Below are 57,671 nucleotides of genomic sequence, written 5' to 3'. Positions count from 1 at the left end.
CGGAGGCGCTTCTGCCTCTGAGACAAAGACTTCTTCTTTCGTTGCGTCGTTGCGTCGTTGCGTCGTTGCGCAACTCTCTGCCGACGCCTCAGCCCGCGAGCCCGAGGCTCCGGCGCATCCGCGCGATCGGCTCCTCGAGATTCGGCACGAACGCCTCACCTGTCAGCGTCTCGATCGCTTCCAGGTAGCGCTTCGTCGCTTCGACTCGGATGTCGTCGGGGATCGCAGGGATCGGCCCGTCTCCCGTGAAGCCGCGCTCGGCGAGCCAGCGGCGCAGGTACTCCTTGTCGAAGCTCTCGGGGTCGCGCCCAGCCGCGAAACGCTCGTCGTACGTGGCGGTCTTCCAGTAACGCGAAGAGTCCGGCGTGTGGATCTCGTCGATCACCACGATGCGGCCGTCGGGGGTCTTGCCGAATTCGTACTTGGTGTCGACCAGGATCAGGCCGCGCTCGGCGGCGATGCGTTGGCCGGCGGCGAAGAGCGCCATGGCCATGGCCGCGGCGGCGTCGAAGTCCGCGGCGGGCATGCCGGAGAGCTCGAGGATCTCGTCGCGGCTGGCGGAGACATCGTGGCCGCCCTTGGCTGCCTTCGTGCTCGGGGTGAGGATGGGCGCCGGCAAGCGCTGGTGCTTCTTCAGGCCGTCGGGGAGGGCGTGGCCGCAGAAGCTGCGAGCGCCGCTCTCGTAGTGGACCCAGATGCTCGTCGAGGTCGTGCCGGTGAGGTAGGCGCGCACCACCATCTCGACCGGCAGCGGCGTGCACTCGTGGGCGATCAGCACGTTCGGATCGGGCACCGCGATCACGTGGTTCGGCGCCACTTCGCGGGTCTTCTCGAACCACCAGGCGGCGACGTGGTTCAAGAGCTGACCCTTGAGCGGCAGCGTGCCCAGGATGCGATCGAAGGCGCTGATGCGGTCGGTGACGACGATGTAGCGCTTGCCGTCCGCCGAGCTGTAGTTGTCGCGGACCTTGCCCTCGTACTTCTTCCCGAGCTCGGGGAAGTCGCTCTTGTCCAGGGTGTGGCTCAGGGCCTGTCGGATCGTCCGTTCGTCCACGCTTGGCACGGGGCGGACGCTATCACGGCGTGAGGCCCTTCGCCTTCACCCAGAACGACTGGTCTTCGCCATGCGGTGCGACGTTCAGGGCCTTGGGCAAGACGCTGGCCCAGCCGGCCACCACGTCGAGCCGGTACACCTCGGCGCCGGACTCGAGGGTGCCGATGACCTTGCCCTTGTCGCTGGCGCTCGCGCGGATCTCCAGATCGGTCGAGGCGACCATCACCTTGGCGTCACCACCGAGCTTCAACGTCGGCGGGTTGCGGCGGGTCGTCCCGGCGGGCTGCGAGTCCTGCGTCTCGCCCTTGGGCAGCGCCTTCAGATCGCTGGCCCGCGCCCAGGCGTCGATCACCACGTCGGAGTGGTGCACCAGGTGGACGAAGGCGCCCTTCTTCTCGGTGCTCCAGAGCAGGATGCCGTCGCTGCTCGAGTCGGGGCTCAGCATGGTGATCAGGCTGCGTCCCTCGCCGCCGCTGTCGTAGAGCTCGACGTCCTTCTTGGCGACGTAGCCGCGAGCGTTGCCTGCTGGGGACCATCCGACGGGAGTGGTGGCGCTGAGCGAGAGCGAGGCGCAGGGCGCCCAGCCGGTGAACGCCTGGCTGAAGGGCGAGCCGACCTGGCGCTTCACGCGCAGCTTGCCGCTGCCCGCCGCGATCAGGCTGACCTCCCGCTGCGCGGCGATCCAGACGTGGTTCTGCACCACGGGCACGTCCTTGCTGGTGAAGACGGGGAGCTTCGCGGCGTCGATCCAGCCTTCGATGCGGAAGCCACCGGCGCCGGCGCTGGTCTTGACGCGGACCCGGTCGCCCCCGCCGGCGAAGAAGTCCGAGGCGCTGATGCCGATCTTGCCTCCGGTCAGCTTGGCGATCGCGCTCGAGCCGTCGGACTTTTCGTAGATGACCGTGTCGATGGCCGGGAGCGTGCTACCGCTGAGCGTGCACGAGACCAGGGACGCGGTGTCGGCGCGCGCGGGCTCGGTCAAGGGCGTGAGTGCCAGACCGGCAGTTCCAAGAACGACGAGAGCCGCGGTGGTTCTTGCTGAAAGCATGCTACCTCTGGTCTCCCTCCCCAGTTCTGCCCGAGGCGGGCGCGTCTGTCATGTCAGGCGTTGGACGCGGAGGACCCGAGAACCGATGCTTTCTCCCGCACTTTCTTTCACCACGCCGCGCAAGCTGCCGAAAGCAGAGCAGCTTTCCGGTCGGGTGGTGGTCGTCGACGTGGCCTTCGCGGGGCTCGGCTCGGGCTTCGAGAAGGTGACCCTGCCGTTCATCACCGCGCTGGGCGACAGGCTCCGCGCCTGGGTCGATCACCATGACCACGAGGAGCACGCGCGCTTCGCGGACGATCCGCGCTTCGTGCTGGCGAAGAAGGTCGAGCACGGGGCCTGCCCCGAGATGATCGACCCGGAGCTGGTCGCGCGGGTGGGGCCCGTCGAGACCATCGTCTGCCACACCGACTTCGACGGCCTGGCGAGCGCGGCCAAGTGGATGCGCGAAGGGGTGGAGCCCTACCCGGGCTGCGACGACGACGCGCGCGCCATCGACACACGTATCGGCAAGCCGAGCAGTGTGGCAGAGCGCTTCGATCGCGCGTTGCGCGCGCGGCCCAACGACGCGGGCTTGTTCGGCTTGATCGTCCGGCACCTGGCCACCGGGCTCCGCGACTCGAGCCTCTGGGAGCCCGTGGACCGCGCGGCTGCCGAGCTCATCCCCGTCGAGCAGGAGACGCGGCGGGCGGCGCAGCGCTACGAACGCCTGCCTCCGGGCATCGCCATCGTGGACGTGCGCCAGGGCTTCAGCAAGATCGACAAGACCTTGCTGCTGCTGCTGGGGCAGGAGCGCGAGCCGGTCAGCGTGGTCGTCGATCAGAACAACGTCGCGATCGCTGCCCGCTTCGACAGCGGGCTCAACTTCTTGACGCTGTTCGGCCTGTCGGGCGGCATGCCCACCCGCGTGTCCCTGCCGGTGAAGCGGCTGCCGGCGGTCCTCGCCGCGCTCGGAGCCGAGCCCGAAGCCGCCGCTCGCTTCGCGTGACGCGCTGCGGCAATCGGGCCCCGGGGTGCGTTGCCCAGGTCAGGGCGCCATGCTAAGCGGCGCTTCCAAATGTGAAAGCGCGCTCGTCCCAAAGAGCGCACAACCTCGCGAAGCCTGGTCCGACCCACCCGGCTTCAGCCGTCCCAAGGGGGGTCGATGTCCGCCCGAACCACCAACGCGACCCGCGTCTCCGAAGAGATCTTCATCTACAAACCCGGCGTCTCGCTCTGCCTGCTGCTGAACCGCCGGGCGCGCACCCTCCGAGTCGTCGACTTCCGCAGCGGGCCCAGTCCCGTGAAGCGGGCGCTGGTGCTCAGCACGGCTCGGAAGGAGGGCGTGGAGCGGGTCTTCACCCTCGTCGAACGCGACGAGTGTGGGGCCTGGGCGCGCATGGGTTTAGCCCGAGAGGGCAACATCCCGGGCTTTTACAAGCGCAGCGACGCGTTCGTGCTGGGCGCGCTGGTGGGCAGCGACGAGCAGTACGAAGAGAACGAGCAGTCGGGGACCCGCCCCGCGCTGACAGAGAGCGGCGACGACGTCGAGACCGACCGCGCCTATCAGGCTGCGCGCCGCTGCATCAAGGACGTGGAGGCCTTGCCCGCGCTCGCGGTGAAGCTGTCGCAGGTCAAGGAAGCGGACGTCGCCAAGCCCGTCGCGGCCGCGGTTCGCGCCGGTCGCGCGCTCACCGGATTCGAGCCCTTCGGTCGCGACGTGGTGCGCAGCTACTTTCAGTGCACGGCGCGTGGCGGGCAGTCCCTCTGGGCCTCCGTCGAGACGCAGACCTGCTTCAACAACGCGTTCGTCGAGCTGCTCACCGCACCGAAGACGGACAAGGAGCTGGCGCTGACCTCGGGCGCCGTTCGCCAGATCTGCGACGAGCTCTTGAAGCGTGAGATGGTCGGCTGTTTCGCCCTGAGCCCCGCCGACGATCCGAGGTTCTCGGCGGTGTTCGCCGTACACGGCTTCCGCCGGACCGGCGTGCTCCGTGGCCACCTGGCGATCGGTCAGCGCCGCGTGGACGCCTTCCTCTGGTCGCGCAAGCTGGCGCAGCCGGCCGACTCCTGATTGAATCCGCGACGTGCGTCGCGCTTTGGTGCTCCTGGCGGTGTTGTGCGCCTCGAAGGAGGCGAGCGCGCAAAAGCTCCGTCCGGTCGTCGCTCACGCACCGGCGGGTGACCGCCAGCCGGCACTGAGCGTCGGCTTCGCCGCGGACGAGACGCTGCGAGCGGCGACCTGTCCGGGCGCGCGCTGCCCGCTCGACGCGGGGATGAACCTGGAGCTCCCGCCGGAGGCCAAGGCGCTCGGCGGTCGCGCCAAGCTCGCGGTGGTGCGCATCGCGAAGGCGCGGCGGCTGGTCACGGTGGAGATCCCCGACCCCAGCCGTTCGCGCACCTGGCATGCGGTGGTCGCCGCCCCGGTGGACGGCAGCGCGGAGCCCAAGACCTTGTTCAGGGGCTGGGCCGGTCTCGTGGAGGGCGAGCCCGGCGGGCGACGCGGTCCGATGGTCCAGCGCGGCGATCCCAACGCCGACGGAACCTGGAGCATCGTGATCGGCGAGCAGCGTGAGGACCTGTCCATCTGCGGTCGGCCTGCTGTGCTCTCACCCAAGCTGGTCGCGCCGGATCTGACGCTGAAGCCCGCCAAGGTGCAGCGACTGGGCTCCGCGGAGCGAGCGGAGGCCAAGCAGATCGCGGCCAAGAAGCTCGCCCCCGACGCGCCGCTCCAAGGCTACCGCCTGCTGCGCGCCATCGGTGCGAGCAGCGCGGTGGGCGATCCCGCGGCGCTCACGGACGGCAAGCCCGAGACCACCTGGGCCGAGAACAAAGGCGGCGACGGGCGAGGCGAGTTCGTGCTGATGGACGCGCCATCGCAGCTGCCCATCCACGGCTTCGAGCTGGTGGTGCGGCCTCCGGGCTCGGCGCCGGAGCACGGCGTCGCGCCGGCGGACTTCTGGCTGGCGACCACCCGCGGGCTGATCCACGTCACGCTGCCGGAGGACGCCTGGAAGGAGCCGGGGGCGCGCTTCGAGATCGCGCTCGACGCGCCGCTCACCAGCGACTGCCTGGCGTTGGTGACGGAGAGCGCGCAGGGCGCGACGAAAGAGTCGCGCGTGACGTTCGCGGAGCTCACGGCGCGAACCGAGTTCGATCAGAGCACCATGGAGGCGTTGGTCGGCGCGCTGGCGGGCGGCGGCGCGCGGGCAGAGGCCGCCGGTGACGCGCTGCGGGCGCTCGGCCCGGCGGCGTTCGAGCCCATCGCCAAGGCCTTCGGAACGCTGGACGAGGGCGGTCGCCGTGTCGCGCTGGCGGTGATCGACCAGGCCCCCTGCTCCGCCGCCGTGCCGCTCTACATGCGCGCGCTGACCGGGCCCTTCGCCGCGCAGCGACGGCACGGCCGCGATCGCCTGCGGCGCTGCGGGGACGACGCCGCCGAGGCGCTCGACAAGGCGCTCCGCTCCGCCTCGCCGCGGCTGCGCCCGCTCTTGGCCTCGGAGCTCTCGCTGATAGCGCCCGAGCGCGCCGTGCGGATCGTGGTGCCGCTGCTCCCCCAGAGCGACGCGCCGGGGCGCCGCCTGCTGCGCAAGGCGCTCGGCTGGGCCACGCGCGACGCGCGGGCGGTGCCGGAGGTGCGTCGCTTGCTCGCCGACGCCACGCTGCCGGAGCTCGCGACCATCGACCTGTTGCGCGCGCTCGGCGATCGGGCCTCGGCCTTCGTGCCGGAGTCCGCCTCGGCCCTGGCGCGGGTGTCCAAGCCCGATGCCGATTTTCGCGCGCGCTACCTGGCGCTCGGTCCGGCCGCCGCGCTCTCCGAGCGCGACGCGGCTGCGCGGGCCTCGCTCGCTCGGTCCGTCACCGCGGATCCCAGCCATCACGTGCGTGCGGAGGCCGCGCGTCGCGTGCCGCGTGTGGCGCTCTTCCAGAAGGAGCTCCTGCACGCCCTGGCCGATCCCGAGGTGCGCGTGCGCGAGGCCGCGCTGGAGACGCTCACCAAACCCGAGGGCGCCTTCGCCATCGGCGCCGTCACCGGTCTCTTGGAGTCGGATCGCTGGCCGCTCGTGCGCGGGGCGTCAGCGGTCGCGCTCGCCCGCTACGGCGCGAGCGCGACGGCGGACGCGGCGCTCGCTCGCGCGCTGTCCGACGCCTCGGTCAAGGTGCGCGCGCCGGCGGCGTTGGCGTTGGGCGAGCGGCGCGCGGGCGCGCACGCGGTCGCCGTGCGCGAGCGCCTCGAGGACGCGGAGGAGGCGCTCGAGGTGCGGCTGGCTGCCGCGCTCGCGCTCGGCCTGCTCTGCGACACCGGCTCCGTCGGGGTGCTCACGGATCTGGCCCTAGCGCTCAGGGACCCCGCGGCCAGCGCCGATGCCCGGGCGCTCGCGCCGGTGGCGCTCGGCTCGCTGTCGCGCATCCGGCCCGCCGATCTGCCCAAGCGGCTGGGCCCGCTCACCGACGCGAAAGCTCCGCTTCTCGCGCGCAGAGCCGCGGAGACCGCGCTCAGAGCCCAGCCCACCTGCGGCCAGCGGGCCCGAGCCCGGTGACATCCCCGCGAGCTCGATGCTAGGTAAGCCGGCATGAGCGAGTCGTGGACTCTGGTCACTGGTGCCTCGGGTTTCGTGGGCTCTCGGCTGGTGCACGCCCTCGTCGAGCGCGGCGAGCACGTCAAGGCCTTCGTGCGGCCAGGCTCGAGCCTGCGCCAGCTCGCCGATCTGCCGAGTGACCGCCTGAAGCTCGCGTTCGGCGACATCACCGTGGAGCACACGGTGTACAGGGCGCTGGCCAGCTGCGATCGCATGTACCACGTCGCGAGCAATTTCAAGATGTGGGACGAGGATCCCGACACCATCCTGCGCCCGGCCATCGAGGGCACGAGGGCGACGCTGGAAGCGGCGCGCCGCCGCGGCCTCGAGAAGATCGTCGTCACGAGCAGCGTGGCGGCGATGGGCTCCACGCCGGGCCAGGAGGAGATGGACGAGACGCACGCGTTCAACCTCCAGGATCCGGAGACCTACGTGCTGTCCAAGTACGAGGCGGAGCGCGTGGCGCTGGAAGCGGCGGACGAGGGACAACCGATCGTGGTGGTGCGCCCGTCGGCCATCTACGGCCCCGGTGACTGGAAGCCGACGCCCACGGGTCAGAGCATCGTCACCTACCTGAAGACGCCGCCGTCGCTCAGCGTGCCGGTCAGCGCCGGTGGCATCAGCGTGGTGGACGTGGACGACGTGGTCGAAGGCCACATCGCGGCGATGGAGAAGGGTCGCATCGGCGAGACGTACGTCCTCGGAGGCGAGAACGTCACCTTCGAGCAGCTGATCGAGCTGCTCGCGGACATCACCGGGCTCGCGCTCCCCGGCAAGACGCTGGGCCCGGGACTCCTCGGTCTGGTCGGCAGCTTGCTGGAGCTCAAGGCCAGCCTGTTCGGCGGCGATCCGCCGCTCACGAAGCGGCTGGCTCGGGACTACGCCAACGCCTACGTCTGGGTCACCAGCGAGAAGGCGGAGAAGGAGCTCGGCTACCAGCATCGTCCGGCTCGCCAGACTCTGTCACGGGCCGTGCGCTGGTACCTGGAGCACGGCTACGTGCCGGAGCACGCGGCGCGACGTGTCCGCTTGGAGTTCCGCACCACGTGAGCGCTCAGGCGCGCGAGTCCGTCGCGGCCCCCGCCGGCTTCGGCTACGGCGTGCTGGTCGCCACGCTCGGCTGCGCGCTGATCGCGCTGCCCGCCGCGCTGCGCAGCGGCGCGCCGCTGCCCCTCTCATGGCTCGCGCTCTGGGGCTCGGCCGCGCTCATGGCCGCGCCGGTCGCCGGTGCCTGGCGCGTGGCGCGACCGCTGCCGGCGAGCGCGTGGTGTCTGCCGCTGGGCGTGGCGCTCTCGCTCGCGCCGCTGATGGTCTTCGCGCGCCTGCTCAAGACCGCCACCCACCATCGGCCGCTGGGCGGGGCGACCTTCGCGATCGTCGCGGCGCTCCTGGTCCTGGGCGCGACCGCGGTTGCGGCGCGGCTGCTCGCCTGGTCCGGGCAGCAAGCAGGCGCGAAGGCCAAGCTACCGGTCGTCGTCGCGCTGCTCGGGTCGTGTCTGGCCGTCCCGTTGGCTTTGCCGATGCTCGGCGCGGAGCTCAGGGGTGCGTTGCTCGACGGCGTGCTCTTGCTCGGCGTCACGGCCCTCGGCGCGCTCGTACCGGAGCAGCGTCGGATCGCGGCGCGGGCTGCGATCTCGGGGCCTTTGCTCTGGATCGGCGCCATCGGCTCGGCGCTCGCCGTCGGCCTCGGCAGCGCTGCGACTCGGGCGGCGCTGGCCGACCACGCTCCGGTGCTGCTCGGGTTAGCAGGGTGGCTCCGCCCCTGACCCGCGCGTTGACGGAGCGCGTACCGGCCCTTACCTTCAACGGACCATGGGCGCTGTGCGCGTCGGACTCAGCTTCTTCCGCCGGCTCGCGCTCCTGACTGCGGTACTCCTGGCGCTGTTCGTCGGCGGGAGCGCGGTGGCACAGACTCCGCCCGCGGGGATGCCGGTACGCATTGGAGTGTCCACGCCCGCGCAGCCCGTGACCGAGCCTGAGCAGCGCACCGGGCCGGATCCGGAGACCCACGCGCCGCCGGCGGACGCGCCCCGCATCGACTCGAAGCTCGCGATTCCGCCGCCTCCAGCCGGCTTCAACACCCACGACGGCGGCTGGATCCGTTTCGCCTACGAGCCCAGCCTGCGTGAGCGCGTGCAGCCGCTGATCACCGGCGCGGACGCCGCGCGCGCCGATCTGGTGCGCCGCATGGGCAGGCCGGTGCTCGGCAAGGTCACGGTGTACGTGGCGCGGACTCCGGGAGAGATGGCGAGCCTCGCGCCGGAAGGGGCGCCCTTTCCCCGCTACGCGGCTGGCGTCGCCTACTCCGACATCGGCTTCGTGCTGCTCACCCTGCACCCGGTCGACCCCAACGCGCGCCACGATCTGGGCGAGGTGTTCCGGCACGAGCTGGCGCACGTCGCGCTCCACGACGCCGTGGACGGACGCCCGGTGCCCCGCTGGCTGAACGAGGGCTTGGCGGTGTTCGCGTCAGGCGAGGGCTCGGTGACGCGGCTTCAGACCCTGTGGACGGCCACGGTCGCCGGCGAGCTCCTACCGCTTCAGAGGCTGGAGCGCACCTTCCCCACGGACGCCGTGGGGGTCTCCGTGGCCTACGCCCAAGCGGCGGACGTCGTGCGCTTCCTGATCCGACGCGAGGACCAGCAGCGTTTCGTGCAGATGCTCGAGCGCATCCGCAAGGGTCAGGAGTTCGACTCGGCGCTGAAGGACTCCTACGGCCTCGACCTGGCGACGCTGGAGTTCGAGTGGCGGGAGGACGTCTCGCGCCGCTACACGTTCTGGCCGGCGCTGTTCAGCGGCTCGGTGGTCTGGGCCGGGGCCATCGGCCTCTTCGTCTGGGCCTGGCGGCGCCGCAAGAAGCGGGCGGAGGTCACGCTGGCGCGCTGGGAGCGCGAAGAAGCCGCAGAGGACGAGCTCCGGCGTCGCCTGCGCGAGGCCGAGGCCGGGCGCGTGCGCATCGTAATCGCACGGGAGCCCCGCGCCGAGGTCGTGCCGATGAAGCCTCCGGTGGAAGAGACCGAGGTCCCGCGCGTGGAGCACGACGGGCGCTGGCACACGCTGCACTGATCAGCGCTTCGCGCGCTGCTCTGCCCAGCGCGTCTCGTCCACGATGCGCTCGAAGACCCGGCGCACCACGTCCGGCGTCAGCGGCGCCATCGCGCGCTGGCACAACCTGAGGTAGATGCTGCGCTCGCGCTCCGGATCGTACACCGGTAGCCCACCTTCGTTCTTCAGCTCGCCGATGCGCAGCGCGACGCGTACCCGCTCGGCGAGCAGCTCCAGCAAGCGGTCGTCGATGCGATCGATCTGATCGCGCAGCTCCGAGAGCGTGGGCTCGGCATCCACGGAGCCATGCTACGTCACTTCACGGAAGTGGGACAGCCCGCGACGACCTGGACCTGGAGCACGTCGCCGCTCTTCAGCTTCTCGCAAGCCTCGCCCGCGAGCTCGACGGTCGTGTCATCGACCCAGCTCCAGCCGTCCACGGGATCGAGCTGAACCAAAGTGGTGTCCAGGTACACGTTCACCAGGCTCTTGTCCGGCGGCGCCGTGCCGAGATCGACGGTGCACGTGATCGCCACCTTGATGCCGATCTCCTTCAGCGCGGAAGTGAGCTCATCCTGGTCCTGAACTGGGTAGTAATACGGCTCGACGGGCTTGGCCGTACCGCCGGCCGTCGCGACCTCGTTCAGCACCTTGGCGTAGGGCTCCGCGCCGGGCATGCCGATGACGTAGGTGCCGATGCCTGCGTCGAACAGCTTCTGCACGACGTCCACCGTCGCTTGTCGATCGACGCACAGCTCGGGTCCGTTCGAGACCAACTTCGGATCGCAGCAGTTGATCGGTGCCGCGCACGGCGTGGACGGATCGAGGTAGAGCCCCTCGATGTTCGCCATGCACTCGTCGGGGCTGCAGGTCGCGTTCGCGTTGCAGTTGGGTGCGCCGTCGGTCGCGAGCACGACGAAGGTCTTGCCCGGCAGGGCGGCCAGCGTCGGCGCGAGCAGCTCCAGCGTGGGCGAGGTCGGCGTGCCGCCGTTGGGGTCGTAGCCGCCGAGCACCGCCAGGAGCTTCGAGAGCACGGGCCCGCTCTTGCCTTCGGCGGCGTAGCTGGCCGGGTCGCCGTCTTGCGTGGGGAAGATCTCCGCGCCGGCGTGACAGCCCTGCTGGGTCCCGCCGGGCATCGGGAAGACCGCGGCGCCATAGCGGAGGCGATGGCCGATGGCGCGCAGCAGCTTGCCGATGGCGATGCGCGCGTTGACGTATTTGTTGTACGAGCTCTTCGGCAGCGGATCGCTCATGCTGCCGGAGCGGTCCACCACGAAGTAGACGTTCGGCCGCTCGGTGATCACCGGGATCACCAGGTTGCCGCACAAGCCCTGGGCGTCCGGAGAAGGCGGGCCGTCCGACAATGTCGCGTCGAGGCCGCCTCCGCCCCCCGTCGAGCCAGCGTCTTGGCCGCCGTTCGAATAGGGCTTGGCGCGGTCCCCGCCGCTGCAGGCGTGGGAGACCCCCAACACCCCAGCCAGCAGAGCAGCCGTCGAGAGCAGCCGACGCACGCCTTCCAGCATAGCAGGGCGGAAGCGCCGCGGGCGCCGCCGCGTTATCGTGCCGCCGTTGTCGCGGGATCGCCTCGTCCACCGCCTGATCGCCGTGCTCGCCCTCTTGGCGTGCTGGGCGCTCCTGTCGCGGGTCGTCGATGTCGGGCTGCGGCCGTCGCCGCTCTCGCCGCAGGCGCCGCCGCCGCCCGCGGAGGTCGAGGAGCGCGACGCCGAGGTCGCGCTGACCGTCACCAACGCCGAAGGCGCCCCGGTGCCGGGCGCCGAGGCGCGCGTGTTCTGGGAGCGCGACCAGCGCTACTTCCTGGCGGGCACCGGCCGCAGCGACGCGGGTGGAGGGGCCAAGATCGGCGGACTGCCGCGCGGCGCCGTCTGGGTGGTGATCGAAGCGTCCGGGTACGCGCGCAGCTCGACGCGGCTGGTGCTCGAGGGCGAGCCGCGCTTGGCCGAGGTGCGTCTGGTGACGGCAGCGACGCTGCGGGTCACCGTCAGCGACGAGGAAGGGGCGCTGCTGCCGCGCGCGACCGTGCTCGTCACGTCGGGGGACCCGCTGCCGTTCGGCGCGCTCACGGGCGCGTCGGGGGTCGCGACCTTCACGCGCCTGCCCCCCTCACCTTGGACGGTGAAGGGCTCCGCGCCGGGCTACGAGTCCATCACGCAGTCGGGCGTGACCGCCGACGTGACCCTCGCGCTCCGGCGGCTGGCCTCGCTCGAGGTGCGCGTGGTTGGCCCCGACGGCGCTCCGGCGGCGGGAGCGCAGGTCACCATTGCCGGCTCGACGCTCTGGCCCGCGCGCCGCGCGGAGACCGACGCGAGCGGCGTGACGCGCATCTCCGGGCTGGTCGCCGGCCACTTCGATCTTCGGGCCACCAAGGGCGAGCTCGTGAGCGAGACTCTGTTCGGCTACGAGCTCGCGCGCGGCGCGCACCAGTCGCTCACGCTCAGGCTCGGTCCAGGGCGCATGGTGGCGATCGCGGTGACGGACGACGAGCCGGATCACCCGTCGCCGGTGCGCGACGCGGACGTGGTGCTGGCCGAAGGCGGGCTCAGCTCGTTCCCGATTCAAGGCCGGACCGCTGGCGACGGCACGCTGACGCTCGGGCCGATCTCGGCGGGAGCAGCCTCGGTTTCGGCCAGCGCGGACGGCTTCGTCACGCGCCCCGCCGTGGCGGTGCCGGAAGTGCTCGACGGGCCCGTGCAGATCCAGCTGCTCCGCGGCGCGACGCTGGAAGGCGAGGTCGTGGACTCGAAGGGCGCTCCGGTGGACGGCGCCTCCGTCGAGGTCATCGGCGTGGACCTCTTCGGCCTGCCGGTCGCCGACACGCCGTCGATGATGGCATTCCGGCGCTCGCACTTCGAGTGGGCGCTGCCCGGACCGCGCCCGCTCATCCCGGCGGGTGAGCTCGGCGTGATGCCCGGGCCCATCCCGCCCATTCCGCGCGGTGGGTCGGTGTCCGCCGACGCCCCCGTCGTGGACGTGCCGATGCCCAGCTTCGAGCCCTGGGTCACGCGCCTGGACGGCACTTTCAAGGCACACCCGGTGACCCCCGGCCGGGTGCGCGCGCTGGTGCGCCACCCGGCGTACGTCGAAGGGTTCAGCGATCCGATCGCGCTCTCGCCCGGCGCCACCGGCAAGGTCAAGGTCGTGCTGCTCGCCGGCGGCGCGCTCGAAGGTCGTGTCGTGGACGCCTCGGGTCGCGGCGTGTCCGGCGCCCGGGTCGATCTGACCGCAGTCCGCGGCACGCTGGAGCGCACGACGCTCACGGCCACCGACGGCACGTTCGCGTTCGCGTCCGTGCCGGAGGAAGTGACCGTCTCGGTGGCTCGACCGGAGGATCCGTCCAAGCTGGTGGTCAAGAAGAGCATCGAGGTGCCGGAGGGTGGGAAGGCCAACCTGACCATCACGCTGCCGGCGCCGCGAGACTCGCTCACGGTGAGCGTGAAGGACGAGCGCGGGTTGGCCGTCCCTGCCGCGCAAGTGGCGGTGCTGTCCCTCGATCCGAGCGCGCCGCTCCGGCAGACGGCGTTCACCTCGGCCGAGGGCTCGGTCACCATCGCGGACGCACGCGGTCTCGAGCTCAGGGTCGTGGTGGAGGCACCGGGCTTCGGCGTGGCGGTGCGCCAGCTCGAACGCGCGGGCGAGCGACTCGAGATCGCGCTCAGCCGCGGCGTCTTGGTCGAAGGTCGAGTGACCTCGGTCCGGGGCCGCCGCGCGGTGGAGGGTGCGAGCGTGACCATCGTCGCCGAAGGCCGGCGCTTCTCGGCCCTGACCGACAAGGACGGGCTGTATCGCGTCAAGGACGTCGCCGCCGCGCCGGTGCACGTGCTCGTCTCGCACCCGGACTTCGCCGGCGGCGAGGTGAGCGCGACGGTGAAGGACACGGGCCGCGCCGACCGCGCCTTCGAGCTGCCGACGGTGGATCTGGCGGAGGGTGGCGGCATCGAGGGCGAGGTGCTCGACGCTCATGGCAAGCCCGTGCGTGGCGCGCGCGTGGCCGCGGGTATGGTGCCCGCCTACTTGCCCGCGGGCAGCTTGCCGCCCGGCATGGCCGTCTCCGACGCCAAGGGACGCTTCTCGCTCCGCGGAGTCGCGCCCGGCAAGGTCGACCTCGAAGCTTACGCGCCGGACGTCGGGCGCGGGGCCGTGCGAGGTGTGGTGGTTCACTCCGGGGGGAACACCACCGGGATCACGCTTCGCCTGACCGGCGCCGCGGGAGACGACGACCCGACCGTGAGCGGCAGCGTGGCCGTGACCTTGGGCGAGCGTGGAGACGGCGACGAGCTCGACGTGGTGATCGTCCACGTGGCCGACGCCAGCGAGGCCGAGCGCGCGGGCCTGGCTCCCGGGGACGTGCTGCTCGCCGTGGACGGACGCGAGGTGATCGACATGCGCGACGCCCGCGCGCGGCTGAGCGGGCCCGTCCAGACCGACGTGATCGTCGAGCTGGATCGCAGCGGGAAGGTGCTCAAGCTGCGCGTGGGCCGCGAGCAGGTGCGGCGCTGATCAGCGGAGCTTCGCCGAGATTTCCAGCTCGATCGGCGCTTCCTTCGCCACCTTCGAACCCATGTCGGAGAGCGTCTTCTGCGCCAGCTTGCCGAACAGCTCGCGTGGGCGGACGTCGTGGGCGTCCAGATCGACAACGACCGGCGCCGTGGTCTTGATGGTCACGCTCACCGGTTTGTCGCCGTCGTACTTGAAGGTGGCCTCGACCTTGGCCTGCTTCTTCACCTTGCGCTGGTGCACGCGCAGATCGCCCTCGACGGTGGCCGTGATCTTGCGTTCGGCCCCGCTCAGCTTGTTCACGTCGGTCGCCGAGGTCTCGATTACCTTGTCGATGCGGTATTCGACCCAGCGGTTCAGCTCGCGCTGGTCGGCGGGCGCGTCCGACGAGATCTCGAGCCAGGTCTTGGCGTGCTCGTTCTGCTTGTCGCTCTTCACCCGCTCGCCGTACTCGCCCTGCTCGTCCGCGCGCTTCTGCTGGTAGAGCACCAGCTTGTCGAGATCGATCTGGATCAAGCCGGAGGTCTTGGCGATATCCGCCGGATCGATGAAGAGCTGACCCTTGGCGCTGTCGGCGGCCTCGCCGTGGATCTTCTCGATGGGCGCGGTCATCAGGAACGTCACCTTGCTGCCGGCGGTGTCGATCTCGAAGGTCTTGGCGGCCTCGCTGCGCTTCTCCGCCGGCGCCAGGGCCGACGCGCTCGGAGCCAGCGGCGCCGAAGGCTTGTTGTCGCAGGCGACGAGAGAGAGGCCGAACAGCAGGGGGAGGACCGAGCGCATGGTCCCTACTACGTCGCACGCCTCGGCAGGTTTCGGGAGCCCCGGCTACGGCGCCAGCACCGCGGCCCCGCGGCCGGGCAACGAAATCGAGAGCTTGCCTCCGCTCACCGTCACCGGCGCGCCGCCCAGCCGGTCGCTGAGCGTGGTGCCATTGGCGAGCGGCAGCGTGAGCGGCAGCGTGACCTCGGTCGTGGTCGGGCCGGCTTCGCGGGAGAGTGCCACGACGGCGACCTTGCCGTCCTTGGTCTCGCGGGCGAACGCCAGGAAGGTCTCGGTGGCGTGCAGGCTACGGTAGGCGCCGCGCCTGAGCGCGACCAGCTCCTTGCGCGCGGCGCCGAGCTTCCGCGTCCGGTCCAGCACGGCGCTCTCGCTCGCCGAGAGCGCGCCGTCGCCGCGCCAGAAGGCACGGTTGCCGGGATCGGAGCCGCCCCACTCGCCGTATTCGTCGCCGTAGTAGAGCAGCGGCGCACCCGGCAGGCCCATCAGCCAGGACAGCGCCAGCGCGTGCCGCTCGTAAGGCTCGGCGTCCGGCGGTGCGCCGGCCACGTCGTTCCACTGGTTGCCGGGCACGCCTTTGTCGTAGCCGGGCTGCCCGCGATACGTGGCCAGCGTGACGAAGCGCGGCGAGTCGTGGCTGCCGATGAACGGCGTCATCACAGAGCCCGCCGGGTATTGCAGCTGACTCTGCTGCGTCCAGTAGTCGGCGTGGAGCAGGCCCTTCTCGTCGTAGGCGAACACGCGATACGGCACGCCGTGGTACAGCACGAAGTCGAACTGGCCATCCAGGGCGAAGGGGCCGATGTACTGGCTGATGGTGCCGTATTGGCTCTTGTTGCAGTCGACGCCGCAGTCGCTCCAGCCCATCGCCGTCTCGCCCATCTGAAAATACGTGGTCCCGGCGATCTCCAGCTCTTCCTTCAGGCGCGTCGAGACGTTGCGGATGGCCACGTCCTCGACGTGCTTGACCGCGTCCACGCGTAGTCCGTCCAGGTCGAACTCCTCCATCCACCACAGGGCGTCGGCCACCAGCTGCTCCGCCGCCTCCGGCACCGTCCAGTTCACGTCCGGCAGGTAGGGCGTGAACAGGCACTCCAGCCGCTTCTCGGTCCAGTCGCAGTCTGCGGTGCCGCACACGCAACCGGTGCGGAACCACTCTGGGTGTTGTTTGTAATACTCGTGGTCCTCGTGGACGTGGTTCACCACGTAGTCCATCAGGATGCGTATGCCGTGCGCGTGAGCTTCCTTCACCAGCGCCTTGAGCGCGGCGTTGCCGCCCAGGCGCGCGTCCACCTCGCGAGCCTTGATCGGCCAGTAGCCGTGGTAGCCGGTGACCAGGTGGTAGTTGTCGCTGGCCAGGAACGCGCCGGCGGGGTTCTGCTGGAACGGCGTCATCCAGATGGCGCGCACGCCGAGCTGATCCAGCGTGCCGTCGGCGATCTTCTGGCGCACGCCCTCCAGGTCGCCGCCCTGGAAGTCGCCGCGAGGATCCTGCACGCCGCTCGTCTTCGGCCCGTCGTTGCCCGGGTCGCCGTTATTGTAGCGGTCCGTCATGATCATGTAGACCAGCGCGTCGGACCACTCGAACTTCTCGGCTTCGACCCAGAACACCAGGCGGAGCGGCTCGGAGACCTTGCCCTTCGCGTCCGCCAGCGTGAGCGTCAGCGTGTACTTGCCGTCGGCGAGCGAGCCCAGCGACACCCCGAGCTCGCTCTCGGTCGCGGTCACGCTCTTCGCGACGTCGTCCACGGTACCGTGGTGCGACAGCTTCGCGCTCAGGCTGCCGAGATCGAGCTTCTCGCCGGTGACGGGCGCGCTGACCTTGACCTTGGCCTCGAACTTCCCGGCACCGGGGCTCGGCCGCGTCACGTTGGTCGAGCTTGCCGCGAGGATGGGCAAGCCGCAGTCGCGCACGCGCAGCCCCGAGTTCTCCGTGCCGTCCACGTATTTTCGGTAGCCCTGACCCGGATCGAGGATCCAGTTGTTGCCGTTGACGACCAGCTTGTAGCCCCAGAGCCCGGCCGTGAGCGCGACGCTGCCGGTGTAGTAGCCGCTCGCGTCGGGTCCGCTGAGCTTGGTGGTCTTGGCGGTGTCGAAGCCGTTCCACTCGCCGGCGACCTCGACGCTGGTCACGGCCATCCCCGCCTCCGGCTTGAAGCGAACCTCCGTGGGACAGAGCGCGCCGGTCGTGCTGCCGCCCACGCCGCCGGAGCCGCCGCTGCCGCCCGAGCCGCCGCTGCCGCCCGAGCCGCCGAAGGAAGTCTTCGCGGGCTCCGCGTCGTCCGAGCAGCTCGCGGTGCCGAGGAACGCCATCGCCCCGAGGGCGGCCCAGAGGAGAGTGAAGCGCCGCATGGACGTCCCAGGTTAGCGCGAAAAGCGCCCGCGCAAGCGCCGGAGGCCCAGCGCGCCGAGCCCGAGCAAGAGCGCGCCGAACGCGGGCTCGCCGGAGCGCCGCGGTGCGCGGCAGCCGCAGCCGCCGTCGTCGTCCGAGCCGCTGGGCTTGGACCCGCCCGAGCCGCCGCCGCTGCCGCCTGCCCCGGCGCTGCCCGCGGAGCCACCCGCGCCTCCGGTGCCCGAACCGCCGCCGCCTTCGGCCGCGTAGTCGCCGCAGGGCATGGGGGCGCTCCCGCTCGCGCGATCGATCACCGCCAGCGCGTAGGCGCCGGCGCCGAAGCCCACCATCGGCATCTCGCCCTGGTAGTCGGCGGTCGTCGCCTCGTGGAGCTCGGAGATCAGCCCGAAGTTCTCGGTGCCTTGCGCCGTGATCCAGCCGAGCAGATCTCCGGCCTCGACGTCGTCGCCCAAACGCATCACGTTGACGGTGCGCAGATCGACGAAGATCCACTCCTGGCTGTCGTACCAGCCGCCGTCGTCGTTGCGCATGAAGCCGCGGCCGCTCGGCGGCACGAGCTTCGCTTTCATCGACGCGAGCGTCGCCTTGGCGGCCTTGCCCTTCGGATCCACGAGCCCGAAGCCCACCGCCTCGATGGCGGCGGCGTCGAGGAAGCCCGAGCCCTTCGCCAGATCTTCGCTGCTCTGCGCCAGCGTGCCGTCGGGGGCCGAGAGCTGGGAGATCAGCGCGGCCTGCGCCTTCTTGCCGGCGGCGCGGTACTCGGTCGCGCGGGCGCCGTCTCCGACCTTCTCGGCCAAGCTCGCCGCCCAGCACAGGCCCGTGGCCGCGGTCAGCGTGGTGTACGCGAAGTGCTTCTCCTGGCCGTTCCAGTGCACTTCCCAGATCGACGAGTCCTTCGCGATCAGCCCGTTCTGCTCTTGCAGAGCCAGGAGCACGTCGCCGACCTTCTCGCTCACCACCGGCCACCAGGCCTTCAGGCTGGTCTCGTCCTTGCTCGCCTGCACGTATTCGCCCAGCTCCCACAGGAACAGGCCGAAGCCGTCGAATTCGATGTTGGGACCGTTCTCGTTCGAGTCGGTCTCCTCGACGCCGTCGCCGAAGTAGCGGGTGATCGAGATCTGGTAGGGCTTGCCCACGTAGGACTCGTACTTGCCGGAGTCGGCGTTCAGCTGGAACTCGATGGCGCGCTTCGCCTCGCTCGCGTGGCCGCTCTTGGCGAGGGCCGCGACGGCGTAGGCCATGTCGCGCACCCAGGAGATGTTCCAGTTGCCCGGCGGCAGGCTGGCCAGGATCTGCCCGTCACCCTTGCCCGGCTCGCGCACCTGTCCCATGCGCAGAATGGCCATCTGCTGCCGGTAGAGCGGGTCCTCCAGCGCCGAGAGCCCGCTCGGCAGCGGCGTGTGCCAGCTGGCCCACGCGGCCTTCTCCGCGTCGAGCACCTGCTCCGGGGTCTTCGTCCCCAGCCACTGCTTCACCGCGTCGATGCGCGGCAAGACGTTGCTCTGGTCGTCGAGCACCGCGTAGCTTCCGGCCCACTTGGTCTCGCCCACCGCGAGATCGCCGAGCGACCACTGCAAGCCCGCCGCGGCGTCGTCGAAGGCGCCGCCGGTGCCGGCGTTGTCGGCCAGATCCTGACCGGCGTTCAGCGCCGGGAAAGGATTCTGGGGGCTCGCGCCGTGGTGCGACGAGGCGCCGATGCTGCCGTAGCCCACCGTCAGCCCGCTCGGTCCCCACTCCAGGAAGGCATCGCGGGTCGCGTCCCAGGAGATGGTCTCCTGTCCCGAGCCCGGCTCCGGCGCGCCCGCGCCGAGGTGGAAGTTGAAGAGCCCGTACACGTCCACGGGCCCCGAGCCGCTCGTGCGCTTCACCCTGACCAGATCGACGAAGGCGTGCTCGCCGAGCTCGATGGGCGCGAAGATGTACTCGTCGATCTCGAGCCCAGCGTGCACCCGGGTCACGCGGATGATGCCCGTTCCGGTCTCGTACGCGACGCTCGTCGGCGCGACCTCGCCCAGCCACTTGCCGGAGCTGCCGACCCGCACGCCCGGGTAGACGTCGTAGGCGATGTCGCGAGTCTCGGCGCCGTTGCTCTTCTGCCGATACGGGTGCTCCAGGAAGCTGGTGATGCGCTGCTGGGGAACGTCGAAGCCGACCACGGCCCGACCGTTGGACGAGACCAGCTCCGTGGCCGAGCGGTGCGGTTGCGCGGCGCCGAGCGCGCTCGGGGACAATGAGGTCACCGCCGCGACCGCGGCGACTCGGAGTGGAGCCTTCAGCATGCGGAACTCTAGCCTACAAAACGAAACCGCCGGCGGGGGTGCCGCCGGCGGAATCCGGTCTCACGAGTTGCTCGAGATCAGGTGCACTCGGTCGCGCACTTGGTCGTGCCGCACGCCTCGACCGCGTCCCAATCCGTCTTCCCGTTCGGGTTGGACGTGACGCAGGCGTCCGCGCAGGCCTGATCCGTGCAAGATCCGGCGCACTGAACGATCGCCGCGCAGGCCGTGTTGCCCAAGCACGCAGCAAGCTCGGTGCCACAGTTGGTCTGCAAGCAGGTGACACAGTCGTTGCCCGTGCCGCCGGCCGCGCCGCCGCTGGCCGAGCCCGCGCTGCCGCCGCTGGCCGAGCCCGCGCTGCCGCCGCTGGCCGAGCCGGCCGAGCCGCCCGAGCCGCCCGAGCCGCCACCGGTGCCGCCGCCGCCGCTCGCCGCGCCCGCCGCACCGCCGGTGCCGCTGGTGGAGTCTTCGGAGCTACAGGCCGCCATCGTCGCCAGACCCGCCATGAACGCAAGAGTGATCAAGTTCTTCATTGGTATTCGCCTCGCAGGAAACTCACGCGCCAGGGCCCCGGGGACACCCGGAAAGCCTGCCCGCGCATGTGTCGGGGTACCTTGCCGCCCCAGGTCGGTCAAGGAAATGGTGCAGTTAGCGGCTGCAAGTGCTCGGAATCTCGTCGCTGGACGAGCGTTCGTCACTCCAGGCCGGCCAGGTGATCCTTGGGCTCCTCGCGGCTGCCGGGCGAGAAGATGAACACCAGCGGGATCAAGCTGATGGCGACGCCGAGCAGGCCGACGATCTTCGCGAGGGTGACGAGTCCGGGCTCCATGGCGACGCCATCCATACTCGGCTCGCGCCCGAGCGCAAGAGACACGCGTCACCTCCGGGCCCGGATGTGATATCCGCGGCCCACGATGAAGCGCGGGGTCTGGGCTTGTGGGCTGTTCTCCCTCGCGCTCCTGCGCCCCGCGCTCGCGCAGCCCGGCGCGGTGCCGCCGGACCCGGCGCCGCCGCCCACCGTGGAGCCGCCGGCCCCGGCGGCCGTGGAGCTGACGGAGGAGCCGCCGCCCAAGAAGGAGAAGCCCGCCCCGGAGCCCGAGCCGGAGGAGCCGGCGGTGCAGACCGGCAAGGTGCCGCCCTTCATGGGCCCGGTGAAGGTGCCGGCCCCGAAGCTCGACTACCCGCGCTCGAGCTTCTCGTTCGGCTCCTACGGTCGCGTGGTGGTGGCCAGCGACGGTCGCGGCGGCGAGGGGCGCGACGCCGACGTGGTCGCCTACGGCACCCGCATCGACGAGGGGCCCTACGCCGAGCTCGAGCTCCGGCGCGACGACGAGTGGAAGAAGGACCTCTCCTCGCGCATCGTGACCACGCTCGCTATCGGCGGCCCGCTCTTCCACTACGACGGCAAGTTCGACGCGAAGGTCGCGGTCAGGAACCTGTACCTCGAGGAGCGCGGCATCGGCGACAAGGGCCTCAGCGTCTGGGCCGGCTCGCGCATGTACCGCGGCGACGACATCTACCTGCTCGACTTCTGGCCCCTCGACAACCTGAACACCGTGGGCGGCGGCGTGCGCTTCGACACGCGAGACGGCAAGAGCTTCGCCGCCTGGCACGTCGGCCTGAACCGCGCCGACGATCCCTTCCAGCACCAGGTGCGGCCGCGGCCGGCCCCGCAGAACCAGCCCGGCACCACGGACGTGGAGATCCTGAACCGGCCGCGGATCATCAGCAGCCTGAAGCTCTCGCACATCGTGCCGATGTTCGACGAAAAGGGCGGCGTCAAGGCCGTGCTCTACGGCGAGGTCCACCGCCTGCCGAGCGGCGAGCGCGAGGACCAGCCCGGACGGCTCGAGGAGGTCCCCGGCGACAGCGGCACGCTGATCGGCGGCCAGGTGGGCCTGTTCACCGGCGAGCATGACACCTTCGTCAACCTGTTCTTCCGCCACGGGCGCGGCCTCGCGGCCTACGGCGAGCTCGCCACGCCGGAGGGCACGAGCCCCGAGCGCACGGTCGAGGGCGCGACCCAGACCTTGATCGGCCTGGCCGGCAACTGGGAGATGCACCCCTTCGGCGTGGTGGTCGGCGGCTACTTCCGCTCCTTCCGCGAGCCGACACCGGAGACCTTCAACTTCAACAACGTGGACGAGGGCATCTTCGTGGCGCGGCCCCACGTCTTCCTGGGCGACCACGCCGGCGTCGCCGTCGAGGGCTCGTACCAGGCGCAGCAGCGCGGCGTCTTGAACATCGCCACGAACCAGCCGGTGCACGCGAAGGTCTGGCGCTTCGGCCTGATGCCCTACCTGTCGCCTTCGGGACCGGGGGTCTTCAAGCGGCCGGTGCTGCGCCTGATCATGGCGTTCACGCAGCGCAACGACGACGCGCGCGCTCTCTACGCCTACGACGACGTGTTCGCACGGCGCAAGGTCGAGCAGTTCTACGGCATCGGTGCCGAGTGGTGGTTCAACTCTTCGAGCTACGGGCAATGAACATGAAGACCAAGCTCACTCCTCTCGTCGCCGCGCTGGCGCTCGGCAGCTCCGGCTGCATGGACTTCGAGGGGCTCGACGGCGAACGCCCGATCAAGACCCACGTGCAGGACTGGCGCAGCGAGATCGTCTACCAGCTCTTGACGGACCGCTTCGCGAACGGCGACCACGCGAACGACTATCGCGTGGTCGAGAACGCTCCGGCCCGATATCACGGCGGCGACTGGCGCGGCGTCGAGGAGAAGCTCGACTACCTCGACAACCTGGGCGTGACGGCGCTCTGGATCTCGCCCATCGTCAAGAACGTCGAGACCGACGCCGGCGTGGACGGCTACCACGGCTACTGGACGCAGGACTTCACCCGGCTCAATCCCCACTTCGGGGATCTGCTCAGCCTGCGCCGCATGGTCGACCAGGCCCACGAGCGAGGCATGAAGGTGATCCTCGACATCGTCGTGAATCACGTGGGCCAGGTCTTCTATTACGACATCAACCTGAACGGGCAACCCGACGAACGCGTGGAGGGCGCGGGCCCGCTGATCGCCCCCAAGGGGCCGGGCGGCGGCGAGACCAGCCCCGTCAGTCACATCAACGAGTACGACCCGGACTACGACCCGCGGGGCGTGCAGGCCTGGACGAGCCTGGGCGAGGCCGGCCCGGCGCCGGTCGTCTTCGTCTACGACCCGGCCTCGAACCACATGCCGCCGGAGCCGGCGATCTTCCAGGAGCCTCGCGCCTACAACCGCAAGGGCCGGGTCTGGAACTGGGACGATCTCGATCAGGTGCGGCTCGGCGACTTCCCCGGCGGCCTCAAGGATCTGAACACGGAGGATCCCGAGGTGCGCCAGGCGCTGATCGACGTGTTCGTGCGCTGGGTCGAGCTCACGGATCTCGACGGCTTTCGCATCGACACGCTCAAGCACGTCGAGCACGACTTCTGGAAGACCTTCGCGCCCGCCGTGCGCCAGCGCCTGGCGGCGAAGGGCAAGAACAACTTCTTCATGTTCGGCGAGTCGTTCGACGGCAACGACGAGCTCGTGGGCTCCTTCACCTTCGCCGACGAGGTGGACAGCGTGTTCTACTTCCCGCAGTACTACACGGTGATCCGCGACGTCTTCCAGCAGGGCGCCGCCACCAAGAAGATCGAAGATCTCTGGAACCAGCGCCTGGGTCCGAACGGCAACTACGGCACGGTGCCGCAGCCGGGTGGCATCGGCGTGCCGCCGAACAAGGCGCTGGTGAACTTCCTCGACAACCACGACGTCGGCCGCTTCTTGTTCTTCAAGAACGACAAGGCCGCGCTCCACAACGCGCTCCTGTTCCTGTTCACGGAGGACGGCATCCCCTGCGTCTATTACGGCACCGAGCAGGGCTTCTCCGGCGGCAACGACCCGGCGAACCGCGAGGATCTCTGGTGGAGCGGCTACGATCAGTCGAACTCCGACTTCCAGTGGGTGCGGCGCTTGGCGCGCATTCGCCGCAGCTACCCGGCGCTCACCCACGGCGACCTCAAGGTGACCTGGTCGAGCGATCGCACGGGCGCCGAGTCCGACGCCGGCATCTTCGCCTTCGAGCGCACCGGCGGCGACGCCGGCCAAGCCTACGCGCTGGTCGTGCTCAACACGAACGCGAGCCATGAGAGCTCGACGCAGTTCAACGGCGCCGGCATGCAGCTCGCCGCTCCTGGCGGCACCAGCCTGGTGAACGTGCTCGATCCGAACGAGAGCGTCAGCGTGGCCGGCGACGGCACGCTGGTGGTGAGCGTGCCGGCTCAGAGCGGGAAGCTGTTCGTGCCGGCGGGCGAGCTGAAGTCGGGGCTCTGAGGCTCGGCTTTCGCCCGCCCGAGCCCACGCAACGCCACCCCGAGCCTGTTCGGACCATCCGCCCGGAGCTGCGCCTCAGATTCAGTCAGCCTAGACTGACGTCATGTGGAGCCAGAGGTCTTTCGGGGCGTGGGCGATCGTGGTGCTCGCGTCGGTGGGCGGCTGCGGCTCATCCGGAGCGAGCGGCGGCGGCAGCGGCGGCGGAAGCGGTGCAGTCGGCGGAAGCGGTGCGGTCGGCGGAAGCGGCGCGGCCGGTGGAAGCGTCAGCTCCGGTCCGATCGCGCGCGGAGACTTCGGTCAAAAGGTCGCAGAGGCGTTCTGCGCGAACGCCGCGGCTTGCTGCCAGGCCGCCGGCTATCCCTACAATCTGGCAGGCTGCATCGCGTATTGGAAGAGCACTCTGGAGCAGCTCGACAGTCCGCTGGCCAGCTACGACGAGGACAAGGCGGGCGAGTGCGCGGCGTTTCTGGCGAGCGTGGCGAGCTCGTGCAAGGTGCCGACTTCGCTCGGGCCATGCGAGCAGACGTTCCAGGGCAGCGTGCCGGACGGCGGCAGTTGCACGTCGAGCGCCGACTGCGTGAAACCTCCGGGCGGCCAGGTCACCTGCTCGAAAGGAACCTGCCTGCAGGACGCGCGACTGTCGCTGGGAGAGGTCTGCGACAAGACTTGCCACGATGACGGGTCGAAGATTGAGTGTGAGGACACCCCGTTCGGTAGCGACGCTGGCACATGCTGGATCAACGACGGCTTGCAGTGCCTGAACGGGGCCTGCGCCGCCGCGGGTCAGATCGGAGACGACTGCTTCACCCTCGGTTGTGTCGAGGGCGCCTACTGCGCCTGGACGACGTCCAAGTGCGCGCCGCGACTCCCGCTCGGAGCTGACTGTCCTCAACCCAGCGTCGATCCGCTGCACGCTTGCGTCGTTGGCACGTACTGTCTCGAACCGGACGACAAGTGCGTGGCGAAGAAGCCCGATGGCGCCGACTGCGAGATGCTCGGGAGCGCTGTCGGCTTCGAGTGCGCGAGCGGTGCGTGCAACGACGGCAAGTGCGGGCCAGCGCGCCCCGTGAGCGACAATAGTTGCGGCGGGTGACGGCGTCGGGGCGCCATTCGGGGCCGTTGCTCGGTCAGTACATCGCAGATCTGGCCGTGCCCTCGGCGCGGCTCGTGATTGAGGTGGACGGCCCGTACCACGCCGCCCGCGCGGCGGCGGATGCGCGTCGCGATCGCGAGCTCGGTCGGCGCGGGTGGCGGGTGCTGCGCTTGCCTGCGGAGCTCGTGGCGAAGGACGTCGCAGAGGCGGTCGCGCGCGTGCGCTCGGCGCTCGGCGGCTGACGATCTCACCCCGTCGCGTACGCGCTTCGCACGAGCTTCGCGATGGTCGCCAGCTGCATGTTGCTGGTGCCTTCGTAGATCTTGCCGATCTTGGCGTCGCGGAAGAGCTTCTCCACCGGGTACTCCTTGGTGAAGCCGACGCCGCCCATGAGCTCGACGGCCAGGCTCGCGCTGCGCTCGGCGACCTGAGAGGAGAAGAGCTTGGCCATGGCCGCCTCTTTCACGAAGGGCTGGCCGGCGTCCTTGAGGCGCGCGGCGTTGTAGACCATGAGCTTCGCGGCCTCGATCTCCGTGGCCATCTGCGCGTACTGGAACTCCATGCCCTGGAACTCGGCGATGGATTTGCCGAACTGCTTGCGCTCCACGATGTACCTCATCGCGTGGTCGAGGGCGCCGGCGGCCAGGCCGATCATCTGCGCGCCGATGCCGATGCGCCCCTCGTTCAAGGTCTCGATGGCGATCTTGTAGCCGACGCCGACGTTGCCCAGGACGTTCTCGGGACCGACCTCGCAGTCTTCGAGGACGAGCTCCGTGGTGCTGGAGGCGCGGATGCCGAGCTTGTCCTCCTTCTTGCCGACGCCGAAGCCCTTCTGACCCTTCTCGATCAAGAATGCGGTGATGCCCTTGTAGCCCTTGCTGAAGTCGGTGTTGGCGAAGACGATGAACAGCGAGCTCTCCGCGCCGTTGGTGATCCAGAGCTTGCGGCCGTTGAGTAGCCACTTGTCGCCGCGCTTCTCGGCCTTGGTCTGGAGCGCGAAGGCGTCCGAGCCGGAGCCGGCCTCGCTGAGGGCGTAGGAGCCGACCCACTCGCTCGACATCTTGGGCAGGTAGCGCTGCTTCTGCTCGGCGTTGGCCCAGCGCAGGATGCAGTTGTTCACCAGCGTGTTCTGCACGTCCACGAACACGGAGATGCTGGGGTCCACTTCGGCCAGCGCCTCGACCGCGAGGATGGCGTTGAAGAACGAGCTCTCGGCGCCGCCGTATTCGCTCGGCACCTCCACGGCCATCACGCCCAGCTCGAACAGGCCGGGGATCAGCGATTTGTCCACCGCGCCCGCCTTGTCCATCTCGTGGACCTTGGGCGCCACCCGCTCGCGTGCGAACGCGAGCACGGCGTCTCGGAACATGCGCTCTTCTTCGGACAGCTGAGTCAGGGCGGGGTGGGTCATGACGCGGACCGTCTAGCACGAACTTTCTTTGGGCCCTATGCTCCGCGTCAGTGGCTGGAAATAGCTTCGGGGAGTGCTTTCGCGTCACCACCGCAGGTGAGTCGCACGGCCCCGCGAACGTGGTGATCGTGGATGGCTGCCCACCGGGCCTGCCGCTCGACGAGGAAGATCTGCGCGTCGAGCTGGTGCGCCGGCGCCCGGGCCAGAGCCGCATCGTTTCGCAGCGCCTCGAGAGCGACGAGCCGGAGATCCTGTCGGGCGTGTTCGAGGGCAAGACCACCGGCACGCCGATCGCCGTCTTGGTGCGAAACCAGGACCAGAAGAGCCAGGACTACGAGGCGATCCGCGACAAGTACCGGCCGGGACACGCCGACTTCAGCTACGACGCGAAGTACGGCAGGCGCGACCACCGCGGCGGCGGGCGGGCCAGCGCCCGCGAAACGGTTGCGCGGGTGGCGGCGGGGGCCATCGCCAAGAAGCTCGTCGCGCAAGCGTTCGGCGGGCGGGTGCTCGGCTACGTCGTGCGGGTCGGCGACGTGGTCGCGGAGATCGCCGATCCGGCGGCGGTCACGCCGGAGGAGGTCGAGGCGACCGCGGTGCGTTGCCCCGACCCCGCGGCTGCCGCGCGGATGATCGCGCTGATCGAGGCGGTGCGCAAAGACCAGGACTCCATCGGCGGCGTCGCCGAGCTCGTCGCGACCGGCGTGCCTGCGGGGCTCGGCGAGCCGGTGTTCGACAAGCTGAAGGCCGATCTGGCGAAGGCGCTGTTCTCGATCCCCGCCGTGGTGGGCGTGGAGTACGGCTCCGGCTTCGCGGCCGCCGCTCTGCGCGGCAGCCGGCACAACGACGCGTTCATCTCCGAGGGCGGACGCATCGTCACCTCGGGCAACCACCACGGCGGAATGCTCGGAGGCATCTCCACTGGTATGCCCATCCTGCTGCGCGCGGCGCTCAAGCCCACCAGCAGCTTGCCGCGCGAGCAGCCCACGGTGACGCGCACGGGCGAGGCGACCACCATCAGCACCGGCGGTCGCCACGATCCGTGTCTCTTGCCGCGCTTCGTTCCCGTGGCCGAGGCGATGGTGGCGATCGTGCTGGCGGACCACTGGCTCCGGCAGCGAGCGGTGCTCGGCGCACGGGCCTGAGCCGTCACTCGCCGATGGCCGGCACCCGCCGGCGCTCTTCGCGGTAGAGCCGCAGCACGAGCTGACCGGCGACCGTGTCGCGGAAGTGGCGCGCCTCGGACTGCATGGCCGAGCTCAACGACTCCAGGGGGGGCAGGGGCCAGCCGTACTCCGGGGGCACCACCAAGGGGGCGCCCAGGGCCGCGAAGGTCAGGTCGGCGGCGGTGAAGCGGTCCCCGGTCAGGAAGCGCCGGCCGTCGGCCAGGCGCGCTCCGACCTCACGGAAAATCGCCAGCGAGCGCTCGCGGGAGCGCGCCGCGCCCTCGGCGTTCACGTTCATGCTCCTCCGCATCAGCGCTCGGATGGCGGAGAAGCCGATGCGGAGCGCGGCGGCCTCGCCGCCGCGCGCGCCGAAGGCCTCGAGCATCAGGGCCTTGTCGCCCAGCACGTGGAAGTAGGCCAGGCGTCGCGAGTGCGGGCCGAGCTTCTCGTCGAAGTACTCCTCCAGGTCCCGGGACTCGCGCCGCTGCTCGCCGCTGCCGTACAGGGCGCCGCTCACCTGTCGGTCGCACAGCTCCAGAATGTCCGTGGAATCCGCGAAGGTGCCGCTGTCGGTCACCAGCACAGGGACGGTCCGGCGCCCGCCGCTCCGCTTGCTGTGGAAGGCGTGCAAAAGCGGCACGTGCGCCTCCTCCTCGAACGGCACGCGACAGCGCGTGAGCGCCCAGCGAGCCTTCTCGCAGTAGTGACTGGGGCCCAGCGTGATCAGCCGGTAGGCGGGCATCGTGCCTCCCGGTACTCCCAGAGAGCCCCACGGGCAAACGGATTTCCACTATCGTCCGGCCCCCGTGGCCTCGGTGACGATTCGCGGTGTCGAGAAGCACTTCGGGCAGACGCGCGTCTTGTCCGGAGTGGACATCGACGTGCCCGACGGCGGCTTCGCGGTGCTGGTCGGGCCCTCCGGCTGCGGGAAGTCCACGTTGCTCCGGCTGATCGCCGGGCTCGAGGAGGCGGACGGGGGCAGCATCCGCTTCGGCGACAAGGACGTCACGCGCCTGCCGCCTCGCGACCGGGACATCGCGATGGTGTTCCAGTCCTACGCGCTCTACCCGCACCTCACGGTGCGCCAAAACCTCGCCTTCGGCCTGGAGCTGCGCAAGACGGCGAAGGCCGAGATCGACAAACGCATCGGCGAGGCCAGCGAGATGCTCGGCCTCGAGCAGCTCCTCGGGCGCTACCCTCGCCAGCTCTCCGGCGGGCAGCGGCAGCGCGTGGCGATGGGCCGCGCCATCGTGCGCCGCGCGCAGGTGTTCTTGTTCGACGAGCCGCTCTCCAACCTGGACGCCGCGCTGCGCGCGCAGGTGCGGGTGGACATCCGCAAGCTCCACGATCGCATCGGCGCCACCAGCGTCTACGTCACCCACGATCAGGTCGAGGCGATGACCCTGGCCGATCGCATCTTCGTGCTGAACAAGGGCCGGGTCGAGCAGTCGGGGCCGCCGCTGGAGGTGTATGCGAAGCCCGCGACGCGCTTCGTGGCGGCGTTTCTGGGCAGCCCGGCCATGAACTTCATCGACGCGGCGCTCGAGCAAGTCGAAGGCCGCTGGGTCGTCTCGGCGCCCGGCGTCACGCTCCGGCCGCCGCCCGGCGCCTTGGGCAACGCGCCGCGCGCCGGCAAGGTCGTGCTCGGCGTCCGCCCGCACGACGTCGCGTCGCCGGAGGAGGTCGGCAAGCAGAGCGTCGGGGAGATCCGCGCGGAGGTGGACGTGCTCGAGGCGCTCGGCACCGAGTCCTTCGCCCACTGCAGCTTGGGCGGCACTCCCTTCGTGGCGCGGCTACCCGGCGCGTCGCGCCCAGCGCGGGGCTCCGAGCTCTGCCTGGCCGTGGCCGCCGACCACGTACACCTGTTCGATCCCGATCACGGTCGCGCGCTCTGGAACCAAGGGGAGTAGCGCGATGGAGGGATTCTTCGGGACTCGCGCGCTGGTCACCGGTGCTTCCTCCGGCATCGGCGCGGAGCTCGCGCGTCAGCTCGCGACCCGCGGCGCGAACCTGATCCTGACGGCGCGCTCCAAAGACAAGCTCGACGCGCTGGCCGAGGAGCTCAGGCAGAAGAACCGCGTCGCGGTGCAAGTAGTGGTGGCGGATCTGGCGCAACCGGGCGGCGCCCAGAGCCTGGCCGCCGACGTGGACGCGCTCGGTGTGGACGTCGATCACCTGGTGAACAACGCCGGCTTCGGCGATGCCGGCGCGCTGGTCAAGGCGGATCCCGACAAGCTCGCCGAGATGGTGCGGCTGAACTGCGAGGCCGTCGTGGTGCTGGCGCGGCACTTCCTGCCGCCGATGCTGGCGCGGCGCCGGGGCGGCGTGCTCAACGTGGCTTCCACGGCGGCGTTCCAGCCCATGCCCTACATGGCCGTGTACGCGGCCACGAAGGCTTTCGTGCTGAGCTTCTCCGCGGCGCTGGCCAAAGAGGCGGAAGGCAACGGCGTCACGGTGACGGCGCTCTGCCCGGGCCCGGTGCCGACGGGCTTTCAGGCGGCGGCCGGCATCGAGCCCGGCGTGGAGCGCATCGCCGCCTTGAGCGCCGAGGAGACCGCCGCGCGCGCCCTCTCCGCCTACGCCGCAGGTGACACGGTGTGCGTGCCGGGCGCCGTCAACCGCGTGCAGACCGTGCTGAGCAAGCTCGCGCCGCGTGAGCTCCTGACCTCGGCGATCTCCATCGCGATGAAGCGCGCGGGTCGCGTCAAATGAAGCGAGCCTGGCTGGTGCTCTGCTGCTTGTTCGCGCTGGCACGACCAGCCCGGGCTGCGGAACCGCTCGCGGTCTGGCACGCCTACCGCGGGGACGAGAAGGCGGCGCTCGAGCAGGTGCTCGCCGCCTTCGAAAAGAAGGAGGGCGTGAAGGTCGAGGCGCTTCAGGTTCCCCACGACGCCTACGCGGCCAAGCTCACCGCCGCGGTCCCCCGCGGTCACGGGCCGGACGTGTTCATCGACTCCCACGAGCGCATCGGCGATCTGGCGCAGCGCGGCGTGGTGGCGCTGCTCCCGCGGGAGGCAACGGGCGCGGGCTTCCCGGAGCGTGCGCTCGAGGCGCTGGCTTCGCCCCAAGGGCTGCGGGGGCTGCCGCTCGCGCTGAAGTGCCTGGCGCTCTACGTGAACCAGGACCTCGTCCCGGAGGTCCCGGCGAGCCTCGAGGGCTTCGGCGCGCTCCGCGCGAGCTTGCCCAAGGGCGTGGTGCCGCTCGTCTACGAGACGCGCAACATGTACTTCCACGCGGCGCTGCTCCACGCCTTCGGCGGCGCGCAGCTCGCTCCCGACGAGAGCTTCGGCTTTCGCGGCGAGGCCGGCGTGCGCTCGCTCGAGCTGGTGCAGCGCCTGATGCGTGAAGGAGTGGTCCCCGAGGAAGCGTCGGGCGCCGTCGTGGGCGAGCTGTTCAAGACCGGCAAAGCCGCGATGGCCATCAGCGGGCCCTGGTTCGCCAGCGACATCGGCCAGAGCGTGCGCTATCGCGTGGTGCCGCTGCCTCCGATCGAGGCGGCGGGCGCGCCGATGCGCCCGTTCTTGACCGTGGAGGCGGCGTCGCTGACGCCAAAGGGCAAAGGCAACCCTCAGGCCAGCCGCCTGCTCGCGTTCATCGCCGGCGACGACGGCGCGGAGCTTCGAGCGCGGGTGGGGCGGCAGGTCGTGGCGCGCGTCGAGCTGCCGCCCAGCGCCAAGGGCGACGCCTTCTTGGCGGCGTTTGCCGCGCAAGCCGCCGTGGCGGTGCCCATGCCTTCGTCGCCGCGCATGCGTACCACCTGGGAGCCCGCGGAGCGCGCGCTCAAGAAGACGCTCTCCGGGACGGTGTCCGCCGACGCGGCCTTGACCGAGGCCGCGCGTCGCTTCGAAGACGTCGTGCGCCCGCCGCCGCCGCGACGCTCGCCGAACGTCGCGCTGGTGCTGATTGGCGCGCTGTGCCTGGCCGGAGCCTTCTGGTTGTTCCAGCGCTCGCGCGGGGGTGAGCTCGGTCCCGCCCTCCGGCGCTCGCTGCCGGCCTACGGCTGGGTGGCTCACGCCGTTCTCGCGGTGGGCGCGCTGGTCATCTTGCCCATCGCCGTCGGCGCGGGCACCGCGCTCTTTGCCGGACGCCAGGGCGAGATGCACTACGTGGGGCTGGCCAACTTCGTCCAGATCCTGACGGCGCGGGGCGGCCCGCTGCTCGGCAGCGGCTCGTTCTACCTGGTGCTGCTGGTCACCCTGCTCTGGACTGTCGCGAACCTCACGCTGCACGTCGGTATCGGCTTCGCGCTCGGGCTGGCCCTCTCGCGCCCGACGCTCAGGCTCAAGCCGCTCTACCGGGTGCTCCTGATCATCCCCTGGGCGGTGCCGTCCTACGTCACGGCGCTGGCCTGGAAGGGCATGTTCAGCCGGCAGTTCGGCGCGGTCAGCGCCTTGCTCGAGGCCGTCGGCGTCGAGCCGTTCTCGTGGTGGGCGCGCTTCTCCACCGCATTCACGGCGAACCTCGCCACCAACGTCTGGCTCGGCTTCCCGTTCATGATGGTGGTCACGCTGGGCGCGCTCACCTCCGTCCCCAAGGAGGTGCTGGAGGCGGCCGAGGTGGACGGCGCGACGCGCTGGCAGCGGCTCTGGCGCGTGACCGTTCCGATGGTGGTCCCGAGCATGCTGCCGGCGGTGCTGCTCGGCGCCATCTGGACCTTCAACCAGTTCAACGTCGTGTTCCTGGTGAGCGGCGGCGAGCCGGACGGCACCACGGACATCCTGGTCTCCGAGGCGTACCGCTGGGCGTTCACGCGTCAGGCCCAATACGGCTACGCCGCGGCCTACGCCGTGCTGATCTTCCTGCTCTTGTTCGTGGCTTCTCGGCTCATGTCGCGGGTCGGGCGCGCGCGGGAGGCCACATGAGCGAGCGGCGCGTCAGCGTGGTGGAGAGCGTGATGTCGCACCTGGCGATCGTGGCGGCCGTGGCCTTCGCGCTCTATCCGGTGCTGTGGGTGATCTCGACGGCGCTCTCCGCGGGCAGCGCGCCCGAGCGGCGCGTGTTGCCCATCCCCAGCCAGCTCACGCTGGAGCACGTCACCGAGTTCGCGGGCAGCCCGCACGTGCTGTCGCAGGCGGCGTCTTCGCTCCTGGTGAGCATCGCGACCGCGCTGGTGGGCATCGCCATCGCGCTGCCCGCCGCGTACGCGCTGTCTCGCTTCTCGTTCGTGGGCAAAGACGCGGGCGTGCGCCTGCTGCTGGCCACGCAGATGTTCCCGATGGTGGCGAGCGCCGTACCGCTCTACATGGTGCTCGAGGCGCTGGGCCTGCTCGACACGCGCACGGGCCTGGTCGTCTGCTACGCGACCACCAGCGTGCCGTTTGCCATCTTCCAGCTGCGCGGCGCCTTCGACACCATCCCGAAAGATCTGGAGGAGGCCGCCATGGTGGACGGCGCTACCCGGCTCGGCGCCTTCCTGCGGGTGGTGCTGCCTGCGGCGCGGCCGGCCATCGCGGTCACGGCGCTGTTCGCCTTCATGAGCGCCTACAACGAGTTCATCCTGGCCGCGACCATCCTCGGCAAGGAGGAAGCGCTGACCTTGCCGGTGGTGCTCCAGCGCTACGTCGGCGAGCACGACGCGGCGTGGGGGACGTTCGCGGCGGGCTCCATCCTGGTCAGCTTGCCGGTGATGCTGCTGTTCTACGTGGTGCAGAAGAACCTGGTCGCCGGGCTGACCGCCGGCGGCGTGAAGGGTTGACGTCGCCCCGCGGCAGGGTTTGACGGAGAGCCGCGATGCATCACGTCCCGCACGACACCGGTTGGATCGAGGTCATCACCGGCTGCATGTTCAGCGGCAAGACCGAGGAGCTGATCCGCCGCCTGAACCGCGCCACGTATGCCAAGCAGCGCGTCAAGATCTTCAAGCCGCGCATCGACGCGCGTTACGCCCCAGACAGCGTGGTCAGTCACTCCAAGCAGGAGCTGACGGCGGTGGCGGTGGACGACGCCCACGAGATCCTGGAGCACGCCGCCGACGCGGACGTGATCGGCATCGACGAGGCGCAGTTCTTCGGCCCGCCGGTGGTCGGCGTGGCCGAGCGGCTGGCGAACGAGGGCAAGCGCGTCGTGGTCGCGGGTCTGGACCAGGACTACCTGGGACGCCCCTTCGAGCCCATGCCGCACCTGATGGCGGTGGCGGAGTACGTGACCAAGAACCTGGCAATCTGCATGCTCTGCGGGAACCCCGCGGATCGCTCCCAGCGCCTGGTGCGGCGTGACGCCACGGTGGTCGTGGGCGGCACCGAGTCCTACGAGGCGCGCTGCCGCCGCTGCTTCGATCCCGCGCTGTCGGCGCCGGCGCAGGCGCAGCTGTTCGACGCCGCCGAGGCTGACGCCTGAGGCGCTACTGGCGTCCGCACACGGTCGCCAGCACGGCCTCCAGGCGCTGAAGCGAGCGCACCTTCTCCAGCGAGCTGGGCATCGCTCGCACCAACGTCGTGTAGTCCTGGAGCTTGCGCGCGTCCGCGCCGCTGACCTTCTGGGCCGCGGACTCCAGCGCGGACAGCTCGGTGTCGGAGGGCAGACTGCGCGTCGAGCTCAAGAGGTCGATCGAGTAGTCCACCCAAGCAGCGGAGGGCAGGGTGCGCGCCAGGAGGAGCGCTTGCCTCATCGCCAGCTCTCGCGACAGGGCGTCGCAGCCGCCAGCGGCCGCAGCTGCCAGCACCTCGCGCAGCCTTCCGCCGAGGATGAGCTCCGCGCGTTTGGCGTCGCCGGTGCCAATGGCGCGCTCGGCGACGCTGCCGAGCAGCTCGAGCGCGTGGGCCTTGGACGTGGCGACGTTGCGGCTCTCCCCCGGCGCCGGCAGTGAGTCCACCAGCGTCGGTCGCCCGGAGGGGCGGTGATCGGGCGGTAGGCTGTCCGGTACCTCTCCCAACGACAGCTCGAGCTCGACGTCCCCGACCAAGAGGCGATCGCCCGGCATGATGGCTTGGCGCCCGCGCACCACGCGCCGGCCGTTCACGAACACGCCGTTCGAGCTGCCGAGATCCTCGACGCTGACCCCCGTCGAGTCGACGACGATGCGCGCGTGCAGGCGCGAGACCTTGGCGCCGTCGAGGATGACCTGACAGTGCGCGCTGCGCCCGATCTCGTAGCCCCCGGGCGCCAGCGGCAGCCAGCCGGTGGGAACCTTGAGCCGGTACGGCATCACCCCAGGCACGAGCCCAATCTAGCGCCCTCACGGGCAGATGACATAGACCAGCTCGAGCTTCGGCCGTGCGACCGGGTCCGTGCCTTCGCGGCTCGCGAAGTGGAGCTTCTCGCCATCGAGCGGGTCATCGACGAGTGGCTTGACCAGCCAGCCTTCGTTGCCGAGGGAGCCGTCGAGCACACCCGCCACGTCCGCGGTGACGTCCCAGCCGAGCGTGTCGCCGACCTTGACGTTCGGTCCGACCGCGACCTGGCTCGAGGGTGGCAAGAAGTCGCCGCCGTTCTTCAGCCAGTTGGATGATCCGTCGTACTTCGCCCAGGTCGCGCCGTCCTCCGTCCAGCTCTTCTGCAAGCGGTGCGCGCCGAGGTCTTGGGTTGCACCTTCGTTCAGCAGCACGCGCAGAGAGAGCGTCGCCTTCTCGAGCTTCGCGCCGGCCGGCAGCGTCCCCTTGCTCAGCTCGAACCCCACCAGCGCGCGTTGCCCCGAGCTCTGGGTGAAGGTGAGGACCTCCAGGATCGACTTGCTGCCATGGTTGGCCGTGGGCGGACTGCTGCCAATGTAGGTGTCGCGAGCAGCGTCCAGCGTGAGCGCTTGCTGTCCCCCGCACCCCGCCGCGTCGCCGGCGTCGCCCGCGTCTCCGGCGCTGCCGCCGCTGCCACTGCTGCCACCTCCGCTCGTGGCGCCGATCCCGGCCGTTCCCCCGGTTCCACCCCCGGGTGTGGTTCCTGCAACGCCCCCCGCCCCCGAGTCGTCCTCCAAGCGGGGGGCCGTGTCCGGGAACAAGCTACACGCCGCGCACGCCAGCCCGATGCTGAACAGAAGGACGCGACCCACCGCGCGAGTATGCCACAGCGAGTCGACCCTTCGAGGCTTTCCCCCTATAGTAGCTGCGTGCGGAACACGCCGGTCACTTGGCCGCGCGCGGAGCTCAGTGGGGGCGTCCCGAGCACGGGGCGTCGCTTCGCGTTGCTGATGGGAGGAAACGAGCTCGCCCTCTCGCGGGGTGAGCTCCTGCTGGGGCGCAGTCGGAGCTGCCAGGTCATCGTAGAGGACATGCTGGTTTCGCGGCATCACGCCCGGCTGTTGGTCTCCAAGGTCGCGCTCTTCGTCGAGGATCTGGGCAGCACCAACGGCGTGATCGTCAACGAAGTCCCCATCTCCGGGCCCACTCCGCTGCACGACGGCGACCGGATCATCGTGGGCACCCAGGAGCTCGTGGTGCGGGCCGTGGACGACGGGATCGAGACACTCGAGCCACCGTCCCCGCGGGTCAGTCAGCCTACGCCCAAGGCCCAGCCGTCGGTGCAGCTGGCGGCGGTCGTCACACGCCAGCAGCCGACCCAGCCGGAGGTCCCGGCCCAGGTGACGGTTCCCATGGTGCGAGCGCCGGAGCCCTCGGTGTACCCCTCGGAGGGGGGCGACACCACCCAGCGCACCGAGAAGGCGGACGGCCTCTTGACCATGGCGCGCATGGCAGATCGCATGATCGCCATGGGGCGCCACGACGCCGCGGCGCGCTTGCTCGGCGATCACCTGAAGGGCGTGCTCGCCAAGGCCAAGCAGGGCCGGGTGGTTCCCCGTGACGTGCTCGACACGGTCGGCGTCTACGGTCTCAAGCTGAGCGAAGTCACCCACGACGCGACCTGGGCGAACCTCGCCATCGAGCTGCACTCCATGGCGCGCCGGCCGCTGCCGGAGCGCGCGGTGGGCATCCTCGAGCTCTTGCTTCTGCGCTTGCCGGAGCTCGATCGCCAGCTGCTCCTCCGCTTCAAGGCCGCGTTGCGCGACGCTGCCGACAACCTCTCGCGCGAAGAGTGGACGCTCGTCGAGCGCATCCTGAAGATGCCGACCAGGTGAACCGTGGCCGCCACAGCAGCAGCACCGAGCTTCGAGTCTCGCCGCCGGCTGGCGGGGAGCCGGCTCGGTCGCTATCAGGTCGGCTCCCGCATCGGCGTCGGCGGAAGCGCTGCCGTCTACCTCGGGCGCCTGACCGGACCGATGAGCTTCGAGCGCTTCGTCGCCATCAAGGTCGTGCACGACCACCTGTCCGAGGAAAAGGAGTTCATCAGTCAGTTCCTGGACGAGGCGAACCTCTTGGTGCGCGTCGCGCACCCGAACATCGTGCAGGTGCACGAGCTGGGTCGTGAGGGCGACACGCTGTTCCTGGCGATGGAGTACCTGCACGGACAGCCGCTCTCGAAGCTGACGAGCGCACTCGGGCGTCGCAACGAACGCCTGGCGCCGGAGGCCGTCGCCTGGCTCGGTGCGCGCATCGCCGACGGTCTCGGCTACGCCCACCAGCTCGAGGACGATCAGGGGAACTCCCTCGGGCTCGTGCACCGCGACGTGAGCCCGCAGAACGTGTTCGTGACCTACCGCGGCGAGGTCAAGCTGATCGACTTCGGCATCGCTCGCGCTGCCGGACGCATCGCGCAGACCACGCTCGGGCGCGTGAAGGGCAAGTTCAGCTACATGGCGCCGGAGCAGGTGCTGGGCAAGGAGTTCGACCACCGCGCCGATCTGTTCGCGCTCGGCGCGACGCTGTACGAGGCCGCGGTCGGCGCGCGTTTGTTCGCCGGGATCGACGAGTCGGAGACCTTGCACAAGCTCCTGTTCGAGGAGATTCCGGACCCCTGCGCGCGCGTCGAGGGATTCCCCGAAGAGCTCGGCAAGATCTTGTCGCGGGCGCTGGAGAGCGAGCCTGACAAGCGCTACCAAAACGCCGGCGAGCTGGCGCGGGATCTCGACGCGTTCGTGCGCTCCCGTGACACGGACGACCCGCAGGCGCTGCTCGCGGGTTCCGTGACCCGGCTCTTCGAGAGCGAGCGCGAGGAGCAGCAGAAAGCCATCGAGGCGCTGCGCCAGGCCTCCACCGAAGAGGTCACGGGTCGCGACGTGCTCGGCGCGAACGAGCGCGCGAGCGGCGTGGTTTCGCTGCGGCCCGAACCGCAGAAGCCGCGCCTCTGGGCGTACGCGCTGGCCGCCGGCGGCGCGGTGCTCACGGTCGGGCTCGCGGGCCTCGCGCTCAAGTCGGAGCCGAGGCCCACGCCCGGGCCGGCGCCCTCCGCGGCGCCGCTGCCCGCAGAGGTGAGCGTCGAGGTGACGACCCAGCCCGACGTCGAGGCGACGATTCGCGTCGCGGGTGTGTTGGCGGAGGGCAGGCCTCGGCGCGCGAGCGTGCCTCGGAGTGAGACGGCGGTGGAAATCGAGGTGAGGGCGGAAGGCTTCGAGCCGGCCAAGCTCTCCGTGGTGCCCGACCGCGAGCGCGGCGTCGTCGTGCCGCTCTCGAGGATCCCGGAGCCTCTGCCGGCGCCGAGCGCGGACAAGCCGGTGAAGAAGGGCGGCGCCAAGACCGGGCCCGCCACGAAGAAGGGCGACCCTCTCGTCACCAAGTACCCCTTTGGCAAGAAGTGAGACGGCGCAGTAACCTCTGGCGTCGATGCGCGTCTGGCGAAGCCTGCTCCTGTCTCTGGCCCTCGCCGCCGCGGCGACGCCGCTCCGAGCCCAGGAGTGCGACCAAGGTGCCGAGACCTGCGGGCGCCTCGAGTTCGAGGCGGGCATCGAGGCCTACCGGACTCAGCGCTGGGCGGACGCCGCGGCGCACTTCGAGGCGGCGCAGAAGCTCCGGCCCCATCCGGTCGTGCTGTTCAACTGGGCCCTCGCCCAGTCGAAGCTCCGGCGCTACGTGAGCGCGCTCGGGCACTTCGAGCGGGTGCTGGCGGATCCGGAGACGCCGAAGGACCTCCTGCCCGAGGTCCAGAACGAGAAGGCGCAGGCCGAGCGCAACGTGGCCACGCTGGAGATCGACGCGGCTCCGGGCGCCCAGGCGTTCGTCGACGAGCAGCCGGTCGAAGGCGTTGCGCGCGTGGATCCGGGGGAGCACCATGTGCGCGTGGTCTTGGACGGCAAGACGCTGCTGGACAAGACCCTGCGCCTCGAGGCCGGCGAGCGCCTGCGGCTCGCGGTCCACCGTCCCAAGGAGGTCGTCGTTCCGCCGCGCAAGCCACCGCCACCCCGGCCGCCGCCTCCTCCGCCACCGGGACCGAGCCCGCTCTGGTTCTACGTGGGAGCGGGCGTCACCGCGGTGGTCGGCGGCGTGACCGTGTGGAGCGCGCTGGATACGCAGCGCGCGTTCGACGACTACGAGCGCGATCTGCCGGGCCTGAGCCAGCGACAGGCCGACGCGCGCGTGGCGGCGGGGCACGACAAGGAGCTGCGCACCAACCTCTTGCTCGGCGCGACCGCGCTCACGGCCGCCGGCACCGCGGCCCTGGGCCTTTTCGTGGTGGACTGGGGTCGGGGCCGCGAGCGCGCCGCGCTCTACCTCGGGCCGACCGGGCTCGGCGCGGTGGGTCGCTTCTGAGCGCTAGCTCTTTCCGCACTCCGCCAGCTCCTCGAGCGCCTTGTCCGCCAGCGCGATGCCGTTCGGGAAGCTCTCGCCTTCCACCACTCTGCGCGCGAGCCGCCCGTCTGGCGAGATGCGCCAGGGGCTCTTCTTCTTGCCCACCAGCTCGCCGATCTTCATCGGGTCGAGCGGCGTGTCGTCGCGCAGGTGCAGCGACACGCTCTTCGCGCTGGCCTCGCAACCCAGCACCATCAAGCGCCGCAGCTCGGTCTTCAGCCGCATCAGCTCGACCAGGGCCCTGGCCTCGACGGGCGGAGGCCCGAAGCGATCTTCCATCTCGGTCGCGATGTCCTGCACCTCGTGCTCGTCGCTCGCGCTCGAGAGGCGCTTGTACAAGCTGAGCCGCACGCCGATTTCGGCCACGTAGTCCTCGGGCAAGAGCGCGTCCACGTCGAAGGAGAGATCCGGATCCACCCCGTGGATCACGGTCTCTCCCCGGAGCTCGTGAGATGCCTCCTGGAGCATCTGGCAGAACAGGTCGAAGCCGACGCTGGCGACGAAGCCGCTCTGCTCGGCGCCGAGCAGATCTCCCGCGCCGCGCAGCTCCATGTCGAGGGTCGCGATCTGAAAGCCCGCCCCGAGCTCGGTGTGGCGTTCCAGCGCCTCGATGCGGCTCCGGGCCTCGTCGCTGAGCTGGCTCGGCGGCGGCACGAGTAGGTAGCAGTAGGCGCGCTCCGTGCTGCGCCCGACCCTTCCGCGCAGCTGGTAGAGCTGCGAGAGCCCGAACATGTCGGCGCGATCGACGATGATGGTGTTCGCGCGCGGGATGTCGAGCCCGCTCTCGATGATGGCGGTGGAGACCAGCACGTCGAAGCGGCCCTCGACGAAGTCGAGCATGGTCTGCTCCAGCGCCGCTTCGCTCATCTGCCCGTGACCCACGGCGACCTTCGCGCCAGGCACCAGCTCCTGCACGCGGGCGGCGCGCTCGTAGATGCCCTCGACGCGGTTGTACACGTAGAAGACCTGCCCGCCGCGCGACAGCTCGCGCTCGATGGCCTCGCTGATGATCTGCTCGTCGTAGCGCGAGGTGATGGTGCGGATGGAGCGCCGGTCCATGGGCGGCGTCGTGATCAGGGACATGTCCCGCATGCCGCCCACCGCCATCTGGAGCGTGCGCGGGATGGGCGTCGCCGAGAGCGTGAGCACGTCCACCGACGCGCGGAGCTGCTTGATGCGCTCTTTGTGCGTGACGCCGAAGCGCTGCTCTTCGTCCACGATCAAGAGCCCCAGGTTCTTGAAGTGGACGTCCTTGCTCAGAACGCGGTGCGTACCGACCAGCACGTCCACGCTGCCGTCCTTGAGGCCCTTCAGCGTGTCCTGCGACTCCTTCTTGGACTCGAAGCGGCTCAGCGGTCGTACCTGGATGGGATACCCGGCGAGGCGCCCCGCGAAGGTCAGGTAGTGCTGCTGCGCGAGCACCGTCGTGGGGCAGAGCAGCGCGACCTGCCGCCCCGACATCGCCACGCGGAACGCCGCGCGGAGCGCGACCTCCGTCTTGCCGAAGCCCACGTCGCCGCAGACCAGCCGATCCATCACCGCGGGCTTCTCCAGGTCGCGGTTGACCTCCTCGATGGCCGCGGCCTGATCGCGAGTCTCCTCGTAGGGGAAGGTCGCCTCGAAGGCGGCGTATTCGTCGTCGCGCGGCTCGATGGGCTCCTTGGTCAGCGCGGCGCGCTCGGCGTAGAGCCGGAGCAGCTCGTCGGCCATCTGGCGCACGCGCTTCTCGACGCGTGCCTTGGTCTTCGCAAAGCTCGAGCCCCCCAGCTTGTCCACCCGGGGAGCGCCTTCGCCGCCGGAGTACTTCTGGATCTGGCTCAGGCGGTGGACCGGCAGGAACAGCTTGTCGCCGCCCAGGTACTCGACCACCAGCAGCTCGACGCTCACGCCGTTCAGCGTCTTCTTCTCGAGCCCCAGGTAGCGGCCGATGCCGTGATCGACGTGCACGACGTAGTCGCCGGCCTCCAGCGCCCGCAGATCCTCCAGGAACGCCTGTGCGCTCTTGCTGCGCTCCTGCCGGCGGTGCGCGCGCTGGCCGAAGATCTCCTCCTCGGTGACCAGCACGAAGCGCTCGGCGGGCACGATGGCTCCGCGCGCCAGCTCGCCGGTGACGATGCGCACCGTGCCGTGCGGCGCCCGGGACTCGGTGTCGGCGACGCGGAGGCCGCGGTGGCCGAGCAGCGTGGCGATGCGCTCGGCCTGCGTGGCGGTGCGCGCGGTGATGGCCACGTCGAGCCCGGCCTCGTGCCAGGCGCCGATGCGGCGGAGCAGGGGGTCGAGGGCGGCGCCCTTGCCCCGCTCCGAGCGCGCACGGCCGACGGCGCGCCCCAGATCTGCGTGATCCCGGATGGCCAGGCTCGGCGCGTCCATGGGAGCGAGCTCGAGGTCGTCGAGCGCGGTGTGACCGGCGCCGCTGGAAGCCACCGCAGTGCGGTGCAGCGCGACCAGCGGGCGCTCGGCGAGCGCCGCGCCGAGCCCTGCCTCGTCCACGTACAGGTCGGCCGACCCGAAGCAGGGCTGCCCGCTCTTGTGAGCGAGCGCGGCGTCGGCGTGGGCGAGCTCCTCGCGCACCCCGGCCACCACGCGGGCCGGATCCTCGACCACCAGCACCGTCTCCGGCGGAAGGTAGGACCAGAGCGGGACCAGCTGGTGAAACGCCGGCAGAAATCCGTCGAGGCCGAACAGGCTGCGGGCCGTGGCGACGTCCTCCTCCAGCGCGCGGGCCTTGGTCGAGGGCCAGTCCACCGCGTCGCACAGCGAGCGCAGGATGGCGCGCGCCCGCTCGGAGGCAGCCGGCGTGGTGATGGCCTCGCGCGCCGGCGGCAGCCAGACTCGCGCGATCGTCTCGCTCGTGCGCTGCGACTCCGGGTCGAAGGACTTGAGCGACAGGATCATGTCCCCGTACAGCTCGGCTCGCACCGGCAGCTCCGCGCTCGGAGGCCAGACGTCGAGCACGCCGCCGCGCACGGCGAAGCTCCCGGGATCTTCCACGACCGGAGCGCGCAGGTAGCCGGCGGCCGCGAGCTTCTCGGAGACTTTTCCGACGTCGATCTCGTCCTCCGCGACGAGCTCGACCGCGGCGTCCCTGAGCGGCGCGGGGGGCACGAAGCGACGCACGAGCCCCGCGGCGGTGGTGACCAGGAAGCGCCAAGGCAGCCCTTCGGCGACGTGGAACAGCGCGCTGGTCCGCGCCATCTGCGCCCGCCGGTCGGGGCGGACGTCCGCCCAGGGCGTGGACTCCGCGGGCAGGATCGCCAGCGCGGCCTCGCCCTGTGCGACGCGCGCCGGGTCGAAGGGCATGGCGCGGGCCAGGAAGCCGAGGTCGGCGAGCGCGCGCCGCGCTCCGTCCACGTCCGGCGCGACGTACAACACGCGCGCCCCGGCGAGCGCGAGCGCGCGGGAGACCAGCGCGGGGGCCGAGCCCTCGGCGCCGACGACGTGGAGGTTTCGGCTGGCGCGGGCGAGCTCTGCCACCTCGCGGGCGCTCAGCACCTTGCGACCTTCCGGCAGCGCGAGCGCGTCGAGCAGGCGCTCGGATTCGGGCTGCTCCTCGGCGTCGGTCACGGCTCGGGCGTGGTCTCGCGTGTTCGCTCGGCGGCGGCAAGCAGATGATTCTGAGCGCGCAGGCTCCAAGGCCCGCGCGGGTGCTTGGCCAGGTGCGCCCGGAACAGCTGCGCCGCCGGGCCCCACTGTCCGGCGCGGTAGTGGATCACCCCGCGCGCGAACAGGCCCGGGTACTCGAGGTCCACCTTCTCGACGGCGGCCACGTAGCGCGTGGACTCCTCGATGCTGCGGGCCCGATCCGGGTGCGCGAGCAAGAACCGGTAGTAGGTCCGGAGCTCGTTGGCGGTCGGCGCGAACGCCGGCACACCGCGGAGGCCTGTCGCTTCGCTCCAGCGCACCTTGAACAGCGCACGGCGCTCGGCGGGAGTCGCGACCAGGCGACGGCCTCGGAGCCAGCCCGCGGCCTCCGCCTTCGCTGCGAAGCCACCCCCCAGCTCCGCGAGCTCGGCGCCAAGGTCCTCGCGGAGCTCCCAGCGCGTGAGGGCCGCCAGGAACAGCTCGGTCTGGAGCGCCTGGAGCCGGAGCACGCTGTCGTCGCCGTGCTTCGCACGCGCCGTCTGTCCGAGACCGCGGAGCTCGAGCAGCTTGCGAGCCGCGTCGCCGGAGCGCCCCTCCGCCTCCGCCTTGCCGAACGCGCGCAGCGTCTCGCCGAGCGCGCGCACCAGGTAGGGCAGCGGCTCGGCGGCGGCGGCCTGCGCGAGCTCGCGGTCGCGCGCTGCGACGTGCTCGGCTTCGCGATGATCCACGTGGGGCAACGGAATGGTGTCCGGCGCCGCGGGACGGGGCACGACCAAGAGCGCGAACGTCACGGCGATCACGATCGCCACCAGGGCCGGCTGCCAGCCCTCCAGGTGGCGCGAAAATCCGCGGGCCCGCCCGTGCACGCGGCCGTTCTTGACTTCGCTACTCACGCCGCTCAAGGTAGTTTTCCCGCCGGTCGGAGGCGCCAGTGCAAGACAAACGCGTTCACCCTCGGGTCCAGGTAGAGATCAGCGTATCCTGCGAGCGCAAGGACGGTCCGCCCGTGGCCGGGGTCGTCAGAGACGTGAGCATGGGCGGCATGTTCGTCGAGTCGGCGGAGAGCCTGGCGTTCGGCACCGAGCTTAGCATCGCCATGAAGATTTCCGGCACGGACCTCAAGCTGCCGGGCACCGTGCGCTGGGCAAAGCCGGGCGGGTTCGGGGTTCAGTTCGGGCTGCTCGGCGCCAAGGAAACGCACACCATCGCCCGCATGCTCAAGGGCTAGGGGGTGTCCCTAGTTCGGTGTGCGACCGAGCGGCTCGATCCGCGCCGCTCGGCGGTCAGCCGAGCCCCGGAATCACTTGAACAGTCTGGTCATGATCAGATCTCGATCCGCCAATGAGGCGTGAGTGCGGAGACCGGCCGGGGCCGGCGCCGGCCGTTTCGACCGAACGGAAGCGTCGCGAGGCGTCTGCTGCCGCCAGCGGAGCGCGAATCAGGGACAACCCCTAGAGCACCGTGCACTCGCCGACGCCGGCGGGATCCCGCGCGTAGTGCACGCAGGTCCCCTCGGAGGCCGGGCAGGAGGGCTCGCCGCCGCCGGGGACCGCCTTGCACAGGCGCCTGCACTCGTCCGCGACGCAGGCGAAGCCGGCCTTGCACGGCTTCTTCGGATCGCAGGCGTCGCCGGGCCCGCCGGTCCCGGCGGGCATGCAGGCGACGTTGCCCGTCGGGTCCACGATCTGGCAGCTCCGCCCGGGCTCGGCCGCGCAGGCCTTCGGATCGAGCACGTCGCAGTCGTTGACCGGCGCGCAGACGTCGGCCTTGGCGTACACCGGATCGCCGCCGCCCGGGCGCACCAGGTAGACCTGCTGGATGCAGCTCTGGTCCTTGGGGCACGCCGACCAGTCGCCGCCGCAGCAGAGCTTGCGACAGGTCCCGGGGGTCACGCCGCCGTCGGCGGCGCCGCCGATGCCGACGCAGAACGCGCCGAGCGCGCAGTCGTTCCAGGCAGAGCAGCTCTCGCCGGGCTGCTTGGCCCCCGCGCTGAAGCACTTGGGTGGCCAGTCGCCGTTCGCCGGCGGGGTGTCGGTCGGGATGCAGCTACCCCCGCTCGGGCAGTCCTGCTTCTGGTAGTTGCACTCCCCGGTCTGGCACAGCGCCTCGCCGTTCGGCGCGTCGGGGATGATCCCGCCGCCGTCCAGGATCACGTTGGGGTTGCCCGCGCTGCCGGCCGCGCCGCCGCTGCCGGACTTGTCCTCGCTGCTCCCGCAGGCGCCGAGGTAGGCCAGGGACGCCAGCAAGCCGAAAACCGAGAGGCGGGTCATGCGATCAGCATTCATCGGGTCAGCACCCAAATCCAGCCGGCGGTGCCGGCCAAAGCCACGAGCACCACAGTAGTGGCGGCGGTCCCCGCGAAAATTCGAAATCCGCGCCGGATCCCGCCGTCGCCTCGGGCCGGGTGCCGCGCCGCCGCCGCTGCCGCGAAAGACCAGGGCAGCGCGGCCAGGTGGAGGACCACGAACACCAAGAGGCACGCCCACATCGCCCACTCCAGGACGAGCTCGACCTGCGCCGCCTCGATGCCCGAGAGCTTCAGATCCCGAGCCGCGTCGGCGACCAGCTTGGTGCGCGCGCCGGCTCGGCCGGGGTTCAAGAGCTCCTGCCGGCGCAGGATCATCGCGAAGGGCAGTGCTCCCGCCGCGGTCAGAAAGCAGACCGGGTAGGCGAGAAAGTGCCCGACCGCGAAGCGCCCCCAGAACGCCTTGCCCGGCTTGGGTCGGCTCGTCCCTTCCGCGCTCACCCGGCTGACCTAGCGCGATCATTGACGCGACGAAACCCGCATGATCCATTCCCCACATGACCGACGTCCCGACGACACCGAAGGAGTTCTTCACCCAGTACCTGCCCTCGCGCTTCGAGGCGATGAAGGCGGGCCTGTCCGGAAAGTCCTCCAGCGGGTCGATGGTGTTTCGCGTGACCGGCGCCGGGGAGTGGACGCTGCGCCTGAAGGACGGCGAGCTCGAGGTGAGCGAGGGCATGCAGGACGACGTCATCATCCAGGTGACCGTCGGCCCCGAGGACTTCGAGCCGATCTTCGTGCAGGGCGCCATCATGCAGGGCGACGCGGAGCTCAAGCCGGAGCAGCAGGTGATGGCCTTCAAGGCCCTGACCGTGGACGCCGAGCGGGTGAAGCTCGTGAAGAACATCCAGGGCACGGTGGCCTTCGTGGTGGACGCGGGCGGCCCCGCGCACAAGCTCGGGATCACCCCGGGCAACGGCACCCCGAAGCTCGACGCGCCGGACTGCCGGCTCGAGTGCAAGATGAACGACTTCATGGACATGCAGACGGGCAAGCAGAACCCGATGCAGTTGGCCATGAGCGGCAAGATCAAGATCGTCGGCAACGCCCAGATCCCAATGGCGCTGTCCGGCGTGTTCGTCTGAATCCGGCACACAAATATTCCCGCTCACGCTCTCCTCGGCTCACGTAATATGCCGGGTCATGCTGACGGGTGTGGGTCGCAGGCGAGGGGTGTTCTTTTGGTGTGCGACGGGGCTGGTGCTGGCCGCGGCGTGCGGGGGCGACGACGAGGCGGCAGCGCTCCGGCGCGCGAAGCTGGCGGAGGGCTGCCTCATCAACAGCGACTGCAGCCAGAGCCCGAATCCGCTGATCTGCGCGTTCCAGCGCTGTCACATCCAATGCAACACCAGCGCTGACTGCGAAACCGGGCTGCGCTGCGTGCTCGGGACCAAGCCCGAGCACGTGTGTCTCTTGCCGGAAGAACAGGACTGCGACTCATCCGCCAGCTGTCCTGCGCCGCTGCTTTGTGGCGACGATGGCGAGTGCCGCGACCCGTGCACGAAGGACGGCGACTGCGTGCCCGGACAGCTCTGCGTCGGCGGAGTCTGCGCCGACTCGTTCGAGCTGGTGAACGGCGCGTTGCCCAACAAGCTCGGCGACGCAGGCGGCGACGTTTCCGACCCGCCGGGCAGCGGTCAACCGTGCGAGTACAGCAGCGACTGCAAGGACCCGCTCGTGTGCATGGGTGGGTTCTGCAAGCTCCAGTGCAAGGGCAACAAGGACTGCTCGATCGGGCAGAGTTGCGTGGACAACCGCTGCACGACTGGCGGCGTCGTCCCCGACGCCGGCAGCGACGTGAGCCTGGACACCGGCGCGCCCTGCAAGCTGAACAGCGAGTGCACGGCGCCGCTGGTCTGCAAGCTCGGTAGCTGCGAGCTCGAGTGCAAGACCCAGGTGGACTGCGCCGCCGGCAAGCAGTGCCTGAACAACGCCTGCGTCTACGCGGCGCCGGACGGCGCGCCTCCGGGCTACGGGAACCCCTGCACGCACACCAGCCAGTGCTCGAGCGGCCTGGTCTGCGTGGCGGGCGGCGTCTGCGCCTACGAGTGCCTGAACAGCGGCGACTGCGACATGGCCGGCGGCTACTGCTGCCTGTCCAACTTCTGCGTGAAGGGCGGCGCGCTCTGCAGCCCGGACGGCGGCAGCGGCGGCAGCGGCGGCACGGGCGGCACCGGCGGCACAGGCGGCACCGGCGGCGCCGACGCGGGCAAGAGCTGCACCACGAACGCCGAGTGCAGCGACAACATCGTGTGCAACGGCGTCGAGCTCTGCGTGGGTGGCTACTGCAAGCCGCCGGGCCCGGTGTGCGACGATCTGAACCCCTGCACCACGGACGTCTGCAACGCCACCAGCGGTGTCTGCGAGCACACCGCCACGGTGACGCCGGTCGATCAGGACAAGGACGGGCACTTCGCCATGGGCTGCGGCGGCGGCGCCGACGACTGCGACGACAAGAACCCGAAGGTCTACGGCGGCGCGCCGGAGCTCTGCGATCAGCTCGACAACAACTGCAACGGCTTCGTGGACGAGGGCCTCTGGAAGGCGCAGCCGGCGACCACGCTCGCCACCGGCGCCGTCTACGCCGGCAAGCAGATCTACGACGACGTGCCGGGCGGCCCGGCCATCCTGCGCATGGCCGACGGGTCGTTCCGCGTCTTCGCCGTCGTCAACGGCTCGCAGAAGATGATCCGCGCCTACAAGCTGGACTCCGGGCTGGCCGTGCAGGGCAGCAACACCGACTTCGGCGCCTGGGAGCAGGTCTGGGGCCTCGGCGCGGCCACGGATGGCACCAGCATCGCGTTCGGGACGACCGTCCAGACAGGAGGCGCCGCTCAGACCTCCACGCTCTTCCGTACCGACGCGGCTCTCGGGACGCCCCTCACGACGCCGCTGGCGTCGGTCTACGGCTGGGGTTTGGACGGGGCCAACCTGGTGGCCAGCCGGCCCGACCTCGCCTGGAACGGCAGCGAATACGTGATGGTCTGGTTCGACCGCCACGGCGACAACGCCACGGACCGCATCTACGCCGCGACCATGAGCGCGGCCGGCGCCGGCACCACGCCGCACCTCCTGGACCCGGGCTCGGCGCTCACGAACACCACCTACACCAGCGGCTCGTCCCCGGTCATCGCAGCGGGGCCGTCGTCGACCCTGGCCGCCTGGCGCTGCAGCTCGAACGGCTGGCGCATGTGCTCGGCCGTAGGCACCAAGAACCTGAGCGGCCTCGTCGCGCCGATCCAGGTCTCCACCACCGTGCTGCAGGGCGACAACGAGTTCCCGGTCGGTGCCACCCACGTGGGCTCGAGCTTCATCGTCGTGACGAAACGCGCCTCCAACAGCACATTCGACCTGCACCGCATCCACGAGACCACCGGCGCCACGCTGGCGACCATCTCCGTCCCGTCCGGCGTGGGGGCCGGCGACGCGCGCGTGGCACCGGTCGCGGGCGGCGTGCTCTTGACCGCGGCGCGGAGCAACTACGTCTCCTTCGCCTGGGTGCCGGAGTCGCTGAGCACGCCCGCCGTCACCTTCACGGATCTCGACATGACCACCACGGTCAGCGTGCCCAGCGTCGCGCCCGTGGACGCGAACACCTTCGCCATGGCCTGGCAAGACGGCGCGCTGAAGGCGCGCCTCGTGAAGTGTCAGCCCTGAGTCAGTCCGGATCTTCGCCGAACAGGAGCCCGACTCGGAGCGCCACGGCCTCGAATGGCGGCGCGTTCACCGTCTCGCCCTGCTTGGCCTGGAGCGCGACCACGTACTCGCGCTGTTCGAGGCGGTACACGGTCAGGATCTTTCGCTCCGGATCGCTGATCCAGTAGAACGGCACGCCGGCCGTCGCGTAGACGCGGAACTTGTCCACCTGATCGGTCGCCGCGTTGCTGTTCGACAGGATCTCGCACACCCAGTCGGGGCGGATGCGCACGGGTCGGCCGGTGAGTCGCTCCGGCACGCGGTCGCGCCGCCAGCCGCAGACATCCGGGCGAAACACGTCGTGCGCGCCGAGCTCGATGTCGCACTCGGTGACGATCCACCAGCCCCCTGGTCCGCCTTGGCCGCTCTTGCGATGGAATTGGGGGCGCAGGAACGCGGCGAGCGCCGCCTGCGCGTCGGCGTGCTCGCCGCTCGGGCTGGCCTTGTAGACCAGCGTGCCGCCGACGATCTCGGCGGAGACATCCTCCCCGAGCGCCTCGAGATCAGCGAAGGTCAGGAGCCGCGGCGCCGCGCTGGACACCGGAGGAGCTTACCTCGCACCCGGGGGCACCGCGAGCAACGCGAGCCCGCGCCGAGCAGCGCGAGCCGCGTCGGGGGTTCGCTGGGGCGGTGAGCCCCCGCGGGAGGACTACGGCGGGGGCGGGTGGGCGGGAACGTGAATGGTCACGGCAGCGCCTCCCAGCGCAGCGACTCGCCGAGCTGAGAGTTGAGCTGCTGCGTCTTCCAGCGCTTCAGGCTCATGAAGTAGGTGCCGGGCTTCTTGCGCGTGGAGAAGAACGCGAGCAGGCGGCCGTCGGGGCTGCACGCGGGCGCGGTGTTCGAGCCCTGGTTCTGCGTCAGGCGCTGGATGCCGCCGCCTTTCTCGCCGCTCATCACGATGTCGTGGCGATCGCCGCCTACGGACACCGAGTAGACCAGACGGATGCCGTCCTCCGTGTCGCAGAAGGCCGGCGCGCCGGCGGTGAAACCCGCTGGGGAGACGGGCTTGTCGTCCACGTAGACGCGCTGCGAGCCCTTCTTGTTGCTGCCGCCGACCCAGGCGAGCTTCCCCGAGGGGCTCCACACCGGGTGGGTGGCCATCTCGCTCGAGCTGACCTTCTTCATCTCGCTGCCGTCGGGCTTGCCGACCCAGATGGCGCTGCCCGTGGACTCGGCGACGGCTACGGCCATCTTGGCGTGAGTCTTGTCGAAGGCCACGCTGTAGACGCTGGTCTTGAACGGGACGGCGACGCGCTCGTGCTTCGCGCCGTCGAAGCGCATCAAGCGATAGGGCGAGTAGTTCTTGCTCGTGCCGTAGAAGATCTGCTGGTTCGGGCCCCAGGCGGGCGCGATGGACGTGTCCTTGTCGTCACTGATCGGCCGGAGGTCGTGACCGTCGGAGTCCATGCGGAAGATGCGAAAGCTCTTCGTGCCCCAGCGGCCGCTGTAGACGAACTGGCTGGCGAAGCCGCCGGGCCGGCCGGTGAGGGCGCCGAGCAGCGCGTCCGTCACGCGGTGCGCGGTCACGCGCACGTCCTTCGGATCGACCAGGAGCTTCTTCTCGTAGACCGGGTCCTTGCCCACGTTCATGAAGTAGGCCAGGCCGAACACCTCGATCTTGCCCGATGCGTGCTTGCGCGCCGCCGCCTTCACGATGGCCTCGGCGCCGAGCTTCTTCCAGGCGTCCACGTCCACGGCGTCGTCGAAGCCGTAGAGCCCGGCGGGGGCTTTGGCGTCCGGGATCAGGTCGTACAGGCCGGTCAGCTCCAGATCGCGGCGCACGGTGCCGCGCACCACCACGTCTTCCATGTCCGGGGAGAGGGAGGGCAACACGGCGATCTTCGGCACGCGCTCGTTGGCGGTGGCGGAGCTGGTGACGACGAACTCGCCCAGCACGCTCTCGTCGGGCTTGGCTTCTTGTGCCGCCGCGGTCGCGCTGAGGAGCGCGAGCGCGACTACGGTGCGGGAGGTTGCTCGCATTTGGCGCCTTTTCCTGAAAACGTCGGGTACACCGTGGAGCCCAGGATGCCTGGGTAGAGCGGCGGCGGCGGCGGCACTTGCTGGCCGATGACGCCGTCCATGGTCGCCTTCACCTTGGCATCGAAGGCCGCGTTGCCGCTGGGCCGCGAGATGCTGTAGCCGGTCACGGTGCCGTCGGGGCTCACGCTGGCGTTCACCGCGGCCGACAGCTTCTGAAGCTCCTCGCAGGGCACCTGCCCCACCGGGGCCTTGAAGCGCGAGCTGAACCAGCCGGCGATCTTCATCCGGTACTGATCGACGGCGCGCGCCTTCAGCGGATCGGTCTCGGTGCCCTCCTTGACGCCGTCCTTGGCGCCCGGGCCCTCGACCTCGGGGTCCTTGTCCGCGACGGCAGCGTCGAGCTCCTGCAAGGTGGGATCGACCTCCTTGGCGAGCTCGGCGTCCGGCGGCGGGGCGGCGGCGTCGCCGATGGCGACGGAGCTGGTGGGCGCGGCCTGCGGGTCGTCCTTGGCCTTCTCGCTCGGCGCGCTCTTCTCCTCGAAGCGCTGCACCGGCGTGGGATCGAGCTTCTTCCACATGTCCGGCAGCTTCGGCTTGACCTTCTTGCCGCCGAGCTTGAGCAGCGGGGCGTCGTCGAGCACGGGCTTGACCGCCATGGGCAGCTCGCGCGGCAAGAGCTCCTCCTTGGCCTTGATCTCCACCCGGGGCTTTCCGGCGGCGATCAGCAGGATGAAGAAGAAGGCCTGAATGAACGACGCCGCGGCGACGGCGACCCCGACTTCCATCGGAGTGAAGCTCGGGAGGGCTTCGGCGCGGGCCATGGGTCACTTCTTCTTCTGAGACGGCGTTGCTGGCTTGCCCATTCCACCGGCGCCGGCTTTTCCGGGCTTCTCCGGCTCGTCGGCCACCTCTTCCAGCTCCGGCTGGACCAGCAGGTTCAGCGACTCGACGCCGCTGTTGCGGGCGGCGGCGACCACGTCGGCCACGATGCCGTAGCGCGCGTCCTTGTCGGCGCGGATGTAGAGCTCGCGCTCGGTCTGCACGCGCTGGCTCTCGCGCAGGGCCTGGGCGACTCTGCCGGTGACGTCCTTCTCGCCGAACAGCACGCGCTCTTCCTTGGTGACCGTCACGAGCAGGCGCGCGTCCTTCACCGGCGTCTCGGCGGCCTTCACCTCCGGCAAGTCGATGCGGAGGCCGGTGGTCAGGAGCGGCGCGGTGACCATGAACACGATGAGCAAGACCAGCATCACGTCCACCAGCGGGGTGACGTTGATGTCGCGGAAGCCTCCGCGACGTCGTGAGCCGACCTGCATGCCCATGGGTCAGCCTCTGGCGTAGCCCGGCTGCGCGGGCGGGCGGTTCGACTCCTTGACCAGCGGCACGGCGGAGGTCGGCCCGCCGGGATCCGCGGCCAGGACCTCGGCCCAGGCCTCGGACGAAGCGGTCAGCTCCTCCATCAGGTCGCCGATGCGCTTGTCCACGTAGTTGAAGCCGATGGTCGCGGGGATGGCCGCGACCAGGCCGAAGGCCGTGGCGATCAGCGCCTCGCCGATGGCGGGGGCCACCACGGGCAGCGAGGCGCTCTTCTCGACGCCGATCTTGATGAACGCGTTCATGATGCCCCAGACCGTGCCGAACAGGCCGATGAAGGGCGTGGCGGAGGCGATGCTGGAGAGCGTCGGCATCAGCGTCGAGGCGCGCTGCTGCTCCGACGCGATTGCGCGCTTGGCCACCGCCATCAGCAGGTCGCTCGACAGGTTCGGCATGTGATGCCGCTTCGCGAGCTCCATCACCACGCGTCCGCCGGGGGAGTCGCGGTGCTTGAGCGCCAGCGTGATCAGATCCGAAGAGCCCGCGGCGCGCTCGGCCTCGCGCTCGAACTGGTGCTGCGCCGACATCAGCCGGCGCAGCTGCATGCTCTTCAAGAGCCAGATCACCCATACTCCCGTCGCCGCGACGATCAGGATCAACAGCACCACCAGCACGACGCCCGAGGAACCGAGCATCAGCTTGACGGGGTTCAGCTGCGCGTCGGCAGCGGCGGGAGCGGCGAGCACCATGTCAGTCGCCGAGCACCACGTCGACGCGGCGATCCTTGCTCCAGGTCGCTTCGTCGGTTCCGGTCGCGTCCATCTCGCCTCGCGAGGTGGTGGCGATCTTGTCCGCGTTCATGCCCTTCTTGGCGATGAAGCCCTTGACGTTGTCGGCGCGCTTGCCGCCCAGGACCATGTTGTACTCCGGCTCGCCGCGCGGATCCGCGTGGCCCACCAGGCGCATCTCCCGGCCCGCCAGGGGGCCGCTGGTGAAGCAGGTGGCGAGCTGTCCCAGGATCTTGTGATCCTGCTCGCGGATGTTCGACGAGTTGAAGGCGAAGTGCGCGTCCACGTCCGAGATGCCGCAGGCCTTGCGGATCTCGTCGGAGATGTTGATCTGCGACTGCGCCGGGTTGTCGCCGGGTTTCTCGCCCGAGCCGTCGTTGGTGGCCTTCTTGGCGTTCGCGGTCGGGTCATCCGTGCCGCCGGTGGGAGCGGTCGGGGGTTTCTTCTCGTCGCCGCCGCACGCCACGCAGGCGAAGGCAGCGAGTGTCATTGCGAGCACGGCCGTCTTCATTTCTGTTCTCCTCTTGCTGATGGAATGCGTCGTGTCGTGGCGCTTCGTCGCCACGGCACCCCGGGCGTCGTCTCGATAGCAGGTTTGCCCGGTGTCGCGAAACCCCGGGTGGTTCGCGGGCATTCCCCCGGGGCGCCAACCCCCCGAAAATTCACGCCTTCACCGTCAGCGCACGACGCTGACGTAGACCAGGAGCCCGATCGTCGCGGCGACGAGCACCACGAGCACGGCGAGGGCCGTCGCGCGGCGTTTCACCACGGGCTCCGGAGTGCGCGCGACCTCGAGCGAGGCGATGGCGATGGCGAGGATGGTCTTCAGGCGTTTCTCGGCCTCGGGGCCCCGATCGCGATCGCCGGCCATGCCGCGGTAGCGGGCCGCGGCCTCCGCCAGCTTGCCCCGCTCGCGGCAGGCGTCAACGAACGCGATGTGCGCCTTCTCCTCGTCCCAGTGGTCGAGGGCGTTCTTCCACAGGGCTTCGACCGCGGGATCGGAGAGCTCGGCCATGGCGGGGTCAGAGGCGAAGCTCGCGCGCCAGCCGGCGCGTGAGCGTGAAGTAGTCCGTGCGGGAGAGCGGCACGTTGAGCAGGTGGAAGTCCTTGCCGGTCAGGCCCACGCAGCCGAAGCAGTAGTTGCAGCGGGAGAGCGACACCGAGCGCACCAGGTAGCTCGAATTCGAGCAGCTCTCGCACTCGACGCAGTGCTGGCAGCCGAGCAGGCCGCTCGAGCCGCGGCAGTGCGACGAGTCCGTGCAGCCGCGGCAGCCGACGCAGTAGTTGCAGCGCACCAGACGCTCCGAATCCCGGCAAAACGTGCAGGAGAGGCAGGCCACGCAGCCCGTGCACTGCACGCAGCCTTCGTTCTCGCGCTCGCGCCCGTGAGCCGACACCAGGTCGCGCAGGCGGCGCTCGAAGTCGTGCGCAGTCAGATCCGTGGGGAGCGCCTGGGCCACGGGGATCAGGCGCGAATGGCCCGGCGCAGCTCGGCGGCCGCGTCGCGGATCGAGGAGTCTTCGGCGTACTCTTCCAGCCTGCGCAGGCGCTGCTCCATGACCGGACGCTTGAAGGCGGGCGCCTGGGCCACCAGCACGCCGAGCACCTCGATGGCGGAGCGCGCGCGCTCCTCGTCGAAGTGGTCGAGGAGCTGGAGCTGCAAGGGCTGCTCCGCAGGGAGCTCGAAGCCCTCGCGCAGGAGCTCGTCCACCGCGCGGGTGATGGCGCCGCGGGTCTCGGCGGCCATCAGCCGATCGAGCAGGCGCAGGCGCAGCCGCTCGCGCTCGTCGTGGTCGGTCTTGGTGACCTGGACGATGCGCGCCGTTCGGCGTTGGACCGGCTCCGGCTCCGGGCGAGCGGGGCGGCCGTTGTCGGCCTTCAGCACCGCGGGGCGCACCGACTTGGGTGCCGCGGACATGGCCGCGGGCGCGCGGGCCACGAGCGGCGCGTTGGGGCGCCGGGCCGCGATCAGGATGGGCTCGACCGCTCCTCGCGGCTCGGATGAACGTTGCTTGCGCCTGCGCCGGCGGCCTCCGCCGGGCTTCTGGCGTTGCTGATACATGGTCTGTCCTTCCGCAACGGGCCCCGACCTGGGTGCCGCGTAGCACCTGGTGGGCTGTTTCCCCGACTCGGACGCAGCTCGCGTCGCAGAGTCCGACCCACCAGACCCTCGGTCCTTACCACAGGCCCGCGGCCGCGCATCCCGAAAATCACCGAAAGGTCCCACCGGGGTGCTTTGGCGGTCGACCGATGCCCCCGGCGCAGCTAAGGTCCGCCCGGCTCCGCCGGGGAGGCTCGATGCTCGAATACGGTCAGAAAGTCTGGAAAGACGGCGAGATCAGCGACTGGAAGTCGGGCGGCAATCTGTCGCTCCTGACCCACACGCTGCACTACGGGGTGGGTGCCTTCGAGGGCATCCGAGCCTACAAACGCGCGCGCGGCGAGACCGCGATCTTCCGCCTCCGGGAGCACATCGACCGGCTCTTCGACTCGTGTCAGCTGGTGATGATCAAGCCGACCGTGACCCGCGAGCAGGTCGTGCAGGGCTGCATCGACGTGCTCCGCGCGAACGAGATGGCGGAGGCGTACCTGCGCCCCATCGCGCTGATCGCCGACGGTGCCATGGGCGTGTACGCGCCGAAGAACCCGGTCGCGACCTACATCGCGACCTGGAAGTGGGGCACTTACCTCGGCCCCGAGGCGCTGGAGAAGGGCATCCGTTGCATGGTGTCGTCGTTCTCGCGGCACCACATCAACGTGTCCTTCGCCAAGGGCAAGCTGGTCGGCCAGTACATCAACAGCGTGATGGCCAAGCAGGAGGCGAAGCTCGCGGGCTTCGACGAGGCCATCCTGACCGACGTGAACGGTTACGTCTCCGAGGGCTCGGGCGAGAACATCTTCCTGGTCAAGAGCGGCAAGCTGCTGACGCCGCCGCAGGCGGCCTCGATCCTGAGCGGCATCACTCGCGATACCGTGATCACCCTGGCGCGCGAAGAGGGGCTGGTCGTCACCGAGCAGTTCATCACTCGCGACGAGCTGTACCTGGCGGACGAGGTCTTTCTGACCGGCACCGCCGCCGAGATCACGCCGGTGCGGGAGATCAACCACCGCAGCATTGGCAGCGGGCAGGCGGGCCCCATCACTCGCGCGATGCAGAAGCGCTACTTCGACGTGGTCAAGGGCAGCGACGACTCGCACCCGGAGTGGCTGACCCGCGTGTGAGCGCCGTGTCCCGGCTCGTGTGCCTGATGCTCGCGCTCGGGAGCGCGGCCTGCGCGGCGGCACCGCCGCCCGAGCCGGCGCCCGCGCCGGTGCCCCCACCGCCGCCCGTGCCGAAGAGCAGCGTCGGCATCGCGGATCGCGCCTGGGGCAGCGTGACCTCGGGGCGCTTCTCGGTGACCGTGTCGCTGCCGGAGCGCAAGGACTGGCAGATCGAGGACGTGCGCGAGCCCTGGTGGACCGCGCGGCACCCGCCCAGCTCGTCGGAGCTCTCGGTGAAGACCTGGCGCACCTCGCGGCTGGCGCGGCGCGAAGACTGCCAGAAGCAAATCACGCTCTGGCGCCCCAAGGCGCCGAACCCCGAGGCCGAGCCCGCGAGCGTGGTGGACCGCCGCGCGCTGGAGTCCCCGGCGGGCTACCACACCGAGCTCGTGGTGGGCGTGCGGCGCGCAGGCAAGGAAGGTGAGATCGAGGGCTACGCCCTCGCCGTGGGTCACACCATCGGGCAGTGCTACGCGGCGTTCTACACGACGCGCGCCCAGGGCGGGAACGCGGAGGCCACCGTGGGCGAGCGGCTCGCGCTGTTCGGCGACGCGGTGCTGCCGCGCATCGAGCGCGTCGGGATCGAAGACCGGGTGCGGTGACGTCGTTGCGCGCTACGGCGCCGAGGAGATCCCGTCGGGGATGGATTTCTTCGAGGTCGCACGCCAAGCGTGACCTGCGAAGTCCGGGCGGCCGATCCTCGGGCCGAGGAGGCTTCCGCCGGCCTCGCCGGACATTCTCGTGGGTTGCCGCTACCCCTTTCGGATCGCGATCTGATCGCGCCAAGACTGCTCAGCTCGAGGGCTGCTCACTTGTTCGCAGGCACGCACACGCTCCCGGTCGTGCCCGCTTCCATGAAGGTCGCGTCGGCCTTGCAGTCCGCGATCACGTCGGCGCCGCGGCAGCTGGCGCAGTCGCCCGGCGCGGTGCAGCTCAGGGCGCAGTAGCTCCCGCTGCCGTTCTTCACGCACAAGGAGCCGGTGGGGCAGTCGGCGTTGACCGCGCAGTCGCTCTTGCCGCAGTAGCCTCCCTTGAAGCTGGTCAGGCAGACGAGGCCGGCGGCGCACTCGGCGTCTCCCGCACACGATTCGCCCACGCCGCAGTCCACCGGGAAGCAGACCTTGCGGTTCTCGTTGCCGCCGCCCGTCGAGCGGCACCCGAAGTCGGGGTGGACGTTGTCGCGACAGTACTGATCGGCGTCCGCTCCACCGATGTCGGCGTTCTCGCAGCTCAAGAAGCACTTCTTCCCGGCCGTGCTCTCGAACGGCGCGCACACCTGCTTCAGCGAGGTCTTGCACTCACCCTCGACGGCGCAGCAGTCCGAGTCGTCCTGGCACATGTGCGTGCAGTAGCCCTCGTCGGTTCTGTCCAGGCAGATGGCCTCGCCCTTCAGCGCGCCGGCCTCGAGCTCCGGGTAGCAGTCCCCGGGGACCTTGCACACCGAGCCGACGTTGTCCGGGCTGCCGCCGCCGGTGCCGCCGCTGCCTCCTCCGCCGCCATCGTCGTCGTCGTCGCCGCACGCCGACGCGAAGACCAGGCCGAGCACGAAGGGAACTGCCAGGAGGGACCGCTTGCGCATGCGGCGAGTATACCTCAGGA

Annotated in this window: 53 protein-coding genes (1 of these 53 cut by a window edge); 25 read left to right on the top strand and 28 right to left on the bottom strand. The window is 70.4% G+C overall.

What is annotated here, in order from left to right; translation table 11 throughout:
- Positions 1-88: 88 nt before the first annotated feature.
- Complete coding sequence (locus tag HS104_02890) at positions 89-1,054, bottom strand: phosphoribosylaminoimidazolesuccinocarboxamide synthase (GenBank protein ID MBE7478925.1); 966 nt, start codon at positions 1,052-1,054, stop codon at positions 89-91.
- A gap of 22 nt (positions 1,055-1,076) precedes the next feature.
- The gene (locus HS104_02885; protein MBE7478924.1) at positions 1,077-2,036 is read right to left on the bottom strand and encodes a hypothetical protein; all 960 of its coding nucleotides are present in this window, start codon (positions 2,034-2,036) and stop codon (positions 1,077-1,079) included.
- Between the two features lie 151 nt (positions 2,037-2,187).
- Between HS104_02885 and HS104_02880 the strand changes: the two genes are divergently transcribed.
- From HS104_02880 to HS104_02855, 6 genes are all read left to right on the top strand, one after another.
- On the top strand, positions 2,188-3,087 hold the full coding sequence (locus tag HS104_02880; protein MBE7478923.1) for a hypothetical protein: 900 nt from the start codon (positions 2,188-2,190) through the stop codon (positions 3,085-3,087).
- A 156-nt stretch (positions 3,088-3,243) separates the two neighbouring features.
- A complete protein-coding gene (locus tag HS104_02875) occupies positions 3,244-4,152 on the top strand; it encodes a hypothetical protein (protein ID MBE7478922.1) in 909 nt (302 codons plus the stop codon).
- A gap of 13 nt (positions 4,153-4,165) precedes the next feature.
- A complete protein-coding gene (locus tag HS104_02870; protein ID MBE7478921.1) occupies positions 4,166-6,619 on the top strand; it encodes a hypothetical protein in 2,454 nt (817 codons plus the stop codon).
- Positions 6,620-6,652: 33 nt separating this feature from the next.
- The gene (locus HS104_02865; GenBank protein MBE7478920.1) at positions 6,653-7,708 is read left to right on the top strand and encodes an NAD-dependent epimerase/dehydratase family protein; all 1,056 of its coding nucleotides are present in this window, start codon (positions 6,653-6,655) and stop codon (positions 7,706-7,708) included.
- Entirely contained in the window at positions 7,705-8,424 is a 720-nt protein-coding gene (locus HS104_02860; GenBank protein MBE7478919.1) for a hypothetical protein, read from the top strand. The genes HS104_02865 and HS104_02860 overlap by 4 nt, the downstream gene beginning before the upstream one ends.
- 55 nt (positions 8,425-8,479) lie before the next feature.
- A complete protein-coding gene (locus tag HS104_02855) occupies positions 8,480-9,724 on the top strand; it encodes a hypothetical protein (GenBank protein ID MBE7478918.1) in 1,245 nt (414 codons plus the stop codon).
- Here the strand turns inward: HS104_02855 and HS104_02850 are convergent, their stop codons facing one another.
- Positions 9,725-10,003, bottom strand: a complete 279-nt coding sequence (locus HS104_02850; GenBank protein MBE7478917.1) for a chorismate mutase — start codon at positions 10,001-10,003, stop codon at positions 9,725-9,727.
- 14 nt (positions 10,004-10,017) lie between these two features.
- The gene (locus HS104_02845) at positions 10,018-11,214 is read right to left on the bottom strand and encodes a VWA domain-containing protein (GenBank protein ID MBE7478916.1); all 1,197 of its coding nucleotides are present in this window, start codon (positions 11,212-11,214) and stop codon (positions 10,018-10,020) included.
- 58 nt (positions 11,215-11,272) lie between these two features.
- Here HS104_02845 and HS104_02840 point away from each other — a divergent pair, with 58 nt between their 5' ends.
- A complete protein-coding gene (locus HS104_02840) occupies positions 11,273-14,218 on the top strand; it encodes a carboxypeptidase regulatory-like domain-containing protein (GenBank protein ID MBE7478915.1) in 2,946 nt (981 codons plus the stop codon).
- On the opposite strand, the gene HS104_02835 is transcribed toward HS104_02840, so the two are convergent.
- From HS104_02835 to HS104_02815, 5 genes are all read right to left on the bottom strand, one after another.
- A complete protein-coding gene (locus HS104_02835; GenBank protein MBE7478914.1) occupies positions 14,219-14,995 on the bottom strand; it encodes a YceI family protein in 777 nt (258 codons plus the stop codon). It abuts the gene before it with no gap.
- Positions 14,996-15,040: 45 nt separating this feature from the next.
- Positions 15,041-17,344, bottom strand: a complete 2,304-nt coding sequence (locus HS104_02830; GenBank protein ID MBE7478913.1) for a glycosyl hydrolase — start codon at positions 17,342-17,344, stop codon at positions 15,041-15,043.
- A gap of 12 nt (positions 17,345-17,356) precedes the next feature.
- Positions 17,357-19,624 carry a hypothetical protein gene (locus HS104_02825; GenBank protein MBE7478912.1) on the bottom strand — a complete coding sequence of 756 codons (2,268 nt, stop codon included), beginning with the start codon at positions 19,622-19,624 and terminating at the stop codon, positions 17,357-17,359.
- A gap of 77 nt (positions 19,625-19,701) precedes the next feature.
- A complete protein-coding gene (locus HS104_02820) occupies positions 19,702-20,154 on the bottom strand; it encodes a hypothetical protein (protein ID MBE7478911.1) in 453 nt (150 codons plus the stop codon).
- Positions 20,155-20,315: 161 nt separating this feature from the next.
- Positions 20,316-20,495, bottom strand: a complete 180-nt coding sequence (locus tag HS104_02815; GenBank protein MBE7478910.1) for a hypothetical protein — start codon at positions 20,493-20,495, stop codon at positions 20,316-20,318.
- 40 nt (positions 20,496-20,535) lie between these two features.
- On the opposite strand from HS104_02815, the gene HS104_02810 reads away from it, so the two are divergent.
- The 4 genes from HS104_02810 (at position 20,536) to HS104_02795 (ending at position 25,265) form a co-directional block, all read left to right on the top strand.
- Positions 20,536-22,107, top strand: a complete 1,572-nt coding sequence (locus HS104_02810) for a carbohydrate porin (GenBank protein MBE7478909.1) — start codon at positions 20,536-20,538, stop codon at positions 22,105-22,107.
- Positions 22,104-23,930, top strand: coding sequence for an alpha-amylase (locus HS104_02805; protein ID MBE7478908.1), 1,827 nt, complete (start codon positions 22,104-22,106; stop codon positions 23,928-23,930). Before HS104_02810 ends, HS104_02805 begins: the two co-directional genes overlap by 4 nt.
- A gap of 103 nt (positions 23,931-24,033) precedes the next feature.
- Positions 24,034-25,023 (top strand): hypothetical protein, encoded by a 990-nt coding sequence (locus tag HS104_02800; protein MBE7478907.1) that lies wholly within the window; start codon positions 24,034-24,036, stop codon positions 25,021-25,023.
- Positions 25,011-25,265 carry a DUF559 domain-containing protein gene (locus HS104_02795; GenBank protein MBE7478906.1) on the top strand — a complete coding sequence of 85 codons (255 nt, stop codon included), beginning with the start codon at positions 25,011-25,013 and terminating at the stop codon, positions 25,263-25,265. The genes HS104_02800 and HS104_02795 overlap by 13 nt, the downstream gene beginning before the upstream one ends.
- 5 nt (positions 25,266-25,270) lie before the next feature.
- Here HS104_02795 and HS104_02790 read toward each other — a convergent pair whose 3' ends face one another.
- Positions 25,271-26,434, bottom strand: coding sequence for an acyl-CoA dehydrogenase family protein (locus tag HS104_02790; protein MBE7478905.1), 1,164 nt, complete (start codon positions 26,432-26,434; stop codon positions 25,271-25,273).
- A gap of 50 nt (positions 26,435-26,484) precedes the next feature.
- Between HS104_02790 and aroC the strand changes: the two genes are divergently transcribed.
- Positions 26,485-27,579: a chorismate synthase gene (gene aroC, locus HS104_02785; GenBank protein MBE7478904.1), complete on the top strand. Its 1,095-nt coding sequence runs from the start codon at positions 26,485-26,487 to the stop codon at positions 27,577-27,579.
- Positions 27,580-27,583: 4 nt separating this feature from the next.
- On the opposite strand, the gene HS104_02780 is transcribed toward aroC, so the two are convergent.
- On the bottom strand, positions 27,584-28,363 hold the full coding sequence (locus HS104_02780; GenBank protein MBE7478903.1) for a glutathione S-transferase: 780 nt from the start codon (positions 28,361-28,363) through the stop codon (positions 27,584-27,586).
- A gap of 43 nt (positions 28,364-28,406) precedes the next feature.
- Here HS104_02780 and ugpC point away from each other — a divergent pair, with 43 nt between their 5' ends.
- The 5 genes from ugpC to HS104_02755 are packed head-to-tail and all read left to right on the top strand — an operon-like array spanning position 28,407 to position 33,936.
- Positions 28,407-29,510 carry a sn-glycerol-3-phosphate ABC transporter ATP-binding protein UgpC gene (gene ugpC, locus HS104_02775; protein ID MBE7478902.1) on the top strand — a complete coding sequence of 368 codons (1,104 nt, stop codon included), beginning with the start codon at positions 28,407-28,409 and terminating at the stop codon, positions 29,508-29,510.
- 4 nt (positions 29,511-29,514) lie between these two features.
- The gene (locus tag HS104_02770) at positions 29,515-30,312 is read left to right on the top strand and encodes an SDR family oxidoreductase (GenBank protein MBE7478901.1); all 798 of its coding nucleotides are present in this window, start codon (positions 29,515-29,517) and stop codon (positions 30,310-30,312) included.
- Complete coding sequence (locus HS104_02765) at positions 30,309-32,462, top strand: extracellular solute-binding protein (protein MBE7478900.1); 2,154 nt, start codon at positions 30,309-30,311, stop codon at positions 32,460-32,462. The genes HS104_02770 and HS104_02765 overlap by 4 nt, the downstream gene beginning before the upstream one ends.
- A complete protein-coding gene (locus HS104_02760; protein ID MBE7478899.1) occupies positions 32,459-33,295 on the top strand; it encodes an ABC transporter permease subunit in 837 nt (278 codons plus the stop codon). The genes HS104_02765 and HS104_02760 overlap by 4 nt, the downstream gene beginning before the upstream one ends.
- Positions 33,296-33,330: 35 nt before the next feature.
- Entirely contained in the window at positions 33,331-33,936 is a 606-nt protein-coding gene (locus HS104_02755; GenBank protein MBE7478898.1) for a thymidine kinase, read from the top strand.
- A 4-nt stretch (positions 33,937-33,940) separates the two neighbouring features.
- Here the strand turns inward: HS104_02755 and HS104_02750 are convergent, their stop codons facing one another.
- Together HS104_02750 and HS104_02745 are read right to left on the bottom strand one after the other, a co-directional pair.
- Positions 33,941-34,756 (bottom strand): FHA domain-containing protein, encoded by an 816-nt coding sequence (locus HS104_02750; protein ID MBE7478897.1) that lies wholly within the window; start codon positions 34,754-34,756, stop codon positions 33,941-33,943.
- An 18-nt stretch (positions 34,757-34,774) separates the two neighbouring features.
- Entirely contained in the window at positions 34,775-35,581 is an 807-nt protein-coding gene (locus HS104_02745; protein ID MBE7478896.1) for a DNRLRE domain-containing protein, read from the bottom strand.
- 57 nt (positions 35,582-35,638) lie between these two features.
- Between HS104_02745 and HS104_02740 the strand changes: the two genes are divergently transcribed.
- The 3 genes from HS104_02740 to HS104_02730 are packed head-to-tail and all read left to right on the top strand — an operon-like array spanning position 35,639 to position 39,110.
- Positions 35,639-36,604: an FHA domain-containing protein gene (locus tag HS104_02740; protein ID MBE7478895.1), complete on the top strand. Its 966-nt coding sequence runs from the start codon at positions 35,639-35,641 to the stop codon at positions 36,602-36,604.
- A gap of 3 nt (positions 36,605-36,607) precedes the next feature.
- Positions 36,608-38,161, top strand: a complete 1,554-nt coding sequence (locus tag HS104_02735; protein MBE7478894.1) for a serine/threonine protein kinase — start codon at positions 36,608-36,610, stop codon at positions 38,159-38,161.
- Between the two features lie 25 nt (positions 38,162-38,186).
- On the top strand, positions 38,187-39,110 hold the full coding sequence (locus HS104_02730) for a hypothetical protein (GenBank protein MBE7478893.1): 924 nt from the start codon (positions 38,187-38,189) through the stop codon (positions 39,108-39,110).
- A gap of 3 nt (positions 39,111-39,113) precedes the next feature.
- Here HS104_02730 and mfd read toward each other — a convergent pair whose 3' ends face one another.
- Both mfd and HS104_02720 read right to left on the bottom strand, forming a co-directional pair.
- Positions 39,114-42,782, bottom strand: a complete 3,669-nt coding sequence (mfd, locus tag HS104_02725) for a transcription-repair coupling factor (GenBank protein ID MBE7478892.1) — start codon at positions 42,780-42,782, stop codon at positions 39,114-39,116.
- Positions 42,710-43,624 (bottom strand): hypothetical protein, encoded by a 915-nt coding sequence (locus tag HS104_02720; protein ID MBE7478891.1) that lies wholly within the window; start codon positions 43,622-43,624, stop codon positions 42,710-42,712. The genes mfd and HS104_02720 overlap by 73 nt, the downstream gene beginning before the upstream one ends.
- A 38-nt stretch (positions 43,625-43,662) precedes the next feature.
- On the opposite strand from HS104_02720, the gene HS104_02715 reads away from it, so the two are divergent.
- Positions 43,663-43,959, top strand: coding sequence for a PilZ domain-containing protein (locus HS104_02715; GenBank protein MBE7478890.1), 297 nt, complete (start codon positions 43,663-43,665; stop codon positions 43,957-43,959).
- Between the two features lie 223 nt (positions 43,960-44,182).
- Here HS104_02715 and HS104_02710 read toward each other — a convergent pair whose 3' ends face one another.
- Together HS104_02710 and HS104_02705 are read right to left on the bottom strand one after the other, a co-directional pair.
- A complete protein-coding gene (locus HS104_02710; GenBank protein MBE7478889.1) occupies positions 44,183-45,001 on the bottom strand; it encodes a hypothetical protein in 819 nt (272 codons plus the stop codon).
- A gap of 11 nt (positions 45,002-45,012) precedes the next feature.
- Positions 45,013-45,477 carry a hypothetical protein gene (locus HS104_02705; protein MBE7478888.1) on the bottom strand — a complete coding sequence of 155 codons (465 nt, stop codon included), beginning with the start codon at positions 45,475-45,477 and terminating at the stop codon, positions 45,013-45,015.
- A gap of 56 nt (positions 45,478-45,533) precedes the next feature.
- Here HS104_02705 and HS104_02700 point away from each other — a divergent pair, with 56 nt between their 5' ends.
- Positions 45,534-46,121: an SCP2 sterol-binding domain-containing protein gene (locus HS104_02700; protein MBE7478887.1), complete on the top strand. Its 588-nt coding sequence runs from the start codon at positions 45,534-45,536 to the stop codon at positions 46,119-46,121.
- Between the two features lie 88 nt (positions 46,122-46,209).
- Positions 46,210-48,693, top strand: a complete 2,484-nt coding sequence (locus HS104_02695; GenBank protein MBE7478886.1) for a hypothetical protein — start codon at positions 46,210-46,212, stop codon at positions 48,691-48,693.
- A gap of 1 nt (position 48,694) precedes the next feature.
- Here the strand turns inward: HS104_02695 and HS104_02690 are convergent, their stop codons facing one another.
- The 9 genes from HS104_02690 to HS104_02650 all read right to left on the bottom strand — a co-directional run bounded on the left by HS104_02690 (position 48,695) and on the right by HS104_02650 (position 54,873).
- On the bottom strand, positions 48,695-49,273 hold the full coding sequence (locus tag HS104_02690) for a Uma2 family endonuclease (GenBank protein MBE7478885.1): 579 nt from the start codon (positions 49,271-49,273) through the stop codon (positions 48,695-48,697).
- A 143-nt stretch (positions 49,274-49,416) separates the two neighbouring features.
- On the bottom strand, positions 49,417-50,712 hold the full coding sequence (locus tag HS104_02685) for a PD40 domain-containing protein (protein MBE7478884.1): 1,296 nt from the start codon (positions 50,710-50,712) through the stop codon (positions 49,417-49,419).
- Positions 50,688-51,533, bottom strand: coding sequence for a TonB C-terminal domain-containing protein (locus tag HS104_02680; GenBank protein ID MBE7478883.1), 846 nt, complete (start codon positions 51,531-51,533; stop codon positions 50,688-50,690). Before HS104_02680 ends, HS104_02685 begins: the two co-directional genes overlap by 25 nt.
- Positions 51,534-51,536: 3 nt before the next feature.
- Complete coding sequence (locus HS104_02675; protein ID MBE7478882.1) at positions 51,537-52,031, bottom strand: biopolymer transporter ExbD; 495 nt, start codon at positions 52,029-52,031, stop codon at positions 51,537-51,539.
- Between the two features lie 3 nt (positions 52,032-52,034).
- The gene (locus HS104_02670; GenBank protein ID MBE7478881.1) at positions 52,035-52,772 is read right to left on the bottom strand and encodes a MotA/TolQ/ExbB proton channel family protein; all 738 of its coding nucleotides are present in this window, start codon (positions 52,770-52,772) and stop codon (positions 52,035-52,037) included.
- A gap of 1 nt (position 52,773) precedes the next feature.
- On the bottom strand, positions 52,774-53,322 hold the full coding sequence (locus tag HS104_02665; GenBank protein MBE7478880.1) for an OmpA family protein: 549 nt from the start codon (positions 53,320-53,322) through the stop codon (positions 52,774-52,776).
- A 165-nt stretch (positions 53,323-53,487) separates the two neighbouring features.
- The gene (locus HS104_02660; GenBank protein ID MBE7478879.1) at positions 53,488-53,826 is read right to left on the bottom strand and encodes a hypothetical protein; all 339 of its coding nucleotides are present in this window, start codon (positions 53,824-53,826) and stop codon (positions 53,488-53,490) included.
- A 7-nt stretch (positions 53,827-53,833) separates the two neighbouring features.
- Positions 53,834-54,247, bottom strand: coding sequence for a hypothetical protein (locus tag HS104_02655; protein ID MBE7478878.1), 414 nt, complete (start codon positions 54,245-54,247; stop codon positions 53,834-53,836).
- Between the two features lie 29 nt (positions 54,248-54,276).
- Positions 54,277-54,873: a hypothetical protein gene (locus HS104_02650; GenBank protein MBE7478877.1), complete on the bottom strand. Its 597-nt coding sequence runs from the start codon at positions 54,871-54,873 to the stop codon at positions 54,277-54,279.
- A gap of 236 nt (positions 54,874-55,109) precedes the next feature.
- Between HS104_02650 and HS104_02645 the strand changes: the two genes are divergently transcribed.
- Entirely contained in the window at positions 55,110-56,033 is a 924-nt protein-coding gene (locus HS104_02645; protein MBE7478876.1) for a branched-chain amino acid transaminase, read from the top strand.
- A gap of 5 nt (positions 56,034-56,038) precedes the next feature.
- Positions 56,039-56,674: a hypothetical protein gene (locus HS104_02640; GenBank protein MBE7478875.1), complete on the top strand. Its 636-nt coding sequence runs from the start codon at positions 56,039-56,041 to the stop codon at positions 56,672-56,674.
- Between the two features lie 206 nt (positions 56,675-56,880).
- Here HS104_02640 and HS104_02635 read toward each other — a convergent pair whose 3' ends face one another.
- Positions 56,881-57,651 carry a hypothetical protein gene (locus tag HS104_02635; protein MBE7478874.1) on the bottom strand — a complete coding sequence of 257 codons (771 nt, stop codon included), beginning with the start codon at positions 57,649-57,651 and terminating at the stop codon, positions 56,881-56,883.
- Between the two features lie 14 nt (positions 57,652-57,665).
- Positions 57,666-57,671, bottom strand: partial view of an insulinase family protein gene (locus tag HS104_02630; GenBank protein ID MBE7478873.1) — the final stretch only. The gene runs 1,215 nt beyond the window's last position; the window shows 6 of its 1,221 coding nt (coding positions 1,216-1,221); its start codon lies beyond the right edge, outside the window — the gene reads right to left on this strand; the stop codon is at positions 57,666-57,668.

The sequence above is a fragment of the Polyangiaceae bacterium genome, from assembly GCA_015075635.1.
Lineage (GTDB): Bacteria > Myxococcota_A > Polyangia > Polyangiales > Polyangiaceae > JADJKB01.
Note: the sequence above shows the minus strand (reverse complement) of the source record. Positions and strands in the feature narration are given on the sequence as shown.

Coding starts and splice junctions, on each gene's coding strand:
- HS104_02880 (MBE7478923.1), top strand. CDS start 2,188: ATGCTTTCTCCCGCACTTTCTTTCACCACGCCGCGCAAGCTGCCGAAA.
- HS104_02875 (MBE7478922.1), top strand. CDS start 3,244: ATGTCCGCCCGAACCACCAACGCGACCCGCGTCTCCGAAGAGATCTTC.
- HS104_02865 (MBE7478920.1), top strand. CDS start 6,653: ATGAGCGAGTCGTGGACTCTGGTCACTGGTGCCTCGGGTTTCGTGGGC.
- HS104_02835 (MBE7478914.1), bottom strand. CDS start 14,995: ATGCGCTCGGTCCTCCCCCTGCTGTTCGGCCTCTCTCTCGTCGCCTGC.
- HS104_02830 (MBE7478913.1), bottom strand. CDS start 17,344: ATGCGGCGCTTCACTCTCCTCTGGGCCGCCCTCGGGGCGATGGCGTTC.
- HS104_02825 (MBE7478912.1), bottom strand. CDS start 19,624: ATGCTGAAGGCTCCACTCCGAGTCGCCGCGGTCGCGGCGGTGACCTCA.
- HS104_02820 (MBE7478911.1), bottom strand. CDS start 20,154: ATGAAGAACTTGATCACTCTTGCGTTCATGGCGGGTCTGGCGACGATG.
- HS104_02810 (MBE7478909.1), top strand. CDS start 20,536: ATGAAGCGCGGGGTCTGGGCTTGTGGGCTGTTCTCCCTCGCGCTCCTG.
- HS104_02805 (MBE7478908.1), top strand. CDS start 22,104: ATGAACATGAAGACCAAGCTCACTCCTCTCGTCGCCGCGCTGGCGCTC.
- HS104_02800 (MBE7478907.1), top strand. CDS start 24,034: ATGTGGAGCCAGAGGTCTTTCGGGGCGTGGGCGATCGTGGTGCTCGCG.
- HS104_02790 (MBE7478905.1), bottom strand. CDS start 26,434: ATGACCCACCCCGCCCTGACTCAGCTGTCCGAAGAAGAGCGCATGTTC.
- HS104_02770 (MBE7478901.1), top strand. CDS start 29,515: ATGGAGGGATTCTTCGGGACTCGCGCGCTGGTCACCGGTGCTTCCTCC.
- HS104_02765 (MBE7478900.1), top strand. CDS start 30,309: ATGAAGCGAGCCTGGCTGGTGCTCTGCTGCTTGTTCGCGCTGGCACGA.
- HS104_02760 (MBE7478899.1), top strand. CDS start 32,459: ATGAGCGAGCGGCGCGTCAGCGTGGTGGAGAGCGTGATGTCGCACCTG.
- HS104_02755 (MBE7478898.1), top strand. CDS start 33,331: ATGCATCACGTCCCGCACGACACCGGTTGGATCGAGGTCATCACCGGC.
- HS104_02730 (MBE7478893.1), top strand. CDS start 38,187: ATGCGCGTCTGGCGAAGCCTGCTCCTGTCTCTGGCCCTCGCCGCCGCG.
- HS104_02710 (MBE7478889.1), bottom strand. CDS start 45,001: ATGACCCGCCTCTCGGTTTTCGGCTTGCTGGCGTCCCTGGCCTACCTC.
- HS104_02700 (MBE7478887.1), top strand. CDS start 45,534: ATGACCGACGTCCCGACGACACCGAAGGAGTTCTTCACCCAGTACCTG.
- HS104_02685 (MBE7478884.1), bottom strand. CDS start 50,712: ATGCGAGCAACCTCCCGCACCGTAGTCGCGCTCGCGCTCCTCAGCGCG.
- HS104_02680 (MBE7478883.1), bottom strand. CDS start 51,533: ATGGCCCGCGCCGAAGCCCTCCCGAGCTTCACTCCGATGGAAGTCGGG.
- HS104_02675 (MBE7478882.1), bottom strand. CDS start 52,031: ATGGGCATGCAGGTCGGCTCACGACGTCGCGGAGGCTTCCGCGACATC.
- HS104_02670 (MBE7478881.1), bottom strand. CDS start 52,772: ATGGTGCTCGCCGCTCCCGCCGCTGCCGACGCGCAGCTGAACCCCGTC.
- HS104_02665 (MBE7478880.1), bottom strand. CDS start 53,322: ATGAAGACGGCCGTGCTCGCAATGACACTCGCTGCCTTCGCCTGCGTG.
- HS104_02660 (MBE7478879.1), bottom strand. CDS start 53,826: ATGGCCGAGCTCTCCGATCCCGCGGTCGAAGCCCTGTGGAAGAACGCC.
- HS104_02650 (MBE7478877.1), bottom strand. CDS start 54,873: ATGTATCAGCAACGCCAGAAGCCCGGCGGAGGCCGCCGGCGCAGGCGC.
- HS104_02645 (MBE7478876.1), top strand. CDS start 55,110: ATGCTCGAATACGGTCAGAAAGTCTGGAAAGACGGCGAGATCAGCGAC.
- HS104_02635 (MBE7478874.1), bottom strand. CDS start 57,651: ATGCGCAAGCGGTCCCTCCTGGCAGTTCCCTTCGTGCTCGGCCTGGTC.